Raw genomic sequence first — 56,842 nt, 5'->3', positions numbered from 1 at the left:
TCATCCCTTTGGGTCCGCATACATACACATGCGTTCCCAAGGGCTGTCCGTCCAGAAGTCTGACCAGATCAATCACTTGTTTCTGATCGTCGTAGTAAATGTGTGTCTCGTTCGGGTGTTGGCTGGTCAGTTCATCCACATAGGACCCAAGGCTTTGGGTGCGGCAGGCGTAGTGAAGTTCCCAATGTCCATTAAAGCGCTCAAGCTGTTTGATCTGCGCCAGAAACGGCGTGATGCCGATGCCGCCCGCCAGAAAGAGGTGCTTTTTGGCGCGCAGATCAAGGCTGAACAGATTGACCGGGTAAGAGATGACCATCTCGTCCCCGATGGCAACCTTGGTGTGCATGAAGAGCGACCCGCCGCGCCCCTGATCGTCGCGACGCACGGAAATCGTGTAGGCCGTCTGGTCCATCGGATCGGACATGAGCGAATAGGGGTTCAGTCGGGTGATTTCGCCATCGCGCATTTCAACAACGGTGTGGGCGCCGCCGGAAAAGGTTGGCAACAAGCCGCCATCAGTGCGTTTGAATTCAAACCGCGTGACAAGCTCGTTCACCGGTACGATATCCGTGACTGTGACGGCGATTTTTTCGGCACCGCTCATTCGTATATCCCCTTCGGTTCTGGCACATTTCCCGGGTCTTCCGCGTCAACGCGAACGCCCTGATAGGCGGCTAGTCGACGTGAATAATGGTCACGCACAAACAGGTTCAGGCCACAGTGGCTGCACACAAAGGGATCGGTTTCCACATCTTCGGTGATGCCTTTGCAATGCACGCACTGCATCCGACGCGCAACGCTGCCGCGATGTTCGGTCTGTATAGCGGTGTGTGGGATGCCGGCCGCCATGGCCGCATTCATCGCCTGCCCCATGAGGCCCTCTGTGCCGGTCAGATAGACCTGCAAGCCCATGCGGGCATCAGCCAAGGCTTTGCGCAGGCGTGGTTCTGCTGCGGAATAGCTAGGCCCGGAGTAAAACAAGGCGGGTTTCAACGCGCGCAGTTTGTCTTCGAAATGCTCGCCTTTGGGGATGTAGATAATATGCGCCTTGGCCATCATTTCAGGCGTGGCCACATCCAGAATTGCCTCGGCCCCATGCGCGTCCGCGACCAGCAGATGCGCCGAGCCGTCGCGGGCTTCGAGCGTACCATAGATCGGGCGGCTTTTGATACTTTGGGGAAATGTGAATTTCGTCATCTTTACCCTTTTGAATGCAGGCAGGTGCAGGCTTTCGCCTGCACCCGACCCGTTCAACCCTTTGCAGTGCGGATTGATTTGTCCTTATCATAGAACGGCATTTCTTCCGCTGTCGCGGCAAGCTTTGTTCCGTCAGGCTGCACCACGGTCAAGACCGTCCCCGGCTTGGCCACCGAAGGATCAAGGCGCGCAATGGCAACAGAATACCCATTCAGTTCAGATGACAGGCCATAGGTGATCACGCCGACGTCTTTGCCATCATGGTGCACACGGGCGTGCATTTCCATTCGGTCCATTGCATCGCCAGACAGCTTCACACCGTAGATTTTGAACCGCTCTTTGCCCTTCAGTGCATAATGGTTCTCGGCACCGACAAATCCTTTCTTGCCGGGAGACACGGTGAAATCGAGACCCAGTTCCCATAGCGTATCGCCGCATGGTTCGTTCTCGAACGGGAAGGTTTCCGAGTTATCGCCGGGATAGAACAGCAGATAGCTTTCGATCCGGAGCATATCGAGCGTCGAGAACTGCACAGGGCGAACGCCCATATCCTTACCCGCGTCCAGAATGCTGTCCCACAGATGAACGGCGTCCTTGGCGCGACAGAAAATCTCGTATCCGCGCTCACCGGTGTATCCCGTCCGCGAGATCATGACATCGCTCCCGTAAAGCCGCGTCTGCATCATGCCGAAATAGGCCAGATCGCGGATGCCGGGGATTTCCTTGGCCAGCAGGTCGACCGACACAGGTCCCTGCAACGACATATCATGCAGGTCATCATCAAACAGGATCTCGCAGCTCTTTCCGGCTGCGGCAGCGGCAAGCTGTTCCATCCCCATGCCTGTGCCATGGACCACCATCCAGGAATTGACCGCGATATGGTAGATGATGCAGTCATCGACGAACTTGCCCTCCGAATTCAGGATCGAGGCATAGGTCGACCGGCCTGGTGCGATCTTCTCGACATCGCGCGTGGTCACGCGATCAATCACGTAAGCTGCATCCGCGCCCACGACGTGGACCTTTTTCAGGCCGGACACGTCCATCAGGCCGGCTTTGGTTCGGACCGCTTCGTAATCTGCTTTGGCGCGCTCCGGTGTGTGGTCATAGAACCACGCCGTTCCCATGCCGTTCCAGTCCTCCAGCTCGCCGCCGATCTCCGCATGACGATGTGCAAGCGCTGAGGCTCTCCAAAGAATAGCCATACTGTTCCCCTGTCTTCGACTCTGTTTTCGTTACGGCACATTGAGCCTTAGCTTGGTTCAAAAAGCAACAATCGCATGCAACTTTTTTTCCTAGCAGGCAATTCAAACGAAAAGGGGCCGCCCAATTAGGCAGCCCCAATCTCGCAAGGCATTTGAGCCTATTTGTCGAAGGTTTTGGCCTTCGCCGTTTCAGACCGCTGGCCGATCACCAGAACCGCAACGCAAATGATTGCTGCGATCAAGGTTGCCAGCCCGGGCAGGGCCCCGCCCCACCCCATGAACATGGCGCCATCGACGACGTCCCACGTGGCTTGATCATATGGAAACATGATGTTCTCCTTTGAATGTCATTATTCTGCGGGATGTGCAGGTGTCACAGGCGCGTTGGTGCCCCATTCCGGATAGCCTGCCGCCGGAACCTTCACGAGGTCCATGCCAGCCCGTTCGGCCCCTTCGCGGACGCGCAGCAACCCAAACATCTTGAGGATGAACGAGCATACATACCCCGGGACAAAACCAAGCAGGAAGAAGACGACGGCACCGATCAGCTGGCCCACAAAGGAAATCGTCGGAGCTTCGCCAGCTGCACCCTGCAGAGCTGGGAAACCAGAGCCCCAGATGCCCAGCATCACGACACCGTAGAGGCCGATTGTGCCGTGAACCGTAACTGCGCCAACCGCATCATCGATCCCGCGGTTTTCCAACCAATCGGCACATGGCTTGAGGATGACACCAGCCGAGAACGCGATGATGAAGGCAAGTGCGGGATAGTAGATATCAAGCCCCGACGCGGTCGAGATGATCCCGGCCAAGGCGCCGGACATCATCCAGAATGGATCACGTGTCATGACCCAAGACCCGATGATGCCGCCTGCAACCGCCATCAGGATGTTGAAGGACAGGGCGGACAGAGTGATCGGCGTGCCGTAGATCGTCGACGGCTTGTCGCCGAACCATGACCATGCTTCACCCGGAACGATCACGCAGGCCATAAGGAAGCCCCAGAAGCCCACGATGATCAGCATCAGGCCAACAACCGTCAGCGGCATGTTGTGCCCCGGAATGTGATTTGCCGTGCCATCCGCATTGAACTTGCCAATCCGCGGTCCGAGGTTGATCAACACGCCAAGCGCGAAGAACCCGGCAACGGCGTGGACCAGACCCGCAGCGCCAAAGTCGTGGACGCCCCACTGGGTGACCAGCCAACCGTCTGCGTGCCAACCCCACGCCGCGGCGACGACCCAGGCAAACGATCCCAGAACAATCGCGAGGATGATAAAGCCGATGGTCTGGATACGCTCAATGACCGCACCTGACATGATCGAAGCAGTCGTGGCTGCAAATAGGGCAAACGCCCCGAAGAAGACGCCTGACGCCTGATCCGCGATGTTCGGTCCCATATACTGGGCGCTGTCACCCCAGCCCCAGGCGATTGCATTGGCGTATTCGACGCCGGATATTCCCGCAGGCCCCGGAGCGCCCGGCAGACCTGTGGGGAAACCCCAGTAGACCCACCAGCCAAAGAAATAGAAAGTCGGGATGACAAAGGCGAACGCCAGGATGTTCTTAACGCCCGATGACAGCACGTTCTTGAGCCGCGATGCCCCCATCTCATAAGCAAGAAATCCCGCATGGATGAGGATCATCAGCGGGATTGTGATGTAATAGAAGGTTTCGGCGAACATGGTGTTCGTGACGGCGGCGCCGCCCCCTGCCGCCTCTAGTTCCGCCACCTTGGCAGCAAGTTCAGCGAGTTGTTCTTCCACGGTTTTTCGTCCTCCGAGTCGGATTGGTTTCTTGTTTTTCGTGTGCCCTACGTGTGTGTGTTGCCGGAAATGAAGCACAAAATGTCGATTTCACCTAGAGTTTTTTACCCGTTAAGAAAAAAAGTTTCCTGATGGTTGAGTTTTGGAAATTTGGTGGTAGCGTCGAGCGCAATCGCTGGCCAAAAAAACGCCAGAACTTAAGTCGGGAGCTTTCGAATGTGCGGAATTGTAGGTCTTTTTCTGAAGGACAGGTCTCTTGAACCACGCTTGGGCGAGATGCTCACAGCGATGTTGATCACGATGACGGACAGGGGTCCAGACAGCGCCGGTATCGCGATATATGGCGGGGAAACGCCCGGCCGTAGCAAGATGACGGTCCAGTCGGATGATCCTGACACGGCGTTTTCCGATCTCGGCGCAAAGCTGCAGGATGCAGCTGGCGGGCCAGTCAACGTTACTGTCAAAAGCACACATGCCGTTCTCGATATACCCGCCGGATCAACGGCTAAGGTGCGTGCTGCTCTGAACGAAATGGGCATCCGCGTGATGAGTTTTGGCGACAGTCTCGAAATCTACAAAGAAGTCGGTCTGCCCAAAGATGTGGCGGCCCGGTTTGAGCTTGCCAAAATGTCGGGCACACATGGCATCGGACATACGCGTATGGCGACGGAATCGGCTGTCACGACTATGGGCGCTCATCCCTTCAATACGGGCCCGGATCAATGTCTTGTGCACAATGGTTCGTTGTCCAACCACAACTCTCTGCGCCGCAAGCTGCGCCGCGAAGGCATCCATATCGAAACCGAAAACGACACAGAGGTCGGTGCCGCCTACCTCACATGGAAAATGCAGAACGGTGCAACGCTCGGCGAAGCACTGGAAAGCAGCCTTCAGGATCTCGACGGGTTCTTCACCTTTGTTGTCGGAACCAAGGATGGTTTTGGCGTCGTTCGTGATCCGATCGCCTGCAAGCCTGCGGTCATGGCAGAAACCGATCAATATGTGGCATTCGGGTCCGAGTATCGCGCACTGGTAGATCTGCCCGGCATTGAAACCGCACGGGTGTGGGAGCCAGAACCGGCAACTGTCTACTTCTGGAGCCATAACGATACCCCTACCGCCACAGAGAAAGCCGCCTGATGCAAACGATCGACCTATCCAAAGTTGGCCTTCGCGAAACCAACAAGATGCTGCAAGCCCAGTCAGCCGAGACCAATCAGACGTCGTGGGAAATCGTGAATCCCCGCGGGTCGCATGCCATCGCCTGCGGCTTGAATGCACCGATTGAAGTCACCATCAAAGGTTCGACCGGGTACTATTGCGCGGGAATGAACCAGCAGGCGACGGTGAACATTCATGGTTCGGCGGGTCCTGGCACCGGCGAAAACATCATGTCCGGCAAGATCGTGATTGAGGGTGACGCCAGTCAGTATCTCGGCGCGACCGGACAGGGTGGTTTAATCGTGGTCAAGGGCAATGCCTCCTCACGCTGCGGGATCTCCATGAAAGGCGTGAATATCGTCGTGCAAGGAAGCATCGGCCACATGTCCGCCTTCATGGGGCAATCCGGCAACCTTGTGGTTTGCGGCGATGCGGGCGACGCGCTTGGGGACAGCTGTTACGAAGCGCGGTTTTTCGTGCGCGGCAAGGTCAAAAGCCTTGGTGCCGATTGCATAAAGAAAGAAATGCGCGAGGAGCATATCACGTTCCTGCGGGGCCTTCTGGACGAAGCAGGAATTGACGCGGATCCGAGCGAGTTCACGCGCTATGGTTCAGCGCGAAAACTATACAACTTCCATGTCGACAACGCTGGCGCGTATTGAGGATCAACCGAATGAACAATAATGACCCCAAGGGCATCCCCCAGACCACGCCGCGTATGTCCGCGACCTTCACCAGAGACGTGAACAGCGACATCCGTCGCGCGGCTGCTACGGGCATCTACGATATCCGCGGTGGCGGTGCGAAACGCAAACTACCGTCTTTTGACGACTTGCTGTTCATGGGCGCGTCGATCTCGCGGTATCCTCTCGAGGGTTACCGCGAAAAGTGCGAGACCTCTGTAACCATCGGTGGCCTGCACGCCGAAAACCCGATCGAACTGGATATCCCGATCACCATCGCCGGAATGTCCTTCGGTGCGCTGTCCGGCCCGGCGAAAGAAGCACTGGGGCGTGGCGCATCGGCTGCCGGAACGTCGACAACGACGGGTGACGGGGGGATGACACCTGAAGAGCGCACCCATTCGACCAAGCTTGTCTATCAGTATCTGCCGTCTCGCTACGGCATGAACCCCAACGATCTGCGCAAGGCAGATGCTATCGAGATCGTCGTCGGCCAAGGCGCAAAACCCGGCGGCGGCGGCATGCTGTTGGGCCAGAAGATCAGTGATCGGGTGGCCGCAATGCGCAATCTGCCCAAAGGGATCGACCAGCGCTCTGCCTGTCGTCACCCGGACTGGACAGGACCGGATGATCTTGAAATCAAGATCCTCGAACTGCGCGAGATCACGGGTTGGAAAGTGCCGATCTACGTCAAAGTCGCAGGCGCCCGCCCGTATTACGACACGACGCTGGCCGTCAAGGCAGGCGCAGACGCGGTGGTTCTTGACGGGATGCAGGGCGGAACGGCGGCAACGCAGGACGTCTTCATCGAACATGTGGGACAGCCCACGCTGGCGATTGTGCGCCCCGCCGTACAGGCGCTTCAAGATCTCGGCATGCATCGCAAGGTGCAATTGATCCTGTCCGGTGGCATCCGGTCCGGTGCCGATGTCGCCAAAGCAATGGCCCTTGGTGCCGATGCGGTGGCAATCGGAACTGCGGCGCTGATTGCGCTCGGGGACAACGATCCGAAATGGGAAGCCGAGTACAACGCATTGGGCACCACTGCCGGCGCGTACGATGATTGGCACGAAGGCAAAGACCCCGCCGGGATCACGACCCAGGATCCGGAATTGATGGCGCGGTTCGACCCGGTGGAAGGCGGACGCCGCCTGCGCAACTATCTCAAGGTGATGACCCTTGAGGCGCAGACCATCGCGCGGGCCTGCGGCAAGAACCATCTTCACAATCTGGAGCCGGAAGACCTTGTTGCGCTGACCATGGAAGCCGCTGCCATGGCGCAAGTGCCGCTGGCAGGGACGAACTGGTACCCCGGCAAACCCGGCACAACCTACTGACCATAACGAGGGCGCGGCTGAACATCAGACCGCGCCCCGCATTTTTTACGACAGGGAAGAAGACCAATGGCTACAGACCTTGAAAAATTCGCCGAACAGAATGGCGTAAAGTACTTCATGATCTCCTACACCGACCTTTTTGGGGGTCAACGCGCCAAGCTGGTTCCTGCGCGAGCAATTGCCGGCATGCAGAAGGACGGCGCAGGGTTCGCCGGTTTTGCCACATGGCTCGACCTCACCCCGGCACATCCGGATATGCTGGCAGTTCCGGATCCGGAGGCCGCAATTATTCTACCGTGGAACAAGGAAATCGCGTGGGTGCCCTCCACTTGCGTGATGGAGGACAAACCGCTCAAGCAGGCACCGCGCAACGTGTTGTGCCGATTGATCGAGGAAGCTGCAAGCGAAGGCTTGCATGTAAAGACCGGGATCGAAGCCGAGTTTTTCTTGCTGACACCAGATGGTCAGCAAATCTCTGACCAATACGACACAGCAGGTAAGCCTTGCTATGATCAGCAAGCGTTTATGCGGCGCCTCGATGTGATCCGCGAGATTTCGGACCATATGCTCGAATTGGGGTGGAATCCGTATCAGAATGACCACGAGGACGCGAACGGTCAGTGGGAAATGAACTGGGACTTCGACGATGCGCTGCGCACGGCGGACAAGCACTCGTTCTTCAAGTTCATGGCGAAGTGCGTTGCGGAAAAGCACGGCTACCGCGCGACGTTCATGCCCAAGCCGATTGAAGGTCTGACGGGCAACGGGTGCCATGCGCATATCTCGGTCTGGGACGCACCGGGTGCGGCAGCCAAGACCAACGTGTTTGCGGGTGAAGGCTCCGGGCAGACGGGTGAAGTGGGCTTGTCTGAACGCGGCAAGCACTTTCTTGGCGGGATCATGAAGCATGCAAGCGCGCTTGCGGCGATCACAAACCCGACCGTAAACAGCTACAAACGGATCAACGCACCGCGCACCACCTCGGGTGCCACTTGGGCTCCGAATTCCGTCACATGGACAGGGAACAACCGGACCCACATGGTTCGCGTCCCCGGACCCGGCCGGTTTGAACTGCGCCTGCCCGACGGTGCGGCCAACCCATATCTATTGCAGGCGGTTATCATTGCCGCAGGTCTATCGGGCATCCGCTCAAAAGCTGATCCGGGCAAGCGGCACGATATCGACATGTATTCCGAAGGCCACACGGTCACGGATGCGCCGAAACTGCCTTTGAACATGCTCGATGCGCTTCGTGCGTACGACAAGGACGAAGGCCTTAAAGAGGCGATGGGCAAAGAATTCTCGGCCGCTTACCTCAAGTTGAAGCACGAAGAGTGGAACGACTACGCCTCCCACTTCTCGACTTGGGAAAAGGCGAACACGCTGGATATCTAACAAAAAAGGCCTGCGCAGCGATGCCGTGCGCAGGCCAGTCGCCTTCCTTATCGGAGCCAGTTAAATCGGCGCACGATAGACGCGTACCAAAGCAAGGCCGCACCGACGAGGATCGACAAGAGCATTGCAGGCACGAGCCCAACAATACTGAACGTGAACCACGCGGTTACGACGATCCCCGCAAAAGATACCGCAAGGACGGGGAACGCCATCTGACGGCGCATCAACATAAGGATGCACCCGACAGCACCGCCAAAAACCGCAAACGCAAAGGCGATTGTTGCCCATGTCGGTCGTCCCGCGATGATCACCTGGTAGATTTCGGGCATCCGAGCGACGTTTTCCGGGTTTGTTTGCGTGATGAAGTTCAAGCACCCCATCAGATTCCAGACGAGACCCGCCGCAGCGACGATCCAGAAACTGAAATGAGGTTTGTCCTTTGCCATGCGCCTGCCTCTCATTCATTTGACGTCAAGGCTATCTGCAAATTTCGGCCTCTCCAACAGGCGAACTGCACCAAAGTCATTTTACCGAAAAGAAAAATAGTTGACTTATAGTGGTGATTTCATTGCAATGAAGTGACGATGCTTTCACAAAAAGGAACTGTACGATGACCAAGCGAATTGCTGTTTTGGGGGCCGGGCCATCAGGCCTTGCACAGCTGCGCGCGTTTCAGTCAGCACAGGCCAAGGGCGCCGAAATTCCGGAAGTCGTCTGCTTCGAGAAACAAGCCAACTGGGGCGGACTTTGGAACTACACGTGGCGGACAGGTCTGGATCAATACGGGGAGCCGGTCCATGGCTCCATGTATAGGTACCTGTGGTCGAATGGCCCCAAGGAAGGTCTGGAATTCGCTGACTACAGCTTTGAAGAGCATTTCGGAAAGCAGATCGCATCGTATCCGCCCCGAGCCGTCCTTTTCGACTACATTCAGGGGCGCGTAGAAAAAGCAGGTGTGCGCGATTGGATCCGGTTTGAAACGACGGTCCGGTGGGTCGAAAAGACCGATACCGGGTTCAATGTAACGGTCTGCCACCTGCCCGAAGATCACACATACACAGAGCACTTTGACCATGTGATCGTCGCGACGGGCCATTTCAGCACTCCGAATGTGCCCCATTTCGATGGCTTCGACACCTTCAAGGGCCGCGTGCTGCATGCCCATGATTTCCGGGACGCAATGGAATTTGTGGGCAAGGACGTCCTGATCGTCGGTACGTCTTATTCAGCCGAAGACATCGGCTCGCAGCTTTGGAAATACGGCGCCAATAGCATCACTGTCAGCCACCGCACCGCGCCCATGGGCTACAAATGGCCGGACAACTGGAAAGAAGTGCCCCTGCTGACCAAGGTGGACGGCAAGACAGCGCATTTCAAGGACGGAAGCAGCCGGGATGTCGACGCGGTGATCCTGTGTACAGGGTACAAGCACCACTTCCCGTTCCTACCGGACAGTCTGCGTCTCAAGACACCGAACGTTCTGGCCTCGAACGATCTCTACAAAGGCACCACGTACGTACACGAGCCGGACCTGTTCTATCTTGGGATGCAGGACCAGTGGTTCACCTTCAACATGTTCGATGCCCAAGCCTGGTGGGTGCGGGACGTGATCATGGGCCGGATCGCCCTGCCCGATCACGCAACCATGGTGGCCGACGTGGATGCCCGCAAAGCGGCGGAAGCAGCGCTTGAAGATGACTATGCCTGCATCTGGTATCAGGGCGACTACACGAAGGAACTGATCTCAGAAACAGACTACCCCGACTTTGATGTCGAGGGGGCATGCAAGGCGTTCAAGGAATGGAAAGGGCACAAGAAGGCGGACATCATGGGATTCCGCAACAACGCCTACAAATCCGTCATCACGGGAACGATGGCTCCATTGCACCACACCCCTTGGAAGGATGCATTGGACGACAGCCTTGAGGTCTATCTTCAGAACTGAGTTAGTCTGATACCGCAATTCTGAGGAAAACGTAGGTCTCTGACAGGCCCGCCTTGTCCTTGAGCGATACTCCGATCTCCCGGCCTTTCGATTGAAAGGTCTGGAGATCGTAAAAATCTGGGTGGTTCACGTCCTGATCAGCCGTCATGCTGGCTTCGGTCCCAAGACAGTCGGCCACCGTACTGACAAGACGTTCGAAGGCTGCGGTCGCTTCGGGGGCGCGGTATTTAAACGCCCACCCACAATGCACCTGTGATCCTCCAGACAGAACCAATGATCGCGTGCACTTTGTGGACTTCTCGGTGCCCGGAAGGGTCAAAGTGAGATCGGCGTTGCTGGTGCCGAGTGTCAGGGTCTTTTCACACATATCGGCCTCGGCAGCTGACCCAACGGACAGCAAAAAGATCAGCCCTGCCACAAAATGCGGTTTCATCCCGACGCCGCCAAATGGTCTTCCCAATCGGGTACCTTGTTGATCAATACCATCGCAACCCGTTCAAAGGCTGCATTCAGTTTGTCGATATGAGGCCCAGCGTGCGCTTCTTCAGCCAACGCCGTTCGCATACAGATCAGCCAGTTTTCAGCGTCTGCCCGTCGAATTGGCACATGGGCATGCATCAGTTTCACATCCATATGCCCGTGCTTTTCTTGGTAATAGGCCCGACCGCCCATGAACCCGCTCAGGAAATTGAACTGCTCGACGCGGGCATGGGGCACTCCGTGACCCCGGGCGTGCAGGCGTCGCAAATTAGACCCTTCAGGAAGGGTCTCGACCAGATCGTAGAACAACTCGACAAGATCGCGCAGCTTTTGCTCACCACCGATGTCGTCAAGCATGCTCATTCCGCGACCAACGTATTCCCTTCGATCACCTCGAAGGGCGTGGGCGCAACGGTCTTGCTGACCCAAAACCATTGCCCGCCATATTCCATGACGAACCGGCCTTCCCACTCCTCGTCAATGATCCCAATGCTCTGGTATTCATCTCCGTCGACCCGCCACGTTCCTCGCAAAGACGTTCCACCGTCCTGCGCATAGATCGTGGTTCCGTCCGCATCGAAATATTGGCGGTATGCGTGCCCCTCCCAAATCCCGACAGCAGTATTGCCGGATAGCAATATGGCGATCTCATCTCCGCGCAGTTTGACCGATTGTGCCTCGACGGTTCCGGCGAAAACGGCCAGTGCGATGGCAACGCGGATCATGACCGGGGACGCTCCTTGTTGGGATCATACGCGGCAAGCGTTTCAGCAACCCGTGCAGGCAGACGCATCTGGTGTCCGTCCAGTTTTCCGATCTCGACCTCGGTTCCGGGCGCTGCATGTGCTATGTCGATCCGCGCCAAGGCAATGTTCTTGTTCAGCAAGGGCGATCGCATGGACGATGTGACCTCACCGATCTGCGCCCGGCCAATATGGATGCAATCGCCGTGGCTCACATCAACATTGCTGTCGATCTCAAGGCCGACAAGCTTGCGCATCGGATGTTCCTTGCGGCGGATGAGGGCGTCGCGCCCGACAAAATCATCCGTCTTTGACTTCAACGGGCAGGTGAACCCGATACCCGCCTCAAACGGATCCGTCTGATCCGAGAAATCGTAGCCCGCAAAGATCAGCCCAGCTTCAATCCGCACCATGTTGAGCGCTTCAAGCCCCATAGGCGTGAGCCCGTGTTCCTGTCCGGCCTCCCAGATCGCATCGAAGATTTCCTTGCAGTCCTTCGGATGGCAAAAAACCTCATACCCCAGCTCTCCGGTATAGCCGGTGCGGCTCAGAACAAAGGGCGTGCCGGCCTCATTGCGCAAGCGCGCTGGCGTGTGACGGAACCACTCCAGCTGATCGAATTCCGGATTATGCGGCGCGGTCCAGACCAGCTTGCGCAGGAGATCGCGGCTCTTGGGCCCCTGCACGGCGACATTGTGCATCTGGTCGGTCGAAGACCGGACAAGCACCTTGAGGCCGTTCTTTTCGGCCAATTCGCGGAGCCATTCTCCGCCATAATCAGAACCACCGATCCAGCGGAAATTATCCTTGCCCAACCGAAACACGGTGCCGTCGTCGATCATCCCGCCATGTTCGTAGCACATTGCCGTATACACCACGCCGCCCACAGGCAGCGTTTTCATGTTGCGTGTAAACGCATACTGGCACAGTGCTTCGGCGTCAGGGCCTGTAATCTCGAATTTGCGCAGCGGCGACAGATCGAGGATCACGCATTTTTCCCGGCACGCGTGATATTCGGCAATGGGCCCCGCGGCGGCAAAGCAATTGGCCAACCAATAGCCATTGTACTCAACAAAGTTGCGCGTGTGTTTGGCAAAGCTGTCATGGAAACCGGTTTGCTTGGTCATTTTGGCCTCTAAATCTGGTGTGGCACGGATCGCGATGGCCTTTTGAAAGGTTTCCTTGCCGCTGTAGGTGCGTATGTGAATATCGGTCGGGTTCCAGCCATTTGCAGGCGTGGTGTCATCGGGACACGCGCTGGACACACAGACGATATCCGTCAGTGCCCGCAGCAGAACGTAGTCTCCGGGGCGGCTCCAGGGTTCGTCGGCATACATGACGCCGTGATCGTCGAGGAACGTGTTGAAGAAGAAGTTGATCGCCATCCAGCCCGGGCGGCCCGTGACGTTGTATTCCGCAAGCGCCTTGTTGAAATTATCCGAGCAGTTCACATGACCCGGATAGCCAATATCGTCATAATATTTCGCGGTGCACGCCATCGCAAAGGCATCATGGCGCCCGCATGTATCCTGCACCACTTCAACAAGCGGGACCATTTCCTGATCATAGTATTTCGCGTGCAATCCGGGCATGGGATAGGCATGGCCCATCAGCGTGCGCGTCGTCGTGACATCCAGCGCATGCTCAATGCCCTTATCGAGCTTTCGCGCGGAAAAGCATTCAAAATCAGTACATTGCCGCCCATCGACATCAATGATCTGGATGTAGTCACCTGCCTTCACGAAATAGGCCTGTGCCGTCTGGCTGTGGATACGCACGTCACTCAACGGATCCGCGAGCGGGTCTGGCAAAGCGAACCGCGCCTGCGTTTTGAGAGTTGCCCGTTTGATCATGACGGTCAGTGAGGTCGCCGTATCCTGCGTCTCGAAATTCATCACCGGTCCGGGCGCCGCGATGATCACCGTGCCATTTCGAACGGCGGTAAAGCTTGCTTCGGTCTTGGCAAGCGTTGTGCTTTCGAACAGATGAACCGCCTGTGCTGTCCCTATGTCGATACCGCGCGCGTCGAGACCCATGCGCAGCCCACGCAAGGATCGGTCATCCGACGTCAGCAGTGATTTCAGACCGCCCGCAGGCCGCTGAGCTGTCGCGCCAATGATCCCGGCATCCACGCGGCCTTTGCCATCTGCGACAACAATCTCGCAGTGTTGCCCACCTTCATCGTTCACGATTGTCAGCTGATCGCCTGTCTCGATCGGGATGAGAACAGCACCCTGTCCTTCGACGACATATCGCTCTGTACCCGGCGGCAACGAAAACACACGCGGCTTGATGATCGCACTGGGTTTCGGGGGCCCTGGTCGCACACTTGGATAGTCGTCGAGCACTTTGACCCTCCCTGAGATGAGTTGCATGAACGGAATAAATGTTTAACTAAAAGAATACAGGCAATGATAACCACAGCAAACAGATTCGAACCGATGATCACTCATAACATCAGTTTTCTTGGCAGCGTCCCGCTTGTGATCCCAGAGTCGGGGATTTGTCATACGTCGTCAAAAAACTTTGCGCGCTTGCTCGCTTCGTCCTGCGCCTTGGGGACGTGTTGTTTCTGCATGATCCCCGATACATCAATTCACTAGATGAGCGCTCTCGCCCTTGGTCTTGTGGCCGCTCTGTGCTGGGGCTTTCACGACATCTGTGTCCGGTTCCTGAGTCAAAAAACCTCGATCAGTGCGTGTATCTTTACGGTCATCCTTACCGGCCTGATCTTCCACACGATGGCGACAATCAGCACCGGCACGCTGGAAGCCTTGCCCGCGCGCGCCGTCTATCTGTCGATCGGGTCGGGCATCTCTTTCGTCGTCGCAACCTTCGGCCTGTATTACGCCTTCGAAAGAGGACCGGTTAAACTGGTCGCACCGTTGATCGCTGGCTACCCTATCCTGTCTGTGGGCTGGGCCGCAGTGCAGGGACATCCCGTGTCTGCTCTTCAATGGTTTGCCGTTCTGGCAATCGTCGGCGGTGTCTCGTGTGTCGCTGCCCTTTCGGACAAAACCGATCAAGAGACACCGCCCATCGGACCAACCGTGTTGTTCGCGCTGATCGCAGCCGCTGGATTTGCAGGGACCTTCGCTTTTGGACAAGCAGCCGCCGCTATGAGCCACGAAATGCCAAGCACACTGGTGACGCGCGTGACTGCTCTGCTGCTCGTCGTTGGTATTCTCATCCTGTTCAAACAACCCTTCTGGGCGGGACGTAAAGCGCTTCCATGGCTCATCGCCATGGGTCTTGCCGATGGCATCGCATTGATGTGTGTCTTGTCAGCAGGGGCCCTGGAGAACGCGAAATACGCATCCGTGTCCTCGTCCCTGTTCGGAATGCTGACCGTCATTCTGGCCTGGATGTTCCTCAAGGAACGGATGACGGTGGCCCAATGGTCAGGGTGCGCCGTCGCCTTCGCAGGCGTTGGTTTTCTCGCACTCTGAGGCTCCTGATTGCATCGAATCTTCTGTTTGAGATGCTGTGCGCGCTGCCCAAGGCGCAGGCGTAGGAAGGCCGGGCGATCGCCCGGCGCGGGGCTCAGGCCGTCAGCCCTTCGGGTTCTTCAATGCCATGCGCCCTGCAGCAGGCGGTGAGGGTGTTGGCGAGCAGGCAGGCGATGGTCATGGGGCCGACGCCGCCGGGGACGGGTGTGATCGCTCCGGCCACCTCGGACACCTGCGTAAAATCGACATCGCCCAAGAGCCTGGTCGCGCCGGGTTTGTCGGGATGCGGAATTCGGGTGATGCCGACGTCGATCACGGTGGCCCCCGGTTTGACCCAGTCGGCCTTGACCATCTCGGCCCGGCCCACGGCGGCCACCAGAAAATCGGCGCGCTTGCAGACAGCGGCCAAATCCTTGGTGCGCGAATGCGCGATGGTCACGGTGCAGTTCTCCTGCAGGAGCAGTTGCGCCATCGGCTTGCCAAAGAGGTTCGACCGCCCGATCACAACCGCCTCCATCCCGGACATCGCCCCGATCTGATCGCGCAGCAGCATCAGGCAGCCCAGCGGCGTGCAGGACACCAGCCCCTTTTCGCCGCTCGCAAGAAGCCCGGCATTGACCACGCTCAACCCGTCCACATCCTTGGCCGGATCGATCCGCGCCACAACCGCCCGTTCGTCCAGATGGTCGGGCACCGGGAACTGGCACAGGATGCCATGCACATTCGGATCGGCGTTCAACCGGTCGATCAGCGCAAAAAGGTCCGCCTCGGACACATCCGCAGGCAGCTTGTGCTCGAACGAGGCCATGCCGACCTCGACGGTCTGCTTGTGCTTGGCGGCGACATAGACCTCGCTCGCCGGGTCCTCGCCCACCAGCACAACCGCCAGACCCGGCGTGATGCCGTGATCGGCCTTGAGCCGCGCGACATGCCCTGCCACCTGCCCGCGCACAGTGGCGGCAAAGGCCTTTCCGTCGATGATCCGAGCGCCCATGATCCGTCCTTCTTCTCTTTCCAAATACGCAATTCCGCCAGATGCCCCCCAAGACCGCCCGCTGGTCAAAGGCGCCTTGCGGGATGGCGGGTGGGGCGATGGGCCAAACCCGAGCGTCCACCCGCCATCGGCTCAGAACAAGCCTTCGATCTGGCCCGCCTCGTTGAGACGGATGTTCTCCGCCGACGGCACGCGGGGCAGACCCGGCATGGTCATGATCTCACCGCAGACCACCACGACAAAACCCGCCCCGGCAGACAGGCGCACCTCGCGCACCGGCACCGAATGGCCGGTCGGCGCGCCGCGGCGGTTCGGATCGGTGGTGAAGGAATACTGCGTCTTGGCCATGCAGACCGGCAGATGGCCATAACCCTGCTCTTCCCACAGCTTCAGCTGGTCGCGGATCTTCTGATCCATCAGCGCCTCGTCCGCGCGGTAGATACGCTTGGCGATGGTCTGGATCTTGTCGGCCAGGGACATCTCGTCCGGGTAGATCGGCGCAAAGTTCGCCTGACCCGCATCGGCAACCTCAGCCACCTTGCGTGCCAGATCGGCCGAGCCTTTCGACCCCAGCTCCCAATGGCGCGACAGCACCGCTTCGGCGCCATGCTCTTTCACATAGGTTTTGATCGCCTCGACCTCGGCCTCGGTGTCGGTGACGAAGTGGTTGATCGCCACAACCACCGGCACGCCGAAGGATTTGAGGTTCTCGATGTGACGGCCCAGGTTCGGGCAGCCCTTCTTGACCGCCTCGACATTCTCGGCCCCGAGATCGGCCTTGGCCACACCACCGTTCATCTTCATCGCCCGCACCGTGGCCACGCAAACCACCACCGACGGGGCGATGCCCGCCTTGCGGCACTTGATGTTCATGAACTTCTCGGCACCGAGATCGGCCCCGAAGCCCGCTTCGGTTACCACGTAATCCGCCAGTTTCAGTGCCGTGGTCGTTGCGATCACCGAGTTGCAGCCATGGGCGATGTTGGCAAACGGGCCGCCATGCACGAAGGCCGGGTTGTTTTCCAGCGTCTGCACGAGGTTCGGCTGCATCGCGTCCTTGAGCAGCACCGTCATCGCGCCTTCCGCCTTGATGTCGCGGCAGAAGACCGGGCTGCGGTCGCGCTTGTAGGCCACGATCATGTCGCCCAGCCGCTTTTCGAGATCCTTGAGGTCTTTCGCGAGGCACAGGATCGCCATGACTTCGGAAGCCACGGTGATGTCATAGCCTGCTTCGCGCGGGAAGCCATTGGCCACACCACCCAACGAGCACGTGATCTGGCGCAGCGCACGGTCGTTCATGTCGACAACACGCCGCCAGACGACACGGCGGGTGTCGATGTCCAGCTCGTTGCCCCAGTAGATGTGGTTGTCGAGCATCGCCGACAGCAGGCTGTGCGCGCTGGTGATGGCGTGGAAGTCGCCGGTGAAATGCAGGTTCATGTCCTCCATCGGAACCACCTGAGCATAGCCCCCGCCAGCAGCGCCGCCCTTCATGCCGAAGTTCGGCCCAAGCGAGGCTTCGCGGATGCAGACCATCGCCTTCTTGCCGATATGGTTCAGACCATCGCCCAGACCCACCGTCGTCGTCGTCTTGCCCTCACCCGCCGGCGTCGGGTTGATCGCGGTCACAAGGATCAGCTTGCCATTCGGACGATCCTGCACCGAGTTGATGAACGACTGGCTCACCTTCGCCTTGTCATGGCCATAGGGCAAAAGGTCATCCGACCCGATCCCGATCTTCTCTCCAATCTCCATGATCGGGCGCTTCTGCGCCTCGCGCGCAATCTCAATATCCGACTTGTACGACATGAAAGTAATCCTGTTGGATGGGGCGAGCTGATTATTCAGCCGCGATTTTGGGGACAGTCTCGACACGCACGGCCGAGAATTTGAATTCCGGGATCTTTCCATAAGGATCGATCGCCGGATTGGTGAGCACATTCGCCGCCGCTTCGACATAGGCGAAGGGCACAAAGACCATGTCTTCCGCAACAGCGCGATCCGCCCGCGCCATGATCTCAATCGACCCGCGCCGCGTTGTCAGACGCAGCATGTCACCGGGCTCTGCGCCAAGCGCGCGCAAGGTCTTCGGATGCAGAGAGCAATTGGCTTCCGGCTCCACCGCATCCAACACGGAGGCGCGTCGGGTCATGGAACCGGTGTGCCAGTGCTCAAGCTGGCGTCCGGTGGTCATGATCATCGGATAGTCCGCGTCGGGTGCCTCGTCCGGAGACACCAGAGAGGCGGGGGTGAACCGGGCGCGGCCCTGCGGCCGAGGAAAGCCATCGCCGAAGACAACCGCCTGACCGGGATCGGTTGGGCTGAGGGACGGATACGTGACGGTCTCGGTCTCAAGCCGTTCCCATGTGATGTTATCCAGCGATGACATCACCTGCTTCATCTCGGCAAACACTTGGGACACATCGGTGTAGTCCCAATCCAGTCCAAGACGCTGCGCCAGTTCAACAGTGATCTGCCAATCCTCGCGCGCGTCACCGGGTGGCGGAACCGCTGGGCGGACACGCTGGACCTGCCGATTGGTGTTGCTGACGGTGCCGTTCTTTTCATAGAGCGCCGACGCGGGCAGGATCACATCGGCAAAGCACGCCGTTTCGGTCAGGAAGATATCCTGTACGACAAGGTGTTCGAGTTTGGCGAATGCGTCGCGTGCATGCTCTACATCGGGGTCCGACATAGCGGGGTTTTCGCCCTGAATATACATACCCTTGATGTTGCCCGCATAGGCTTGGTCGACGATTTCGGTGACTGTCAGACCTTTCTGGTTGGACCAATCATCATCGCGCCCCCAGACACTGAAGATGTCCTCGCGCACGGCATCGTCCATGACCGACCGGTAGTCCGGAACAAACATCGGAATGAGACCTGCATCAGATGCACCTTGCACGTTGTTCTGACCACGCAGCGGATGCAAACCGGTTCCGGGTCGGCCGACCTGTCCGGTCATCAGGGCCAGACTGATGAGGCAGCGCGAATTGTCCGTCCCGTGAATGTGCTGGCTGACGCCCATGCCCCAGAAGATCATGCCGGCTTTGGCACCGGCAAAGGTGCGCGCCACGTCACGGATTACCTCCGGCGCAATACCGCAGATCGGTGCCATCGCCTCGGGTGTGAAGCCTTTCAGGTGCTCTTTCTCGGCCTCCCAGTTCTCGGTGTAGGCATCGATGTATTGCTGATCATAGAGCCGTTCTTCGACGATCACGTTCATGATCGCGTTGAGCATCGACACGTCTGCCCCGGGTCGAAACTGCAGCATCTGGTAGGCGAACCGTTTGAGCCCCTGACCGCGCGGATCCATCACAATCAGTTTGCCGCCGTTCTTGGCGAACTGTTTGAAATACGTGGCCGCGACAGGGTGGTTTTCGACCGGGTTCGCGCCAATGACAATCGCGACATCCGAATTTTCGATCTGATTGAAGGTCGCTGTCACCGCGCCGGAACCGACGTTCTCAATCAAGGCACTCACGGACGAGGCATGACACAGGCGGGTGCAATGATCGACATTGTTGTGCTTGAAGCCTTGCCGGATCAGTTTTTGGAACAGATAGGCTTCTTCGTTGGTGCATTTGGCCGATCCGAACCCCGCAACAGAAGCCCCACCATGTGCCTGACGAAGCTTGGCAAGACCGCCCGCCGCAACCGTCATCGCCTCTTCCCAGGTTGCCTCGCGGAAGTGGGTCAGGACGTTGCCGGGATCGACATTCAGGCCTTTCGGGGGCGCATCGTCGCGGCGGATCAAGGGTTTGGTCAGGCGGTGTTCATGATGGATGTAGTCAAAGCCAAAGCGCCCTTTGACGCAAAGCCGGCCTTCGTTCGCCGGGCCATTGATACCTTCGACGTATTTGACCTTGCCGTCCTTTACCTTGAGCGAAACCTTGCAGCCAACACCGCAGAACGGACAGACGCTTTCGGTTTCGGTATCAAAGTCACGGCGGTCCCCGACTTGATCGCTGTCCAAAACACTCGCCGGCATCAGGGCACCTGTCGGGCAGGCTTGCACGCATTCGCCGCACGCGACACAGGTACTTTCACCCATCGGGTCCGCAAAATCGAATGTCGGATAGCTGTCATGCCCACGGCCCGCCATCCCGATAACGTCGTTGACCTGAACCTCGCGGCAGGCGCGCACGCACAATCCGCATTGGATGCAGGCGTCAAGGTTCACCCGCATTGCGACATGGCTGTCATCCAGCAACGGGATGCGCCCATCTTCAAGTTTGGGGAAGCGGCTTTGATCTATGCCGTTGACCTCGGCCATATCCCAAAGATGACTTGATTTGTCGTGGGCGGCATCCCGGTCCGGTTGGTCTGCCACCAACATCTCGACCACCATTTTGCGGGCATGGGTCGCCCGTGCCGAATTGGTTGTGACAACCATCCCCTCGGTTGGAACGCGAATGCAAGACGCGGCAAGTGTCCGCTCGCCATCGATCTCGACCATACAAGCGCGGCAGTTTCCGTCCGGGCGATATCCGGGCGCTGGCTTGTGGCAGAGATGCGGAATGACAAGTCCGCGCCCGTTCGCAACTTCCCAAATCGTTGCCTCGGCATCGGCGGTGACTGTTTCACCGTCCAGCGTAAAGGTGACCTGAGCGCTCATGCCTTACACCTCATCCGCAAAATGCTTGATCGTGAGCCTGATCGGATTTGGTGCAGCCTGCCCCAATCCGCAGATCGAAGCATCGACCATCGCCTGGCTCAGCTCTTCGAGAAGCGTCGTGTTCCACTTATCCGCCTGCATCAGCTTGACCGCCTTTTCGCAGCCGACCCGGCAGGGCGTACACTGACCGCAGCTTTCATCCTCAAAGAAGCGCAGCATGTTCAGGGCGGCATCCCGCGCCTTGTCGTGGTCGCTGAGGATCACAATTGCAGCCGACCCTATGAACGTGCTGTGTGCTTGCAGCGTATCGAAATCCATGGGCACGTCATTGATGGAGGCGGGTAGCAACCCGGCGGATGGTCCACCCGGTTGATAGGCTTTGAAGACATGCCCCTCGATCATGCCGCCAGCGGCATCAATCAGGTCCATGATCGTCGACCCTGCAGGCAGCAGATAGACACCCGGAGCTGTCACACGACCCGAGATCGAATAGCTTCGCAGACCTTTGCGACCGTTCTTTTCAACGCTTGTCAGAAGCTCGGGTCCGTCACGGCACACCCGCGCAACCCAGTAAAGCGTTTCGACATTGTGAACGAGCGTTGGCCGGCCAAAGATGCCCACCTGCGCCACGAAAGGAGGGCGGTGGCGGGGCAGACCGCGTTTGCCTTCGATGCTTTCGATCATGGCGCTTTCTTCGCCGCAGATATAGGCCCCTGCACCGCGGCGCAGGTCGATATATCCGGGGGCCACGATGCCCGCGGCCTCAAGCGCTTCGATCTCGGTTCGCAAGATGTGCAGCACCGCCGGGTACTCGTCGCGCATGTAAATAAAACAGGTTTCGGCCTCGACAGCCCAAGCCGCAATCAGCATGCCTTCGAGAAAAAGATGCGGTGTACGTTCAAGGTAGTGGCGGTCTTTGAACGTGCCCGGTTCGCCTTCATCGCCGTTCACAGCCAAGTAACGCGGCCCCGGATTGGCACGCACAAAGCCCCATTTCTTGCCCGACGGAAAGCCTGCACCGCCAAGCCCGCGCAGACCAGATGCCAGAACAGTCTCTTGCACGGCCTCCCAATCACCGGTCGCGCGAAGGTCTTTTAACGTCTCATAGCCACCATCCGCCGCGTATGACGCGAAGGTTTCATAAACCGGGATATGCGCATGGGTGTCACCGGCCTCTATCGCGGCTTTCACCTTCTCCGGTGTCGCGTGATCAATATGGTTGTGGCCCAGTTCGAGAACAGGTGCTGTGTCGCAGCGGCCCATGCACGGCGCACGAAGCACACGCACCTTTGCAGGATCAAGCCCATCCTCAAGTGCCGCCTTGAGCTGTTGTGCGCCTGCCATTTCACAGGACAGGGAATCACACACCCGAATTGTCAAAGCGGGCGGCGGCGCTTCATCTTCTTTGACGACATCGAAATGGGCATAGAAGGTGGCCACCTCATAGACCTCGGCCATCGACAGACGCATCTCTTCTGCAAGCGCGCGGAGATGTGCGGCAGAAAGGTGCCCATACGTGTCTTGAATGAGGTGCAGGTGTTCGATCAACAGGTCGCGAGCGAGGCTTTTTCCCTCAAGCAGCGCTCTGACATCGCTCCATGCCTGGTCATCCAACTGGCGACCTTTGGGCGTATGACGCCCTTTGCCTTTGCCAGACTTCCAGACACCTTTGCGTTCATCAAGCGCCATTTTCAATGGTTCCCCCGTTCACAGATGGACTCTTCCGGTCCCAAGCTGTTTTTTACCAAGGTGAATATTTTTTGCATTTGCGTCAATGTGCAAATTTGCTCGTGCTGCGAAAGTTTTGGTAAACTTTGAAAAAAGAGTGCCTATGTCGGGCAAAACCGAGCGTTGAAGCCGGCTGCGTTTGGCCGCCGCACCGAAGCGGGAGGTGGCAGCCTATGATTAGAGGCTGATCCCCAAGACCAGTCCAAGACAGCAGCGCTGACGATTAACCCGCGTTCCGCGCAGAAATGGCCATACCCTGAGCGGCCCCGAGAGCCGCGCCGCACATCATCAAAGGACCGACGCCCTTGGCATCGTCACTCACCCGCGCTTCGGTCAGGTAATAGGCGGGTGAGCCATCCCGATATCGGGACTCATAACGGCCAAGACCGGCCACCTCGCAAATGTCCGCCATCTCGACGCCGCCGCCGGGTTTTGGCCGGAGGCTTTCACGCAGCACGTCCAGTATGAGGTGGTCTGGCGGCGACGCCAACCCAAGCGCGCTCGCCTTGTTGAGAGCATAGGCGATCATCGCTGAACTGGATGTTTCTGGGAAATTTCCCGTCAGTTCTGGCTGGTCAATCACCTGCAACCACAGCCCCCCGGGTTGCCGAAGGTCCAAAAGCCGGTCGAACAGGGCGCGGCTGCGGGCTGCCAGCGGTTCGAAAACCTGCGATCCGGTCAGATCGGCCACATCGACAAGACTCATCGCAAGCCAGCCCAAGGCACGCGCCCAGTGCGCGCGGGATCGGCCGGTTTCCGGGTCAGCCCAATCCTGCCTGCGCGCCTCGTCATAGGCATGCACATAAAGACCGGTGGCGGGCTCGAATGTCGCGTCGAGAGCCAACGATATCTGCCTCAGGCTATCAGCAACCAGATCCGGGCGACCACGGGTCAGTCCGTATTCGATCTGGAAGGGATGCGCCATGTAGAGGCCATCAAGCCAGATCTGCCAAGGGTACCGCAGCTTGTGCCAATAGACACCAGACCGGGTCCGAGGATGTGTTTCGAGCTGCGCAGCAATGGCGTCTGCGGCAATGGCGTATCGTTCCTCTCCGGTCTCGGCGGCCATGAACAGCAGAGCGCGGCCGGGGAGGATGTTGTCGATATTGTAGTCCGACGGTTCATAGCCCAAAAGCGCGCCACTGGCCGTGACCTGCTGGTCCAGGAGGCGGCGCAATTCGGCCAGCCAACGGTCCTGTTCCGAACCGCGATGAAGCAACTCCAATCCTCGGTAAATGCAGCCGTCCTCGTAACACCAACCGCCGTTCTTGTAAGGCTGATAAGCGGCGACATATCCCGCAAAGAATTCGGTCAGCACGGGGCGATCTCCTTGACAGCGGGAAGGATGTCGATGTCGCCGACGATCTCGGCGCATTCCGAAAACAGCGGAATGTGAAGCATGGCCGGAACGCCTTCGGCCATCAGCGGAATGTCAGGCTTTGCATCCTCTCGGAACCCCACTGCAAACCGCCGCAGGATGACACCGGTCACATGCGCTTCAGGCAACCCGAGAACAGCAACTCCAACCAATGTGGCGTCCCGGGCAATCACATTCTCGACGGTGATGTCGGCAATGCGGGGCGTGCCCTGCCCTAGAGCGGCGGGGTCGCGCGATTGCACCGCTTCGGAGCGACCATCGGCATCACAGAAATAGAAAGCGTTGATGGCAAGCGGAGTTGCCACGTCCTGCATCACCACATCTGTCATCGCAATGCGCGCGACCAGCCCACCGCGGCCACGCCGCGTCTTGATCCGTAGACCGCGGTCAGTGCCGACGAAGTCGCAGCGTGCGATGGTCACGTCAGTGATGTCGCCGCTCATCTCAGAGCCGAGCACCACGGCGCCATGGCCAAGTTCCAGCAGGCAATTTTCAACAGTCACGTTGCGGGTTGGGGCCAGATGGTCGTCAGTCGGTTCATCGGTGATGGGCCCCCGCTTGCCTGACTTGATCGCGATGCAATCGTCGCCAACACTGATGCGCAACCCCGCGATCGTCACTCTGCGGCAACTTTCAGGATTCAGCCCATCGGTGTTTGGGCTGTTGGAGGGGCTTTCTATCGCAAGTGCGGCGAAGATCAGCTCCTCGGACAGGTGCGGATGAACAGTCCAGGACGGCGAATTCCGGATCGTCACGCCAGTGAAGGTCACGTCTCGACACCGCGACAGGAACACCGTGCGGGCTCTGCGAGCGCCATCGCGGGTGTCCTTGGGCCATGTCCACCAGTCACCACGTGATCCGCCACCGTCGATCACGCCGCGCCCGGTTATGGCGAGGTTTTGGCAATCGATGGCAGTAAGCAGGGCGGCGTGAGAGGCGTCTGGCAGCCCCTCCCAGGTGCCGAGGACCCGGCCTGCCGTATCGCGTGCGGGAAGGATCGGCCACCCGATGCGGTCCGCTCGCGCGGCCAGTTCGGCACCCTCGGCCAAGTGTAATACCATATCCGAGCGCAGAAAGAGCGGCCCGGTAATGAACCGCCCCGGTGGGACATACAGGGTGCCTCCGAGAGGCAATGCCTCGATGACGCGAACAAACGCCTCGGTCGCGTCTGTCCCGTCAGGGATGGCGCCATACTCAGTCACATCGATCTGACCAGAGCATACAGGTGTGCGGAACGCCACTTCGCCCAAATCGGTTGCGAGCCTGTAATCCTCCCCCGGCTCAAGCCCATCAAGAAACAGCGGTACCGCTACAGCGTCGCCACTGTCCACAACGCTCCGGTCGCGGCGGGTCACAGCCCACTTGACCGGCCGGTCAAGCCAGTAGCGCTGCACTTTGGGCGCAAGCAAGGCGACGGCCGACCGTGGCGTGGCCGCAAGAATCCGGATGGGTGTTGTCATGGTCATATTCGGTCTGGGACGGGCCAGATACCAAGGCACTGGCCCGTCGGTTTCATGCTCAACGCCGCATCAGATGTCGGCCAAGACAGCTTCGATTCCGATCATCATCTCATCGGCAGCGGTGGCGGCATCGATGCGGCCGTAGGCAAACATCTCAAGCGCGTCGATCATCGCGGATCGCACATCGGGATGCTCCATGAACGGGTGAATGGCCGGACCTTCGCCCTCCAGCACGCGGTTCTGCGCCTCAATCTGGATGTCGTTGATACCGCCTGCAGCCATCAGCATCTCACGAGCAGCCGTCGAGGCGGGAACCCCACGGGTGGACCCGAGCGCGGCCACGCCGGTATCTTCGTTCATCAGACAGTTCACGATCTGCGCGGCGGCGTCGGGATGCTCGGTATTGGCCGAGATCGCAAACACCATGGACGCCTTGCGATAGATGCCTTGGGTCTTCTGCCCCTCCTGCGACAGCATCGCGGTGTAGACCAGCTCTTCCCCTTCGGCCATCGGGTCCGAGATTTTGAAGTATGTGGTATCCCACTGGTAGGTGCCGCCGATACGCCCTTCCGTCCAATCGGGGCTTTCATGCAACGGCACGTTGCCTGCGGCCGCAACCTTTTCCCATGAGGGAACAACATGATTGTCGACCAGCGTCTTGTAGAACTCGATTGCTGATGTGAGCTCTTCCATGGTCCAGACAATTTCGTTGCTGACCGGGTCGATCAACGGACGACCCGTCATCTGGGTACCGTAAAGCGTAACCAACAGCGTCGCGTCGAGTGCGGCACCTTCAAAGGGGTAATAGTCTTCACCCAGCTTGTCGCGGAACACGGGTCCGGCGGCCACCAGATCGTCCCATGTCGTCGGCAGGTCCAATCCTGCCCTTTCCCAAGCCGTCGGGTTGAAAGCAAACAGGCGCGCCGTCGTGGACACGGGCAAGCCATTGAGCTTGCCATTCATCGTACCGGCCTCCAGCTGTTCCGCGCTCCAGTTCGACAGGTCGATGATGCCCGAAAGCGCGTTCAGGTCGGCAAAGCGCGATCCGTCTGCCGAGAAGATCGGCAGCCACGGCCAGTTGACCTGCATGATGTCAGGTTCGGTACCACCCGCGATCTGAGTTGCCAAACGTTCGAAATGGCCGCTGAATCCCGTGAATTCCGGCGAAATGGTATGGCCGTGCCGTTCGCCACAGGCCTTTAGCGCGGCTTGGGTTGCCTCGTGGCGGCTGTCTCCGCCCCACCAGCTCATCCGTAGCTCTTCAGCTTGTGCGATGCCGCAAAGCGCAGTCGTCGACAAAGCCAGTGCCAGGGGTTTCATAAGTTGTGTCATCACGTCCTCCCTTGATGATCAGTCTTGTGCGCCAAGCGAGATGTTCGCCTCGCTGATGACGTCGAAAAGGTGCATGCGGCGGCCATCTGGTCTGAGCCCAATCCGTTCGCCGCGCGCGGGTCGGGCCTTCATCACTTCGGTTGGCGCAACGGCGATGAGCGTTTCATCACCGATGCGCACATGCAGATTGACTTCATGTCCCATGAACTCGACCGTCACGATCTCTCCGGTCAGAGCGCCAGGTGCGTCGGGTGCGCAGGTCGTGAGGTGCTGGGGGCGGATGCCCATCGTGACCGGCATGTCGCCACCGGAGAGGCGATGCGCCAGACCATCGGTCACGGTGATGCTCTGCCCTTCCAGGGTCAGCACGGGCACACCGTCGGTCCAAGTCAGAACAGCGGGCACAAGGTTCATCTCGGGCATCCCGATGAACCCGGCCACAAAGGCATTTGCGGGCTGCTCATAGAGCGTGGTGGGATCCGCCACCTGCATGATCTGCCCTTCTTTCATCACGCAGATGCGGTCACCCATTGTCATTGCTTCGACCTGATCATGGGTGACATAGACAACTGTGGCCGGGCGTCCTTCGTCCTTAAGGCGCTTGTGCAGGTCAGTGATCCGCACCCGCATCGCCGCTCGGAGTTTTGCATCGAGGTTGGACAGCGGTTCGTCGAACAGGAAAACCTCGGGGCTTTTGATCAGCGCACGACCCACCGCAACACGCTGCGCCTGTCCACCGGACAATTGCTTGGGCAAACGGTCGAGCAGTTCCTCGATTTCGAGCAGGCCGGACACACGTGCTGTCGCGGTATTGATCCGGTCTTTGGTCTCCCCGCGCAGTTTCAAGCCGAAAGACAGGTTCTTGGTCACCTTCATATGCGGGTAAAGCGCGTAATTCTGGAACACCATCGCGATGCCGCGTTTGCCGGGAACAAGTTCGTTGACCAGGCGATCACCGATCCAGATTTCGCCACTTGAAACGCTTTCGAGTCCTGCGATCATCCGCAGCGTGGTGGACTTGGCGCAGCCGGACGGGCCGACAAGAACCATGAATTCGCCTTCTGCGACATGCAGATCAATGCCGTGCAGCGCCTTGAAGCCGCCACCATAGACTTTTTCCACCGACTTGAGTTGAAGTTCAGCCATCAGCCTTTCACACCTCCGGTGGAGATGCCCTTGATGAAGTATTTCTGTGCGAGGAAGAACACGATCAGTGAGGGCGCCAGCGCCAGCACGGTCATGGCAAGGATTTCATTCCAGTTGAACGCCTCGGTCGTGTCGATGGCCAACCGCAGCGCAAGGCTGACAGGATAGTTTTCGATCGACGAGATGTAGATCAGCGGACCAAGGAAGTCGTTCATTGTCCACATGAACTGGAACAGACAGACCGAGATCAGCGCGGGGGCCAGCATAGGCACAACGACATAGACGAGAACCTGAAACGTGTTGGCGCCATCGACCCGCGCGGCTTCTTCCACGTCACGCGGAATGGAGCGCATGAACTGGATCAGCATGAAGACAAAGAACGCTTCCCATGCCAGGAATTGCGGAACGAAAAGCGGCAGATAGGTGTCGAGCCAGCCCAGTTCCCGGAACAGCAGGTATTGCGGAATGCGGGTGACCACATCGGGCAAAAGCAGCGTCGCGATCAGGATGGCGAAAAGAACCTTCTTGCCCGGAAAATCGAACCGCGCGAAGCCGTAGGCCACCAATGTCGACGAGATTGCGGTCCCGATGACCTTGGGGATCACGATATACATCGAGTTCAGGAAGAACCAACCAAAAGTGTAGGGTGTCGATGTTTCCCAGCCATCGATATAGCCCTGGAATGTGGGGTTCGACGGCCAGAACCACGCGGTTGAGAACATCTCCTGATTGGTCTTGAACGAGGCTCCGATCAGCCAGATCAGCGGATAGAGCATGATCAGCCCGACCGCGCAAAGGATCATATACCGGATCGCGGCGCCGATCTTTTCACGACGACGGCGGCGGAGTTCGAAATCGGACAGCGCGCTGGCTTCGGCATGGGGGGCGGGGACAGTGTGCGTGAGGGTCATGCGTCAATCCCTCCTGTCGCCGGCGTAATAGACCCATTTCTTCGACGACCAGAAGGCAATCAGGGTCAGGGTCATGATGATCAGGAACAAGATCCACGCGATGGCCGAGGCATAGCCCATGTCAAAGCTCTTGAACGCTTTGTCATAGATGTAGAGAGGCAGCAGGTAGGTGGATCGCAGCGGCCCGCCTTGGGTGATGATGTAGGGGCCATTGAATTCCTGAAAGGCCTGCACGGTCTGCATGATCAGGTTGAAAAAGATCACCGGCGTGAGCAGCGGCAGGGTGATGTGGCGGAAAATCTGCCATTTGCCCGCCCCATCGATCGAGGCCGCTTCGTACAGCGAATTGTCGATCGCTTGCAGCGCCGCTAGGAAAATCACCATGGCGGACCCGAACTGCCAACAGCGCAGCAAGGTTATGGTGAACAGCGCGTTGTTCGGGTCGCCGAACCAGTTCACCGGATCGCCCCCAAGGGCGACGATGAGCATGTTCACCAAGCCAGTATCCGCGAAGATGTAGCGCCAGAGAACGGCAATGGCGACAGACCCGCCAAGGATGGACGGCACATAAAAAGCGGTGCGGAACAGGTTGATGGCCCGAAGTCGGTAATTGAGGATCACCGCGATGAATAGCGCGAAGGTCAGCTTCAAAGGGACGGTCATGAAGACGTAGAGCAACGTCACCGACAACGAACGTTCAAAGATGCGATCACTTGTCAGCAAGCGCTCGTAGTTCGCGAAACCGACCCAGTTTGGCGTCGACAGCAGGTCATAATCGGTGAAACTGAGATAGAGCGAGGCACCGAAGGGAAAGGCTGTGAACAGCACCAACCCGAGGATGTAGGGCATGACGTAGACAAGCCCGGTATATCTACTTGTCCCGCCCATCATGCCGCCTCTGCCGTCAACGCGTCGGGCAACCAGCGGGCAGTGGCGCGCAGCATCTCGGAAAACATCGTCCGGGCCTTCTCTTCGGAAAGCGGGCGGACCAGCGGATCGCTGGCAAAGAGAGCAAACAGGGCTCCATGATCGCCCGCGATCACCGCGTCGACCAACCCCTTCTGCCGTGCAGCGTGGTCAGATATGATATTCACCAACGGCTCTGGGATGGCGCCCGCAGAGATCGGCGCGATACCGTCCCGAGAGAAACGGGCATTGGTTTCGACCACCACGCCGTCTGGAAGGTTTTCGATCTGGCCACGGTTTGGCAGGTTCACATTGGAGACATGGGGCGCACGACCCAGCAACGCTGCGAACTGGTCCAACATCGCTTCGTCTGAACGCTTCGCGACAGGGGCGACCCGACCCGCAACCATGGCTTCGGCCTTTGCCAGCTTCGCGGCACGGTCCCGGATACGATAATCGACCGGGGTCAGGGCGAAACCCCAGCTTTCGGCGTGCTCAAGATAGTCGGCGGCAGGCATGAACTCGGCCAGGTGACGGTCACCCGCAGCAGGAGCAAGCCCGAATCTGCGATGGAGGTCGAACTTGACCCGCGAATTCGAAGAAAAATATCTCGCGTGTTCGTCATCACGTCCCGGTTCCACCTCGTACCACCCGCGATCTGCGTGGTCCCGGGCGAAGTTTGACCAGTCGGCCATCATTTCCTGCCCATCCAGCCGGATGCCGTTCACAAAGGTGAAATGGTTGATGCCCATCACATCGACTTCGACATCTCGGAAATCATATCGCGCGGCGTTGCCACGCTGGTTTGCGATCCACGCGACCTGTCGGCGGAGTTTGGTCACCTCGTGGCATTCGCCCCAAGCGCGGATGCCCGGATGGGCACGAAACAACGCATCGGTCAGCACGCTCATCGGGTTGGTCAGGTTGCATACGAAGGCGTCGGGCGCATGGGCCCGGATTGCGTGCCCGATGTCGAGAAGCATCGGGACCGCACGCAGCGCCCGCACAAAACCGCCCGGACCCACCGTATCGCCCACCGCCTGTGGGATGCCGTATGCTGCTGGAATGGCAATATCGGCCGCCATAGCCTCGAAGCTGCCCGGCAGGATAGACACGACGACAAGGTCGACTCCATCCAGCGCTTGCGAAAGGTCTCGCACCGCGCGCCAGACCGCAGGAGCGCCGCGTGACACTGAGGCGAACACCGCACCAAGACGCGCGTTCCGCTCTGCTGCGGCGTGGTCCGGGTCGTAGAGCCGAACCTCGGCCGCAAGCCGCCCATCGGCGGCAAGGTCAGCCATAAGCACCGGCGCCCAGTTGAGAGAACCGCCGCCGATATAGGCGATTTTTACGGGAATTTGGCTGTGTTCGATTTGCGTCATGTTTTCACAGGTTTCAGTTGGAGAGTTTGCCGTCCGGCACGCTTTTCAACCGAATGCACGCCTCCCGTCGTGCAAGATTTGGGCGATTTACCCGCTTTTCTTGTCATGGGTACAACGATAGGCTGATCCTGAGGTGGACGAAATGAACAGAAGATAACAAAAAGATGGATATTTCCGAACATACACAGATCTCTCAGCTGCCGACTCAAGCTCTGAGCCTGAAACTGGCGCGCCCCCCGATCCCGATGACCCATCAGCCGAACTGGAAGATCGACAAGGTGAACCCGGTCCACGACCTTGTGATATGCCTCGCGGGTGGTGGTCGCTACCGAATTGAGGATGACGACATCACACTGTCGCCGGGCGATGCCATGCTGATCCCGGCCTATACCCGCTTCCGGGGGCAATATGCGGGTGACGGCAGCACCTATCGCGGTGTTGCGCAGCATTTCTCTTTGGCGCTGTTCGGGCGGGATGACGTGCTTGGTCAGATGCGGCTCAGGCGCAGCGTTGCTCTGGCCGACTGGCAGGTGATGGAGCCGCTGGTGAGCCATTACCGTGCGACATCCGCGGGGGCCACGGCGACGCTGATGCAGCACCACCAATTCATGGTAATCCTGCTGACCTTTCTGGGATCTGCGTTTCTTGGATGGCGCGAAGCCGCGCAGGACCGACCGCAAAGCCAGGACCTCTTGTCGATGCAGATCATGTTCGTCGCATCCCGGTTGGCTGCCGACCCGGTGGGTTCCGGCGTTGATGAGGCGATGCAATCGGTCAGCTTCAATCCGGATTATTTCCGACGCGCCTTCCGGGACCGGATCGGAATGACACCGCAGAAATACCGCGAACTCAAACGGATGGAATTCGCTGTGAGCCGCTTGGGCCAAGGCCATTCCGTCAAACAGGTCGCTGCCGAACTGGGCTATTCGGACCCCTATTTTTTCAGCCGGATGTTCAAACGCTATATTGGATCGAACCCGGCGAGTTACCAGCTGCGGCGCGGCGGGATGGATCCCGACGCTCCCTCTGCGCCAGTCGCGTGACCGCACTTGTCCGGCAATTCGGGACTTCATAGTCGCCCCGCCCGGCGTTGGAATTGTCGTCCTGATCATGTTCGTTGTTCCGTGACGATCAGGCGAACTTCATCGATAAATCACGCGTCCCGCTAGTCCATCGCAGCAAAGGTTGTGACGAACCTTGTGGTGCGACGTTGGCTCCGCTGTGAATGGTGTCGATAGGATCGCGGGGATCGAATTCCCCTCGGCGCGGCCCGAGATGTTCCGGAAAAAGTTGACGACTGCGAGTTTTCAGGATTCCGGTTTTTCGCGAAAAATCCCAAGAACTTATGGGTCCGCAAAGCGCCGCCGGGCGCTCAGACCACAATGTCGGTAAACGTGCCACCCCCTTCAATCCAGAAGGTCCATTTGGGGTCTTTGCGAGTGGACACTTTCAGGTCCTAAACAAAAAGTTGTTGCTTTGCGCGCAAAACGTCGACAATTTGTCAACGTAATGTAACCGGGCTTGATCAAGAGGCCCATCCAACAGAGGAAAGAAGAATGAAGCATTTTTGTTTCGGGACTTCTCTTGTCTTCAGCCTGGCCACTGCGGTTCACGCTGACAGCTGGGACATGCCCACACCCTATGGCGACACGACGTTTCACACGCAGAATATCGCTCAGTTCGCTCAAGACGTGGCTTCGGCAACCGATGGCGCACTCGAGATCACCGTCCATTCCGGTGGATCGCTGTTCCCGCATGGCGAAATCCGAAACGTCGTGCGGTCCGGACAGGTGCCGATCGGTGAATTCTTCCTGTCGACCCTTGTCAACGACGATGCCGCCTTCGGCATCGACAGCCAGCCCTTCGTGGCAACCAGCTACGAGGATGCTGCGCGGCTATGGTCCGCACAGGAGCCGGTCATTACCGAACTTCTGGCTTCGCAGGGGCTGATGCCGTTGTTCTCGGTCCCGTGGCCTGCCCAAGGTCTCTATACAAACGGCGAGATCGCGACAGTCGAGGACCTGGCCGGATTACGGTTCCGAGCCTACAACGCCGCGCTGGAGGAATTTGCCGCGCTCGCGAAAGCTGCGCCGGTGCAGGTCGAGGCTCCAGACATCCCCCAAGCCTTTGCCACAGGCCAGGTCGAAGCAATGGTCACCTCCCCCTCTACCGGCGTGAACTCGACTGCCTGGGATTTCGTAACGCACTATACCCCGATCGATGCCTGGGTGCCCAAGAACATCGTGGTCGTGAACGAACGCGCTTTCCGTCGCCTGCCCGAAAATGTTCAGGAGGCCGTTCTCGCAGCAGCCGAGGTCGCGGAAGCACGCGGTTGGGAAATGTCCGCCGCTGAGGCCGAGGCGCAGACCGCCGTCCTCGCTGAAAACGGCATGACCATCGTGGAACCCAGCGCCGAACTGACCGCCGGGTTGCAGGAGATCGGTGCCCAAATGCTGACCAACTGGCAGGCCAACGCGTCTGAAGCTGCATTGTCAATCCTGACGACCTACCAGGGCCAGTAGAGCAGGACGAAGTGGGTCATCGGCCCGCTTGGAAATGCCTAAACGGGCCCGGCGCTGGTTTTCTCCCGCCAAACGCCGGGCCTTGATCACGAAAGGAAACGAGATGCGGCATCTTCTCGACCGGACTTACAAGGCGATGGCCTGGGTAGCGGCGTTCACCATCCTTGGGATCGCGGTCCTCATCAGCGCGCAGATCTTCCTGAACTTTGCGACCCGGGTCTTTGCGCTGCCATTGCCGTCAACGATCCCGTCATACGCCGACTTCTCAGGTTTTATGCTGGCGGCGGCAACCTTTCTGGCGATGCCGTACACATTCCGCAGCGGCGGACACATCAAGGTGGCCCTCGTGACCGAGCGGCTGCCGGTCCGCGGCCAGCTGATAGCGGAAGTCGTGGCTCTGATCTGCGCTGCAGCCCTGACGGGTTTCGCCGTCTACTACATCTGGGCACTGGTCGCGGAAAGCATCCATTACGGCGATGTATCGAGCGGTACGATACCCATCCCGCTCTGGATGCCACAATCTGCCATGGGACTGGGCATGAGCGTTCTGTGCCTTGCCATCCTTCACAGCCTTGTCGAAACCATCAAGCGCGGCGAGCCTGTTATCTCTGCCTCCGAGGAAGCCTGACATGTCCGATCCTGTTGTCGGCCTGATCCTTCTTGCCACGTTGTTCGTCTTTCTGGCCGGTGGACTCTGGATCGCTCTGTCACTGTCTGCCGTCGCGGCGGTGGCGCTGGCCTTCTTCTCGAATTCCTCTGTCGGATTGAACATGGCCGTGACTTTCTGGGGGCACAGTCATTCGTGGTCCCTGACAGCGCTGCCACTGTTTATCCTTATGGGCGAGATCCTGCTGCGATCACGGCTGAGCAAGGACATGTTCAACGGTCTCGCCCCATGGCTTGGCGGTCTGCCGGGGCGACTCCTGCACGTGAACGTGTTGGGTTGCGCCATCTTCGCGGCAGTCTCGGGGTCCTCGGCGGCGACAGCGGCCACCATCGGCAAGATGTCGATCCCCGAACTGAAAGGGCGCGGCTATCCCGAAAGCTTGATCTTGGGCACGCTGGCAGGTTCGGCGACGCTGGGATTGCTGATCCCGCCCTCGATCATTCTCATCGTCTACGGTGTCGCAACCGAGCAATCCATCGCCCGCCTGTTCGTCGCGGGCATCCTGCCCGGAGCGATGCTGGTGGTTCTTTTCGCACTGTATGTCGCCGTTCGTGCCTGGCTCGATCCGAGCCTCATCCCGGCCGAATCCTCCCGTCTGACGTTGCGGGAAAAACTCCGGGCCTCTCGTGGCCTGATGCCGGTTGCCCTGCTCATCATCGGAGTGATCGGGGCGATCTACACCGGCCTCGCCTCGCCCACCGATGCAGCGGCGCTTGGGGTGCTGCTTTCGATCCTGCTCGCCGTCGTGTCCGGCAGCTTCACGCGCGGCGATTTCCTCGATGCACTGCTGTCGGCGGCACGCACATCCTGCATGATTGCCTTCATCCTGCTCGGGGCCGCCTTCCTCGCACTCGCCATGGGCTTCACCGGCCTGCCGCGCAACCTCGCGGCCTGGATCGGAGACATGGGTCTGTCGCCTTACATCCTGCTTGCCGTGCTGACGATCTTCTTCATCGTGCTGGGTCTCTTTCTCGACGGAATTTCCGTCGTCGTGCTGACCACCTCGATCATCATGCCCATGGTGCTGGCGGTCGGAATCGACCCCATCTGGTTCGGGATTTACTTGGTGCTCGTGGTCGAGATGAGCCAGATCACCCCGCCTGTAGGTTTCAATCTGTTCGTCATCCAAGGCCTGACCGGGATCGACATCCTGCGCATCGCCCGGGCAGCCATGCCGTTCTTCTTCCTGTTGGTTCTGGCCGTGATACTGATCACGCTATTTCCGCAGATTGTCACTTACCTGCCGGACGCCATGAACGGCCGAGGCTGAGGGATCACAGGGACGACGCGGCACGGCTGGCCTGGTCGTATTGCCCGGACATGGCACGAAGGCTTGCTCCGATGCTGCTCAGCTCATCGCCGGACAAGTCCATCCGGCTCAACCCATCGATCAAACAGCCTTCTCGGACGCTGCGATACTGATCGCAAAGCTCAGCACCGGTCTTCGAGGTGCGATAGAAGACCTCCTTTCCGCGCTTTTCCGAGTCGACCAGTCCAGCCTTGGACAGCTTGCGCAATGCATAGTTCACGGTGTGGGTGTCATCGATGTTCAGCAGAAAACAGATGTCCGTGAGCCTCTTGTCACGGCCGCGATGGTTCACGTTGTGCAAGACCAGGATTTCAAGCGGGCTCATCTCTGTCTGGCCGGCAGCGGCCATGCATTTCACCATCCAGCGCGAGAAAGCGTTATACGCGATGATCAGCCCGTATTCGAACTCGGAGGCTTCCCAGAACTCGCCCTCGGCGAGGTGCCGGGAAGACACGATGATGCGTTTTGTTGGTGTTTTCATGATGATTTACCTGTTTTTTCAAGCAATGACAGTAGCTGAAGGGCTGGAGAGCGCAACTCGAACCCGCGCTCCGCGTACAATTTCCGGATAGTTCCCCGTTTGGCCAACTTTACTCTACGCAGGGGCTTTCAGGGGGAATGTCGCTTCAGGTGCGCACGGCCAAAGCCGGGCATTGCGAGTTGGGCGTATCATGCGGCTGAAGGCTTCCTCGACACGCCAGTCGACGCTGACGCGGTGGCGGGATATTTATGGTGCCGCTGAAGGGACTCGAACCCCCGACCCCATCATTACGAATGACGTGCTCTACCAGCTGAGCTACAGCGGCCAACCCGATGTGGGTGTTCCTCACCTCAGGAAGATTGGCCGGGCTGTTAGCACCGGTCGGGGCGCAAGAAAAGTGTTATTTCACCTTTTCCGGCTCTGGTGATTGTGCAGCATGCTCCACGTCATTCGCCGCGGTCATTGGATCTGCCATCGGCGTGGTGTCGTCGGATTCAACCGGGTCTGGATCCAGGACCTCGGCTTCGTCGACCGGCTTGGTTTTGTCCTCGATGGAACCGACGATCAGCGGCAGCATTTCCGCTCCCGCGGGCAGGACCGTTGCGCTTTGCGGTGGGATCGTCCAACTCAACGTGTCGAAGCTTTCGCAATTGGTGCAGACCGGTGTCCATTCGCCATGGATCGTCTTGCAATTGTCGCAGACCCATTGTGGGCCACGCGGTGCGGTAAGCGCGCGGGCCAGCCAGCCGCGCACGACGGCATCCGACGCGCCTTCGCCACGTTCGATCGCCGCCACGATGGCCAGAACACGGGTGTCCGGTTCCGTCTCGGCGAGATCACCCAAAGACCGACGCGCTTCGGGGAAATCTTCCGCCGCAAGGTTCAGCTCTGCCAATAGAAGCTTCGTCTCCCGGTGCTCCGGGCGCAGGGCCGTCAATTGCTTGAACCGCTGAACCCGCGCCTGAGGTGTTTCATTCGGTTCGATTTCCGCAAACGCAGCCGCAAGATCGGGATGGGGCTGCGCCTGCCAGGCTTTCTTGAGGAGACGCACCGCATATTTGGAGCGGCCTTGAGCGATGTGGCTGCGTGCGGCCATCGCGGCCGCCGGGATGAGGTCGGGGGACGACTTGTTCGCGGCAATCGCGGCTTCCTGAGCCTCGATGGTCTTGCCTTCGTCAAGCACGCCCTTGGCCTCGGACAGCGCGAGCACCGCATCGCGGCGCTTGTGCACATCGCGCGGGAGCGACCCGTGTTTCAGTTTGGCGTTCAATGTCTTTCGCGCACCGGACCAATCCGCATTCTTGGCCTGCAGACGCAACAGCGTATCCTGCACCTCTTCATGTTTCGGCTTGATGGCAAAAGCCCGTTCAGCCAGCTTGAGCGCGGTTTCCGTGTCGCCGGCATCGAGCTTTTGCTTCATCAAACCACGCACACCGACAAAACGCGTGCTTTCGTTCTGAACCAGCCGTTTGTAGACCTCTTCGGCCTTCTTGCGGTCGCCCGTCATTTCAGCAGCCTGCGCGGTGATGAGGTCGGTCAGTTCCGGCTTGTGCAGATATTTCTCGGCCTTGGTGGCTTTGGCCATGGCCAGACGCCCCTCGCCGGAAGCGAGCGCCATCAAACCCTCGCTGAGTGCCTGAAAGCCTTTGCGCTCGCGGTTGCGGTCGAAATAGCGCGAAATCGCAGTCTCGTCGCCATTGATGAATTTCAGCGTGGCGATCAGCAGCGCGAAAAGCTTGAGGAACAGCCAGACCGCGAGGATGGCCACCAAAGCGGCGATCACCGACTGAAGCGGGCCAAGCGTAAATTCGGTGCCACCCGCCGTGATTTGAATTCCGCCATTGCTTTCCATGAGAAAGCCAGCGGCAAGCGTCAAAGCGGCAACGATGACAACGAACAGAACGATCTTGAAAAGAGACCAAAGCATCAAGCGCCCCCCTTATTCCTGAAGCAGCTGCTGGACGAGACCGTCCGCTGCCGTTTTCGCCTCTAGGCGTTTTTGTGCACTGGCTTGCCAATCAGAGACCGCAGACTGGGCCGCTTCCGGTAGCGTCGACAGTTCCGAGAGCGCCATGTCCAGATCACCCGCGCGAACAGCAGCTTCTGCACGGGACAGCACCGCATCTGCGCTGTCGCCCTCTTTGGGTGCGACGGATCGCGCGCCAAGTTGATTGGCGAAGAACGTGCTGATGCGGCTGACGCCTTCTGCTCCTGCAGTGTCGGCACTGCGGGCATCTCGCAACGCGGCGCGGGCGACATCCGGGAAGGTCTCTCTGAGGAGAGACAGAGTGGGAACGCCGTTTTCTGCGTTGCCTGCCAAAGCATCGGGCACATCGACGCCGTTCGCCAAAAGCACTGAAATCGCACCAGCAAAGCCTGCACCAGTATCAAGAGCGGCGGTTATGTCAGCCAAGGCAGCTCGGGACGCGGCCAGTTGCGCCTTTTCCTCTGCATTGCCTTCGGCAGCAACGGCTTCTTGCGCCATCTGGGCAACTTCTGCACGCTGCGCCTCGACCTCGGCTTTCAGGTCGTCGAGCGCACGCTCATAGGCGGCAATCGCTTCTTCGGACACAGCGGTTTCAAGGGGCTGACGTTCCAGCGTGTCGATCCGTGCGACAATCTCGTCAAGACGTGCAGACAAGTCTGAGGCCGTCGTTTGCACCGCTGCGATCTGCCCTTCGACCGGGGAAAGATCGATTGTTGGAGGTTCAACAGCTTCCAAGGTCGCGATCCGCGTTCCCAGATCAGACAGGGCACCGTCTTGTGTTGTCAGGGCGGCGCGCAATTCATCCTCGAACGCAGTATCCTCGGCGGCGTCGAACGGCCAAACCGCCTGAGAGGAATAGGCCGCGACGCCGTAGCCAAGAATGGCCGCAGCAGCACCGCCAAGCAGCATGGGCACAAACCCGCCTTTGCGCTCGATTGTGGTTTCCTTGATGACTTGGGGTGCGACCGGAAGAGTTTCGGGCTCGACAACGGGGTCCGCTGCAGTCGCGTGGTCTTCGACAGTTTCCGCTTCCTCGATCAGCTTTTCCGCTTCTTCTTCGGTCAGGTGATCGTCATTGGGCGGTGTTTCTTCGGATGCAGCGTCCGACTCGGACGTGACAGATTCGCTGTCTTGCGGGGCGTCGATTTGGTTTTCGGCGGGATCGCCCTTGCCGGGTTCTGCTTGTTCGATCACATCGTCGGTGACCGCATCTTCGGCCGTGTTATCAGTGTCTTTGGGATCGATATCTGACTTTGACGCATCGTCTTCGGGCGCATAAACCTCAACGGCTTCAACGGCTTCCGCAACAGTGTCCAGATCCTTGGCCGTCTGCTCGGCCGCGTCAGGCTGATCCGATGCGCGGTCGGTATCGACCTCTTTGTCCGTGACTTCTTGTGAGGTTTTGTCCGTGCTTTTGCGTTTCGCCACCGGTTAATCCTTCGAATCTGTCAAGTTTGCGCGACAGCTATGTCAACTTTACCTTACAACTCTCACAGCCGCCGCTCAAGACTCACGGCGTCTGTGACCATCTCCCGTACCAACTCGATCATCCCGTCACGATCGGGTCGACGCGATACCTTCGTTCTGTGTGCCGCATCCGCAGGCAGCGCGTCCGCAACGGCCTGACTGATCGCGGCAAACCGGAAGTTGTCAAACCCCAGCGATTCGCGGCCAAGTTGCCGAGCCGTCCGGGGCGAGAATACCGGCGCGAGTATCGGTCTGTCTTGCGACAAAGCCTCCCGCGTGTCCTGCGCAAAAGTTTCAAGCTCCTGCGTATATAGGACGGCTTCCGAGGTTTCCACGCCCGCATCTGTCAAACGCTTCGCAATATCCCCAATCGCGTTTTCGCCGCGCAGATGCAGCAGCGGGCCGGAATACCCATGTCGCAAAACATGCTCTACCACCTGATCCGCTGTTCCCCCTGCGATATCCGCTTTGAACCCAAACGCGCGCAGCGCCTTGCCCGTTCCCGTGCCGACGGCAATCGCGGGAATGTCCAAAGCTGTCCCACCAAGCGCCGCATAGGCATCTAGAGCGTTGGCAGAGGTGAAGATCAACCCGGCCACCCCATGCATTTCGGGTAAAGGACCAGTGAAGTGGATCGACATGAGTGGATTGATTAAAAAATCGACATGATCACGTATCTGCCTTGGCAATGCCGCCCAGAACGCCTCGGAAGACGCCTGCGGTCGCGTGAGGAGCAGCAGGGGGCGTGGGGCAGCCATGGCATCCCGTGTTGTTGTGAGCAGCACCCAAGGGTGGTAACTGCTGAGCCTCATGGGTGCAACGGAAACTCGGATGAGCCACGACATCACCGTACTTGGGCTGGAAAGCAGCTGTGACGATACAGCCGCCGCCGTTCTGCGCGGGCGCGAGATTCTCTCGTCGGTAGTTGCCGATCAAACAGCGTTGCACGCGGCCTATGGCGGTGTCGTGCCCGAGATCGCAGCGCGCGCCCATGTCGAAAAGCTGGACCTTTGTGTCGAACGCGCCCTGGCCGAGGCAGGTATGTCCTTCTCGAAGATCGACGCGATCGCCGTCACTGCTGGACCTGGCCTGATCGGCGGTGTGCTGTCGGGTGTGATGATGGCCAAGGGCCTGAGCGTCGCGACAGGAAAACCGCTGATCGGGGTCAACCACCTGGCCGGACATGCCCTGACCCCGCGTCTGACTGACGGGTTGGACTATCCGTATCTCATCCTTCTGGTGTCCGGTGGGCATTGCCAATTTCTGCGTGTCGAGGGCCCGACGACCTTCTCGCGTCTTGGCAGCACGATCGACGATGCCCCAGGAGAGGCGTTCGACAAGACCGCACGCCTGCTTGGGCTACCGCAACCCGGAGGACCTTCGGTCGAGCAACATGCCCGGTCTGGTGATGAATTGCGCTTCGTCTTCCCGCGTCCGCTTCTGGATCGACCGGGCTGCGATCTGTCGTTCTCAGGCCTCAAGACAGCCCTGCTGCGCCAGCGCGACCAGCTTGTTGCTGACCAGGGCGGGCTACATACGCAGGACGTCGATGACCTCTGCGCCGGGTTTCAGGCGGCAATCCGCGATGTTTTGATTGAAAAATCGAAACGTGCGCTGAACGCCTCTGAGGGGCTTTCCGGTTTCGCCGTCGCGGGAGGGGTCGCCGCAAATACAGAGCTACGCGCTGCGTTAGAGACACTTTCTGCGAAACACGGCATTCCGTTTGTCGCCCCGCCTTTGGCACTTTGCACCGACAACGCGGCGATGATTGCCTATGCCGGTGCCGAGAAGTTCACTGTAGAGGGTGCGGATGATCTGACCTTGACCGCCCGTCCCAGATGGCCGCTTGACCGTGCCGCCCCCGCGGCTCTGGGCAGCGGCAAGAAAGGGGCCAAGGCGTGATCGGCGTTATGGGCGCCGGTGCGTTCGGCACTGCTCTTGCCATCGCGCTTTCCAAAACCGGGCAACCCGTCACGCTCTGGTGCCGCAATGCGGATCAGGCGCGTGATATGGACAGGTTGCGGTGCAACAGAGTCTATCTTCCGAGCGCTCCCTTTCCGGACAGCCTGACGGTCACGCAGGACATGTCACGCGTCACAAATGGAATTGCCTTGCTGGTGGCTGTGCCGCTGCAGGCCATGCGGACAGCGGCAGCGCAGATCGGCACCAGCGATACGCCGCTCGTGGCATGCTGTAAGGGCATTGAACTGAGCACGGGACTTGGTCCAACCCGCGTTCTAGAGGATGTGCTTCCCGGTGCGATGACATCCATCCTGACGGGCCCCAGCTTTGCCGCAGATATCGCGATTGGGCGACCCACGGCGTTGACCCTGGCCTGCGCCAGCGCGCCGACAGGCAAGGAACTACAGTCGGTACTGACCACACCAACCCTGCGTCTCTACCGGACCACCGACACCATTGGCGCGGAACTTGGCGGCGCATTGAAAAATGTCATGGCGATTGCCTGCGGCGCGGTGATCGGTGCCGGGCTTGGTGACAGCGCGCGTGCCGCAACGATGACCAGGGGCTTTGCGGAAATGCAAAGGATCGGAGCGGTTTACGGCGCGCGTCCGGACACACTTTCCGGGCTTTCCGGGCTGGGCGACCTCGCCCTGACTTGCACCTCGGACCTCTCTCGCAACTACCAGCTTGGTCTGTCTCTGGGCCGCGGCGAAACGTTCGATCCCACCATCACGGTCGAGGGCGCGGCGACCGCCAAAGCCATGTCTGAGATCGCAAAGCAAAAGGGCCTCGACCTTCCGATCACACAAACCGTGACACGTCTTGTTGAGGGTTCAACGACGATCACGGATGCCATAGAAACGCTTATGACCCGTCCATTGAAGGAAGAATAAATGCTCATCGCCCTGATCGCGCGCGACAAAGCCGGCGCTCTGGAAACCCGCAAAGCCAACCGCGACGCCCATCTGGCCTATATCGACGCCACGGGTGTGGTGTCTCAGGCCGGTCCGTTGCTGGACGACGCTGAACAGATGATCGGATCTCTGGTGATCCTCGACGTCGCTGACATGGCAGCTGCGCAAAACTGGGCCGATAGCGACCCTTACGCCAAGGCCGGTCTCTTCGAGAGCGTCGAGCTGATCCCATGGAAGCGTGTGATCAGCGGATGAGGTACTGGCTGTTCAAATCAGAACCGTCCAGCTGGTCGTGGGACGATCAGGTCGCCAAAGGCGATGCCGGTGAAGAATGGGACGGCGTGCGCAACTACCAGGCGCGCAATTTCATGCGCGAGATGGCCATCGGAGACAAAGGGTTCTTCTACCATTCACAGTCCGAGAAAGCGATTGTCGGCACGGTCGAGGTGATCGCGGAGGCACATCCCGACAGCAAGACCGATGACGCACGTTGGGAATGTGTGGACATCAAGGCGGTGCAGCCGGTGAAGACGCCGGTCACACTCGAACAGATCAAGGCGGATGAACGGCTGTCACAGATGGTTCTGGTTAACAACTCACGCCTTTCCGTACAGCCCGTTACGGAAACCGAATGGCGCATCATCTGCGACCTTGCGGGCATCACCGGGTAGGTCGACCAAGGTGGAGAAACGGACATGTCTTTCCTTCCAATAATCGCAGCCGGTCTGACAGGATGGGCATTTGGCGCGGTGTGGTACAGCCTCTTTGCCAAACCTTGGGTCAAAGCATCTGGCGTTGCCACCGACGCAAACGGCAGGCCCGCCAATCAGAAAAGCCCTCTTCCATATGTGATAAGCATCGTTTCGGCGATGATCGTTGCCGCGACGATGTATTACGCATTCAATATGCTGGGCATCGTGACCGTATCCAAAGGCTTTAAGTCAGGCCTCGGCATCGGTGCTTGTTTCGCAGCGCCTTGGCTGGCCACGAATTACGGCTTTGCGGGTCGACCGTTCAAACTGACATTGATCGATGCTGGCTACGCCACATTCGGATCCGCGGTCATCGGTGCCGTGATCCCACTTTTCTGAATTCAAACGGAGGGTCCGGCCGAAACCGAAACCCTCCGTCCCCGCGCTCCCAAGTCACCACGCGCGTAAACTGAATATGGTTTCGGTCGTCCTGACCGTCTTTGTGGTTGTACCTTAAACGACGCTCAGGACCAAACACCAAGTCCCTCTGATTTGAGACAACTTCAAATGAATAGAGCGCCCCAGATGGAGCGCTCTCAGATCAATCCCATGGACAGGGCTTATCCGTAGACGGACTCTTTGCCGAAATGCTTGGTCAACATGTAGTAAACCACCGCGCGATACTTGTTCCGTTCGGACTTGCCATAGGTCTCGATGACCGAATTGATCGCATCCATCAATTCCGGACCGTCCTTCAGACCAAGCTTCTTGATGAGGAAATTGGTCTTGACCGTTTCAAGTTCGGACGCCTGCGACCCCGCAACCGTCGACGCATCGTCGTTGTAGATAGCGGGCCCACAACCGATCGTGACTTTTGTCAGCAGATCCATGTCCGGCGTCATGCCGCACTTGTTCTTCAGGTCGTCCGCATACTTTGCGATCAAATCGTCTCTCTTACCCATCACTGTCTCCCTGTGAAGTCTTGGTTCCCCGGAGGACCGGCCCCCTACATTGGGAAAGGTGGCAAAATCCCCTGCATGGGGCAATGAAAAATCTCGTTTTGCGTTTCACCGTCCCGTTTTCCCCCTAGAGTGGACGTGAAAGCCACGCAAAGCTGGCTTCGACACACAGCCATAGGAGGGCATATGGGACTTTGGAATTTCGTGAAATCCGCGGGGCGCAAATTGGTCGGTGGCGACGATCTGCCGACAGCAGCCATTCTGGAAAAGGAAGTTGCCGATCTGGGGCTCGACACCAAAGGTGCCGAGATCAAGGTCGAGGGGGACAAGGTTGTCGTCTCCGGCGGAGACATGACGCAGGAAGAACGGGAAAAGGTGATCCTTGCCGTCGGCAACGTCGAAGGCGTGTCTGCCGTCGAGGCGGACACATCGGATGAGCCCGTGTTCCACACGGTCGTCAAAGGCGACACGCTTTGGGCGATCGCCGAAAAGACCCTCGGCAAAGGATCAAAGTACAACGCGATTTTCGAGGCCAATCGCCCGATGCTCAGCCATCCTGACAAGATCTACCCCGGTCAGGTTCTGCGAATCCCGGCAAAGGCGTAAGCGCGCCTACCCGAAGTTGGCTTTGGGTCTTTCGGTTGTCCAAAGTTCAATGTCGCTAGATGCGCGGTAAACCAACTTCGAAGACAACACAAAATCGCTTCCAACCGAGCAAACGTGCTGCTGACGAATTTATTCGCCGGCAGCATATGTCGGCATAGTCTTCGTCAGGATGACAGTCTGCGTCTTTGACGTGCCGATCTCGCGCAAATACCAAACCTCTTTGCCCTTTGCCTTACTGGGTGGTTCAGAAACGATCTTGTACGTCGACATCCTGGGACCAACGTTCGAGCCGTGCTGACACACCACCACCTCATCATTTAGAACATGATCAATCACCCCGATATGGGCATGGTGATCTGGCCCTTTGTGTCCGTTGGGTATGACCTCCCAAAGGTCTTTTTTCTCTTCCGATTTCTTTGGCCGCGCCCACAGAACAACGCTGTCGTAGTCGATGTCGTACCAATTATGCGCGACACCGGCGATTTGCTTGTACTTGTTGTGGTAGTGAATTGGATTTTCAAGAAAACATCCGATGGCCGTGTAGTACGCGTTTGTAAAACCATTGCAGTCCAACCCGATCACTTGATCCTGGTCGATCCAAGCCTGAAGACGATCTACCGAGACAAGACCCGCCTTCAGTGAAAGCTCGCAAAGAAGCGAGATTTCTTCGAGAGTGGCATGTCCACAAAACGCCATCCTGATCCGATGTTTCGAAACATCCAGCCAATTCTTTGCGTTCTTATCTTTTTGAACTTCGGAGTTCTTTTGCAGGTGGCTTCTAAGCGTGCCCGCCCGTTTGTAAGCATCGCCTCCCGTGCCTGACTTGTAGCGTGTGATGGCGACCTTTTTCACACCTCCGCCCGGCAATCGCACAGGCAAGGCATGACAGATTTCGACGAATTCCGAACACCATAGTTCTGGTTTGAACCTTGGAAAGTTGGCGTTTCGGATTTCCTTGATCGCCGGATGGTCGCGGTAATTGCCCATCTCAACCTCGAACCGAATATGCGTAGGCTTGAATGGTGCAATGAAACCACGTCCGTGCGATTCCTCAAAAGTCTTTTGTCGCTGGCGGAATTCTCAAAAACCAAACTGAGGTCGACTGATCGCGACTTGGCAGACTACACCTCTGACACAAAATGGAAAAAGGCCCAGACGTGAACGCCGGGCCTTTCGTATTCAGTGAGCTGGTTTTTGCCGATTGGCTTAGGGTCAGGATTTATAACCAATAGATGACGGTCGCCGCGAGTGCGATGGCCGATAGGAACACCTCGGGGCATCGACCATAGCGGGTCGTCACACGCCGCGAATCCTTGAGCCTGCCGAACATGATCTCGATACGATTTCTCCGCTTGTAGCGACGCTTGTCGTACTTGATCAGCGTCTTACGTTGCTTCCGGCCGGGAATGCAGGCGCGTATGCCTTTGTCTTTCAACGCTTCCCTGAACCAGTCGGCGTCATAGCCGCGATCTCCGAGCAGCCATTTGACGTTTGGCAGGCTACCGAGAAGCGCCCGCGCGCCGATGTAGTCGCTCACCTGTCCAGCGGTGACGAACAGATCGAGCGGTCGTCCCTGGCTGTCACAGATGGCATGAAGCTTGGTGTTCATGCCGCCCTTGGTGCGACCGATCAGGCGACCGCGCCCCCTTTTTTGGCGGCCATGCTGGTCGCCGTTCGATGTGCCTTCAGGTATGTTGCATCGATCATCACGGTCGTCTTCTCACCGTGGTTCGTAGCCAACCCCGCCATCATCCGCGCGAAAATTCCTTTCTCGCTCCAACGTTTCCACCGGCTGTAGAGCGTCTTGTGTGGACCATAGGCGGCAGGCGCGTCCCGCCAGCGCAACCCATTGCGATTGATGAAGATAATCCCACTCAGAACCCGCCTGTCATCAACCCGCGGCTTGCCGTGCGACTTCGGGAAGAAAAGGGCGAGCTTAGCCATCTGCTCGTCAGTCAGCCAGTAAAGGTCGCTCATGTCACCGCTCCATTTTCTGAGCCGTGAATCACGCCGTGCGACCGAAATCAATGCATCCTGACCCTAATGAACAGTTTGGTGAGCGGTTAAACGAACCGCGCCAGCCAGACATTCATTAAAGGTGCAACCGGTGGATGTTCTGAACGTAGGTATTCGATACAGTCGTGCGCTTTTCTATAGGGTAAATCACCTAATTTACCTTTTTGGCCTTCGCCGTATGTCAGAGCGAAATGAGTGATTTACCCCATTTCCCCAGAGGCAAACCTTTGTCAAAATGCCAAAGACGTGCCGAAAAGGAACAGCGTTTGCTGCAGGCTTCATCCGTACGAGCACAGCTGATATCGTTGTGGGCTGGTGTTCTTCTGATCTGGAGCGCGTCTGCGCTTTGGGCAGAGGCGCCGGTTCTCTTGCTGAACCCAAACTATGCGCCTTATGATGCAGTCCCGTTCACCGCATACGTCATCGGCGACTATGCACCGCGGGACATCGAATATACCGGCACGTCCCTAAACGATGTTCTGTCATTGGATCGCGAGGGGAAGTTCGAACCTGTGACTTCACAAGAGATCGGATTCGGCCGGATTTGGAACCTCGTGCATCTTAAAACGCGCGTCAAAAACCCTACGGACACTGCGCAGACTTGGATGCTTGCCAGCAACACGACGTACCGCAACTTAATGACAGTCCATCTTATTGTGGATGGCGCACCTCAACCGACAGACCCCATTTATCAAAACCTCAAGTATTCAGAATGGCATGGAATCGATGTTCACCCGCATGTCGCCTTCTCTTTGCCTGCGCAATCAACCGCAACGATTTACGTGTCCTATTCCAACGGGTCGTCCAGCTTTCCGATGACCTTCGAAACCGAGGATGGCTACGATAACCGCAGGCGTTTTGAGACGATAACTGCGTTCGTCAAATTGGCACTCGCATCAGGGTTTGCAAGCGTCGCAGTGGTATTCATGGTCGCCATTCGACACGTCGCGACGATACCTTACACGATTTATGTGTCGTCTGTAGTGGTGTCTCTTTTGGACCTTGGAGGGCACCTCTATCTGTTTTTCCCATATCCCTTGATTGCAGATACGATCATTATTGAAAGCATCTTCTTTAATTTGATGCTTGTTGGAATTCTGTTCTTTCAACGTGCCTATTTGATGGGCGAGAATGCGGTGCCTCGCTATTGCACCTTTCTGGCAATAGCATCAGTTCTGCCCATAATCTTTGCTCTTGGTGATCTGCTTCTTCCCCAACCCATTCCAGGCAATATCACCTATCCTGTGACGGCCCTGTTATTCACATTGTCACCCGTGTCCGGAGTGTTGGCGTACGTGTACAAGCTTAGAGGCAGCGTCCTTTTCTTGCTTGGCAACACGGTTTTGACTGCATCGATCTATTGGTTGCTCGTCGCAGCATTTCTTTCCGACACACATCTTCTGACCTTTGCGCATTCTCTGACGCGGTATGCGCTGATGTTTGAGGTCTTCATGTTCTCACTGGCGCTGTTTTATCAAGTGCGCGGTATGAGGATTGATACGGAGAACTCCTTGCGCGCAGAAATCCGGGCGACCAAGGAAAAGCTTGCGATGGCCGAAGCCCTTTCCGCGGCAGCGCATGACATGCAACAGCCGCTCACGTCTCTGCGCTTGACGATGCGCGACATGAAGGGAAAGGCAAGCGCAGACATTGACGCTGCGTTCGACTATCTGGACGAATTGTTGCGACGCAATATCACCGAGCATCAACCCGCAGACTCTGCGCAGTCGGTAGACTCGCTGGTGTCACACGCGGCACTTCCGCCAATAATCAGCGACGAACCTTTCGAGGTCGGTACCGTGCTCAATCATGCGTACAGCATGTTTCAGGAAGAGGCCGCTGGCAAGGGTGTGAAACTGGTGATGGTCCCCAGCACGTTGCAGTCACGGGGTACAGTTTTTGCCGTGATGCGGATTGTCACGAACCTTCTTTCGAACGCGATCAAGAACACATCCAGTGGAAAGATCGTCATGGGGGCGCGAAGCGCGGATCAATGGGTTCGGATTGAAATCCATGACAGCGGAACCGGCATACAAAAAGCTCAGTTGAAGGACATCATGCAGCCGTTTCAGCGGGCTGGAGAATACCCTGGGTCCGGGCTCGGCCTTTCAATCGTGCAACAGTTAACCGAGGAAAACGGCTTTCATTTTGAACTAGTTTCCGAAGCCGGGCGCGGGACGATCGCGCGTGTCTGCATCCCAAAGGCAGACCGATGAAATACTTGATTGCGCTGGCATATTCCTTAACGCTTGCTGATAAATTTTGAGTTGCGTGTAGGTGAAAATGCAAGTTCCTAAGTATACCGCAGTTGTTGCAGATGATCACAAGCTGCTGCGCGCCGGGATTATGCAGATCCTGTCTTCATTGTCGGAAATCGAGATTGTCGCCGAAGCGACCGATGGTCTGGCTACGATTGTAGCCGCAAAGAAATACAAACCTGATCTTCTGACGCTCGATATTGCAATGCCACATGCACAAGGGATTTCGGTTGTGACGGAGGTTCAGCGATGGTCACCGGGAACGCGGATTGTCATTTTCACGGGCATTACGTCGGCCAACCTTCTGAACGAGATGGTTCATGCCGGAGTGCACGGCATCTTTACGAAGCGTGGAGACATCACCGAGTTCGAAGAGGCCATTCCAACTATCCTGCGCGGAGGCACGGTTCTTTCAAGTGATGCGCGCGCGATCACCGTTAACGCGGATGTTGAACTGACCCTGACAAAGCGCGAAAGACAGATTCTCAGCCAAATCTGCGCTGGACACTCCACGAAGCAAATTGCGGAAACTTTTTCGATCAGTGTGAAAACCGTGGAGAACCACCGCGCCAGCCTCATGGCAAAGCTGAACGTCCGCTCCCTGGCAGAACTCTTGGCATACGCAGTACGTGAAGGTCTCTTGAACCCGCAGCGCCATTTGTGATCCGCGAGTGTCCGTCGTCAGGGTATTCGGACTATTCGGTCTATTTCGCAATGGCGCCTCTGGTTCAGTTTATGTTCCAGATTGGGCCGTGTTGACAAAAAGGATTCGCACCGCGGTGTGGGCGTGATTCAAGCTGGTTTCTGCAAAGGAGACCAGCTTGGCACGAGACCTGATGTTGGACAAAGAATGAACGCTCTTTGAACGATTTATCTTTGCCATCCGCGCGCCGAATGGAAGCAAGCCGACCAACCACCGCCCTTTTCAGGATGGGATTTTCTGGATAGCTAGAAATCGCGACTACACCTCTGACACAAAAAGGAAAAAGGCCCAGACGTGAACGCCGGGCCTTTCGTATTCAGTGAGCTGGTTTTTGCCGATTGGCTTAGTACCGGTAGTGCTCCGGCTTGAACGGTCCTTCCGGAGTGACGCCGATATACGCGGCCTGCTCGGGCGAAAGTTGGGTGAGTTTCACACCGATCCGGCCCAGATGCAGGCGGGCGACTTTTTCGTCGAGATGCTTGGGAAGGATGTAGACCTTGTTCTCGTATTCGCCGCCATTCTTCCACAGTTCGATCTGCGCCAGCACCTGGTTTGTGAAGGATGCGGACATCACGAAAGACGGGTGGCCTGTGGCGTTGCCGAGATTCAGCAGACGGCCCTCGGAGAGCAGGATGATGCGATTGCCCGAGGGCATCTCGATCATGTCCACCTGTTCCTTGATGTTCGTCCACTTATGGTTGCGCAAGGACGCCACCTGAATTTCGTTGTCGAAGTGGCCAATGTTGCCGACGATGGCCATGTCCTTCATCTCGCGCATATGCTCGATACGGATCACGTCCTTGTTGCCGGTGGTTGTGATGAAGATGTCCGCGGTCGAGACCACGTCTTCCAGCAGAACAACCTCAAACCCGTCCATCGCGGCCTGAAGCGCACAGATCGGGTCGGCTTCGGTCACTTTCACACGGGCACCGGCACCTGCCAGCGACGCGGCAGAACCTTTGCCCACGTCACCATATCCACAGACAACGGCGACCTTGCCTGCCATCATCGTGTCAGTGGCACGGCGGATGCCATCGACCAGTGATTCCTTGCAGCCGTACTTGTTGTCGAACTTCGACTTGGTCACGGAATCGTTCACGTTGATCGCGGGGAACGGCAGCATCCCCTTCTTGTGGAGATCATAAAGGCGATGAACGCCCGTGGTCGTTTCCTCGGACACACCCTTGATCGCATCACGTGTCTTGGTGAACCAACCGGGGCTTTGCGCCATACGCTTGGCGATCTGCTTCTTGATCACCTCTTCTTCCTCGGATTGCGGCACGGGAATGATCTCTTCCCCGGCTTCCGCGCGCGCACCAAGCAAGACGTAGAGCGTCGCATCGCCACCATCGTCGAGGATCATGTTCGCGCCTTCGGGGAACATGAACGACTTGTCGAGGTAATCCCAATGCTCTTCCAGCGTTTGACCTTTGATCGCAAAGACCGGCACGCCTGCCTCTGCGATCGCCGCCGCTGCATGATCCTGCGTCGAGAAGATGTTGCAGGACGCCCAGCGCACATCAGCGCCCAGCGCTACGAGCGTTTCGATCAGCACCGCCGTTTGGATCGTCATGTGAAGCGATCCCACAATACGCGCCCCGGTCAGCGGCTTCTCCGCGCCATATTCTTCGCGCAGCGCCATCAGGCCCGGCATCTCCGTTTCGGCGATGTCCAGTTCCTTGCGGCCAAACCCAGCCAGCGCGATGTCCTTGACGATATAATCTTTGGCCATTCCCGGCACTCCACATGTCAACCTTGGTTGGAAGGGCAGTTAGCACGGGGTCGCACTCCCGGCAATGCGGCGCTGTTTACAACCGGGGGGCCGCGTTCTACCCAAGACGAAAACGAGGCACACCATGGCAAAACCCCCACGCGCGTGGCAACGCATGTTGTCTGGACGACGGCTGGACCTGCTGGACCCGACGCCGGTCGACATCGAAATTGAAGACATCGCGCACGGACTGGCTTTCGTGGCGCGCTGGAACGGGCAGACCTTTGGGGATTATGCCTATTCCGTAGCCGAGCATTCGCTTTTGGTGGAAACCCTGTTCGGGCGTCTTTGCCCCAAAGCCTCGGCGGCTGAACGACTGACGGCGCTTTTGCACGATGCGCCAGAATACGTGATCGGGGACATGATCTCTCCGGTCAAGGCAGCGGTGGGTCCGGGCTACGGTGCGCTGGATGACAGGCTGACATCAGCCATTCACATTCGCTTTGGCCTGCCTGCCGTCACTCCAGCCAAGCTCAAGAAACAGATCAAGAAGGCGGACCGCATCAGCGCCTGGATGGAAGCGACGCAGATCGCCGGATTCACACGCGCAGAGGCCGACAGGTTCTTTGGCGCGCCTGATCTGGATTTGATTGCAGATCTGTCCATCGTGCTCCGCCCGCCGGTCGAGGTGCGCAATGACTTCACGATACGGCATGCGGCGCTGATCGGAGGAATGGTGTGATCACAATCCGGCGCGCAGGCAAACTCGACGCGCGGCAGATGGCAGAGCTTTTGGATGCCATCATCGAAAAGGGTGGCACAACGGCACACACCTCGCGGGTTTCACGGGATACCATATTGGAGTGGATGCAGCGCGCACCCACCCAATCCGCATGGCATGTCGCAGAGGACGTTTCGGGAGAAATCCTTGGGTTCCAGTTCATTGAACCCTATCCAGACCTGCCACCAGACGCCTGCGATATAGCCAGTTTCGTGCGTTTGGGGAAAACCGGTCTTGGGGTCGGATCAAAGCTGTTCGAGGCTTCGAGAAAGGCCGCGAAAGACCTGGGCTATCTCTGGATCAATGCCACGATCCGGGCCGACAACACAGGCGGTTTGGCCTATTATCAAAGCCGTGGGTTCGAGACGTACGCGCACTACCCTGCGCAACGCTTGGCGAATGGCGAATTGGTGGACAAGGTCAGCAAACGCTACGACCTGACCTAACGCGGGGATCGTTTCGCAAGGATGCGCTGCAACGTGCGGCGGTGCATGTTCAAACGGCGCGCGGTCTCTGACACGTTGCGATCACAAAGCTCGTAAACGCGCTGAATATGTTCCCAACGGACACGATCCGCGCTCATCGGGTTTTCGGGTGGCGGCGGAAGATCGTCGCCCTTGGCCAGCAAAGCATTTGTGATGTCAGTGGCGTCAGCTGGTTTGGACAGGTAATCGGTCGCGCCAATCTTCACCGCAGCGACCGCCGTGGCAATCGCACCATATCCTGTGAGAACCACCACGCGGCTGTCAGGGCGCTTGTCTCGAATGACCTCTACCACGTCGAGCCCGTTACCATCTTCCAACCGCAGATCGACGACAGCATAAGCGGGCGGCCGAGCCGTTGCGATGGCGGACCCGGCAGTGACCGATTGGGCGGTTTCGACTTCAAAACCGCGCTTCTCCATAGCCTTGGCCAACCGGCGCAGAAACGGCTCGTCGTCGTCTACAAGAAGCAGGCTCTTGTCTTCCCCAAGATCGTCACCGGTACGCTCGCTCACCGTGGTTCCCTCCCGTAGCGTTTGCGTTATCCGCCAGTATTAACGGCGAATTTTCCAACATCAACGCACAAATGACGCTCTAACTGGCCGCGTCAAGGAAGCAAGAGGTGCGCTCTGCAACCTGCTCGGGGGTCAATTCACGGCGGAAGAACTCGACAAATCCGTCTTCAGGCATGACGAGGTAACTGAATGTCGAATGGTCCACGAGGTAGTAATCGTCATCACCTGGCTGCGCCCTGAAGTAGGTGCGATAGGCTTGGCTGGCGGCTTTCACTTGCTCTTCCGAACCCGTCAGTCCGATCATGTTTTCGTGCAGGTTCGCTGCGAAATCACCAACGACTTCGGGCGTATCACGCTTCGGATCTATCGAGATGAAGATCGGGGTCACGTCATGTCCCTGCTCGGCCAGAAGATCGATCGCTTCGGCGTTTCGGGCCGTATCGAGAGGGCAAACATCCGGGCAGAACGTGTAGCCGAAATAGATCAGCGACGGCTTTGTGATCACATCTTTGTCCGTTACCGTCTCTCCGGCGGAATTGACCAACGTGAACGGTCCGCCAATCGTGTCCGCCCCACCCGCAACCTGCGTGTTTCGGCAAGAAGCATACTTGTCGCCGCCATCAACGGGTTGGCTCGCGTACCAGATCCCACCCAAAAGCGCGACAACTGCCACACCTGCCGAAATCGCTGCCAAACGTACCATGTGATCTCCTTCGCTTTTGCACCAACAAAGCCCTTCTCATCAGAATTGCCTTGCCTATGCTTTGCTAAAGCCGAGGTAAGGATTTTGAACTCCGGCACAAGTGGCGAAAGGGCGCAGATGACGCAAACCGAGTTCGGGATCTTCCAAGAACGTCAGCGCGGCAGCTTTATCCGCCTGCGGACAATGATCTGGCTGCGCTGGTGTGCCATCGTGGGCCAGCTGGCGGCAATCACTCTGGCGCAGAAGTTCTACAACCTGCAGCTCGAGCTCGGATTGTGTTACCTTGCGGTTGGCGTTTCAGTTGTCGGCAACCTGATCGCCATCTTTGTATTCCCTGAAAACAAGCGACTGAACGAGGCCGAGAACTTTCTCATGGTCCTGTTCGACCTGCTGCAACTCTGTTTTCTGATCTATTTGACTGGCGGCCTACATAACCCGTTCACGATCCTGATCCTTGGCCCGGTGATTGTGTCGGCGACGATCATGACGCTTCGCTCAACCATCATCATCGGCGCTACTGCGCTGACGCTGGTGACGCTGATGGTGTTCTTTCACCTGCCGTTGCGCACTGAACAAGGGTTCATCATGCGCATCGCGGATGTGTTCGTGTTCGGCCAGTGGACGGCAATCACCATCGCCGTGATCTTCCTGTCGCTCTATGCGAGACAGATCACCGAGGAAATGAACTCTATGGGCGATGCTGTTGTGGCGACCCAAATGGCGCTCAGCCGGACCCAGATGCTCAACAATCTGGGTGGCGTCGTCGCGGCGGCGGCACACGAGCTTGGCACGCCCTTGGCCACGATCAAACTGACCAGCGCCGAACTGATCGAGGAATTGGCCGACCAGCCCGACCTGCAGGACGACGCGCGCCTGATCCGCGAACAGGCCGACCGCTGCCGCGACATTCTTCAATCGATGGGGCGGGCAGGTAAGGAAGACCTGCAAATCCGCTCTGCTCCGTTGGTGGAAGTGATCCGTGAGGCGGCAGAACCGCATCTGAACCGGGGAAAAGACGTGCTGATCGAAGCTTTCGGATCGGAAGACGCGAACGAAGAAGATTTCGATCCTCCGCTGGCCTTAAGGCGACCCGAAATCATTCATGGATTGCGCAACCTCATCCAGAATGCGGTCGATTTCGCTAGGTCCACCGTCTGGGTCGAGGCGCATTGGACGGACAAGGTCGTATCCGTGCGGATCATGGACGACGGACCGGGATACCCGACCAATATGCTGGGCCGGATCGGCGATCCGTTTGTCCGCAATCGTCGCACGGAACGCGACCGCACGGCGCGACCCGAATACGAAGGTATGGGATTGGGTCTGTTCATTGCCAAAACCCTGTTGCAACGATCCGGCGCGGAATTGAGCTTTGCCAATGGCGCAGATCGTGTGAACAGCGCATCGCGGCGCAGGGGAGCGGTTGTCGAAGTCGTCTGGCCGCGAAATGCCATCGTGCCACCCAGCCTGCCCAAAGGCAAAGGCATCGGGGAAAACCCGTCCTTCAAGATCTAACTCGGCACGCTGCGGTTAATACGCTGTTAATCAAATCATCATTGAATACCGGTTTGGCGGAACCGGGGTTGGACAATGGATTCATTTGCTTGGACTGCGTTGGGGATCGGTCTGATCTGCGCTGCAATCACGATTGGCCTGATTGCCTTCAGTTTGCGCGGCAGGAAGGCAGACACACGTGCCGAAAACAGACCCTACCTTTCTATGCTTTTTCAGGGCGAAACTCTGATCGACGCGGATGACCGGATTTGGTCGCTGTTTCCGATCCCCCCAACCGCACCGGTATGGAGCGATTTGAGGCTGGCTTTGCTTCCGATGATACCGGATCTCCCTAAAGCTCTGCGCCCCGGCGAACACAGCTCCGATCTGTCGGAAATGGAAATCACCATCGCGACGCAAGGTGACCGGACACATGTCACTGTTTACCCAAGCGGCCAGGCTGGGGATGACTGGTTCACCACCCGACAGTGCAAATCTCTGGGCGGGCATCTGCAATCAGCAATGATGCTCGCGCCGGATCCGATCTGGGCGGTGACCGATGAATCGGACCTTTTGTGGGGCAATGAAGCGTTCAACCGCTATGCACATGCGCATGGTGGAGGCTCTGCATTCCGTGACCTCGTTACGGCAGAGGTTGCCAAACACGATCCCCAACGCCCGAAACGGCTTGACCTCAAGGCACCAGGTCTTGGATCGGGCGAGAACCGTTGGCTTGAGGTGACGACGCAGAAAACAACGGGCGGTCAGGTCTATTTCGCCACGGGCGTCGATGCCGTTGTTCGCGCCGAGGCGGCGCAACAAAACTTCGTCCAGACACTGTCCAAGACATTTGCCAATCTCACGACGGGCCTCGCGATCTTTGATCGGGACCGTCGACTTGTTCTGTTCAACCCGGCGCTTGTTGACCTCAGTCGGGTACCGATAGATTTCCTGAGCAGTCGTCCCGCCCTGTTCGAATTCTTTGATAAACTGCGGGACTGTCGGGTCATGCCGGAACCCAAAAGCTATGACGACTGGCGCGAACGCATGGCCCTTCTGGTGGCGGCCGCCTGTGACGACCGGTTTCGCGAAACATGGTCGCTGGCCAACGGTCAGACCTTCGATGTCACCGGCCAACCATACCCCGACGGCGCAATTGCGTTCCTGTTCAACGACATCACCGCAGAAGTGTCTTTGACGCGGGGGTTTCGTACAGAACTGGACACCTTGCAGTCGGTCATTGACACGTTTGACGACGCAGTCGCCGTCTTTGACTCGCAAGGCACGCTGACCGTCTGCAACACCACTTACGCAGACTTGTGGAGCGTCGAACCCGAGGCGTGCATCCTTGAAACAACAATCGTCGAGGCAACGCAGTCGTGGAAATCCGCCTTTCA

The 56,842-nt window shown here is 58.2% G+C and carries 53 protein-coding genes and 1 tRNA gene (2 of these 54 cut by a window edge); 22 read left to right on the top strand and 32 right to left on the bottom strand.

The window, feature by feature from the left end; translation table 11 throughout:
* The 5 genes from ACMVPR_RS17885 to ACMVPR_RS17865 form a co-directional block, all read right to left on the bottom strand.
* Positions 1-604, bottom strand: partial view of a PDR/VanB family oxidoreductase gene (locus ACMVPR_RS17885; RefSeq protein WP_416883966.1) — the 5' portion only. The gene continues 359 nt to the left of window position 1, outside the view; 604 of the gene's 963 nt are visible here — the first part of the coding sequence; the start codon lies at positions 602-604; the stop codon falls past the left edge of the window.
* Positions 601-1,197 carry a dimethylamine monooxygenase subunit DmmA family protein gene (locus ACMVPR_RS17880; protein ID WP_292267065.1) on the bottom strand — a complete coding sequence of 199 codons (597 nt, stop codon included), beginning with the start codon at positions 1,195-1,197 and terminating at the stop codon, positions 601-603. Before ACMVPR_RS17880 ends, ACMVPR_RS17885 begins: the two co-directional genes overlap by 4 nt.
* Before the next feature lie 53 nt (positions 1,198-1,250).
* Complete coding sequence (locus ACMVPR_RS17875; protein ID WP_416883965.1) at positions 1,251-2,402, bottom strand: aminomethyltransferase family protein; 1,152 nt, start codon at positions 2,400-2,402, stop codon at positions 1,251-1,253.
* 158 nt (positions 2,403-2,560) lie between these two features.
* A complete protein-coding gene (locus ACMVPR_RS17870; RefSeq protein WP_416883964.1) occupies positions 2,561-2,731 on the bottom strand; it encodes a hypothetical protein in 171 nt (56 codons plus the stop codon).
* A 21-nt stretch (positions 2,732-2,752) separates the two neighbouring features.
* Positions 2,753-4,168, bottom strand: a complete 1,416-nt coding sequence (locus ACMVPR_RS17865) for an ammonium transporter (RefSeq protein ID WP_416883963.1) — start codon at positions 4,166-4,168, stop codon at positions 2,753-2,755.
* A 216-nt stretch (positions 4,169-4,384) separates the two neighbouring features.
* Here ACMVPR_RS17865 and ACMVPR_RS17860 point away from each other — a divergent pair, with 216 nt between their 5' ends.
* The 4 genes from ACMVPR_RS17860 to glnT all read left to right on the top strand — a co-directional run bounded on the left by ACMVPR_RS17860 (position 4,385) and on the right by glnT (position 8,744).
* Positions 4,385-5,308, top strand: a complete 924-nt coding sequence (locus ACMVPR_RS17860; RefSeq protein ID WP_416883962.1) for a class II glutamine amidotransferase — start codon at positions 4,385-4,387, stop codon at positions 5,306-5,308.
* Entirely contained in the window at positions 5,308-5,991 is a 684-nt protein-coding gene (locus ACMVPR_RS17855; protein ID WP_292267078.1) for a protein GlxC, read from the top strand. Before ACMVPR_RS17860 ends, ACMVPR_RS17855 begins: the two co-directional genes overlap by 1 nt.
* Before the next feature lie 11 nt (positions 5,992-6,002).
* Complete coding sequence (locus ACMVPR_RS17850; protein WP_292267081.1) at positions 6,003-7,349, top strand: FMN-binding glutamate synthase family protein; 1,347 nt, start codon at positions 6,003-6,005, stop codon at positions 7,347-7,349.
* Between the two features lie 66 nt (positions 7,350-7,415).
* Positions 7,416-8,744, top strand: coding sequence for a type III glutamate--ammonia ligase (gene glnT / locus ACMVPR_RS17845; protein ID WP_416883961.1), 1,329 nt, complete (start codon positions 7,416-7,418; stop codon positions 8,742-8,744).
* 47 nt (positions 8,745-8,791) lie between these two features.
* On the opposite strand, the gene ACMVPR_RS17840 is transcribed toward glnT, so the two are convergent.
* Complete coding sequence (locus tag ACMVPR_RS17840) at positions 8,792-9,190, bottom strand: hypothetical protein (RefSeq protein ID WP_416883960.1); 399 nt, start codon at positions 9,188-9,190, stop codon at positions 8,792-8,794.
* 164 nt (positions 9,191-9,354) lie between these two features.
* Here ACMVPR_RS17840 and ACMVPR_RS17835 point away from each other — a divergent pair, with 164 nt between their 5' ends.
* Positions 9,355-10,689 carry an NAD(P)-binding domain-containing protein gene (locus ACMVPR_RS17835; protein WP_416883959.1) on the top strand — a complete coding sequence of 445 codons (1,335 nt, stop codon included), beginning with the start codon at positions 9,355-9,357 and terminating at the stop codon, positions 10,687-10,689.
* 1 nt (position 10,690) lies between these two features.
* On the opposite strand, the gene ACMVPR_RS17830 is transcribed toward ACMVPR_RS17835, so the two are convergent.
* The 4 genes from ACMVPR_RS17830 to ACMVPR_RS17815 are packed head-to-tail and all read right to left on the bottom strand — an operon-like array spanning position 10,691 to position 14,260.
* Positions 10,691-11,122 (bottom strand): hypothetical protein, encoded by a 432-nt coding sequence (locus ACMVPR_RS17830; protein ID WP_416883958.1) that lies wholly within the window; start codon positions 11,120-11,122, stop codon positions 10,691-10,693.
* A complete protein-coding gene (locus ACMVPR_RS17825; RefSeq protein WP_416883957.1) occupies positions 11,119-11,526 on the bottom strand; it encodes a group II truncated hemoglobin in 408 nt (135 codons plus the stop codon). The genes ACMVPR_RS17830 and ACMVPR_RS17825 overlap by 4 nt, the downstream gene beginning before the upstream one ends.
* A 2-nt stretch (positions 11,527-11,528) precedes the next feature.
* Positions 11,529-11,894 carry a hypothetical protein gene (locus tag ACMVPR_RS17820; protein WP_416883956.1) on the bottom strand — a complete coding sequence of 122 codons (366 nt, stop codon included), beginning with the start codon at positions 11,892-11,894 and terminating at the stop codon, positions 11,529-11,531.
* Positions 11,891-14,260, bottom strand: a complete 2,370-nt coding sequence (locus tag ACMVPR_RS17815; protein WP_416883955.1) for a DUF1989 domain-containing protein — start codon at positions 14,258-14,260, stop codon at positions 11,891-11,893. Before ACMVPR_RS17815 ends, ACMVPR_RS17820 begins: the two co-directional genes overlap by 4 nt.
* Before the next feature lie 255 nt (positions 14,261-14,515).
* On the opposite strand from ACMVPR_RS17815, the gene ACMVPR_RS17810 reads away from it, so the two are divergent.
* Entirely contained in the window at positions 14,516-15,361 is an 846-nt protein-coding gene (locus ACMVPR_RS17810) for an EamA family transporter (protein ID WP_416883954.1), read from the top strand.
* 94 nt (positions 15,362-15,455) lie between these two features.
* Here ACMVPR_RS17810 and folD read toward each other — a convergent pair whose 3' ends face one another.
* The 11 genes from folD to ACMVPR_RS17755 all read right to left on the bottom strand — a co-directional run bounded on the left by folD (position 15,456) and on the right by ACMVPR_RS17755 (position 31,216).
* Complete coding sequence (gene folD, locus ACMVPR_RS17805; protein ID WP_416883953.1) at positions 15,456-16,355, bottom strand: bifunctional methylenetetrahydrofolate dehydrogenase/methenyltetrahydrofolate cyclohydrolase FolD; 900 nt, start codon at positions 16,353-16,355, stop codon at positions 15,456-15,458.
* Between the two features lie 132 nt (positions 16,356-16,487).
* Positions 16,488-18,164 carry a formate--tetrahydrofolate ligase gene (locus ACMVPR_RS17800; protein ID WP_416883952.1) on the bottom strand — a complete coding sequence of 559 codons (1,677 nt, stop codon included), beginning with the start codon at positions 18,162-18,164 and terminating at the stop codon, positions 16,488-16,490.
* A 31-nt stretch (positions 18,165-18,195) separates the two neighbouring features.
* Entirely contained in the window at positions 18,196-20,973 is a 2,778-nt protein-coding gene (fdhF, locus tag ACMVPR_RS17795) for a formate dehydrogenase subunit alpha (RefSeq protein WP_416883951.1), read from the bottom strand.
* Between the two features lie 3 nt (positions 20,974-20,976).
* Positions 20,977-22,662, bottom strand: a complete 1,686-nt coding sequence (locus ACMVPR_RS17790) for an NAD(P)H-dependent oxidoreductase subunit E (RefSeq protein WP_416883950.1) — start codon at positions 22,660-22,662, stop codon at positions 20,977-20,979.
* Positions 22,663-22,924: 262 nt separating this feature from the next.
* On the bottom strand, positions 22,925-24,019 hold the full coding sequence (locus ACMVPR_RS17785) for a glycoside hydrolase family 88/105 protein (protein ID WP_416883949.1): 1,095 nt from the start codon (positions 24,017-24,019) through the stop codon (positions 22,925-22,927).
* Positions 24,013-25,539, bottom strand: a complete 1,527-nt coding sequence (locus ACMVPR_RS17780) for a glycoside hydrolase family 28 protein (protein WP_416883948.1) — start codon at positions 25,537-25,539, stop codon at positions 24,013-24,015. Before ACMVPR_RS17780 ends, ACMVPR_RS17785 begins: the two co-directional genes overlap by 7 nt.
* Positions 25,540-25,608: 69 nt before the next feature.
* Positions 25,609-26,871: an ABC transporter substrate-binding protein gene (locus tag ACMVPR_RS17775; protein ID WP_416883947.1), complete on the bottom strand. Its 1,263-nt coding sequence runs from the start codon at positions 26,869-26,871 to the stop codon at positions 25,609-25,611.
* An 18-nt stretch (positions 26,872-26,889) separates the two neighbouring features.
* On the bottom strand, positions 26,890-28,017 hold the full coding sequence (locus ACMVPR_RS17770) for an ABC transporter ATP-binding protein (RefSeq protein WP_416883946.1): 1,128 nt from the start codon (positions 28,015-28,017) through the stop codon (positions 26,890-26,892).
* Positions 28,017-28,820 carry a carbohydrate ABC transporter permease gene (locus tag ACMVPR_RS17765; protein WP_416884681.1) on the bottom strand — a complete coding sequence of 268 codons (804 nt, stop codon included), beginning with the start codon at positions 28,818-28,820 and terminating at the stop codon, positions 28,017-28,019. The genes ACMVPR_RS17770 and ACMVPR_RS17765 overlap by 1 nt, the downstream gene beginning before the upstream one ends.
* A gap of 111 nt (positions 28,821-28,931) precedes the next feature.
* The gene (locus ACMVPR_RS17760) at positions 28,932-29,819 is read right to left on the bottom strand and encodes a carbohydrate ABC transporter permease (protein ID WP_300584016.1); all 888 of its coding nucleotides are present in this window, start codon (positions 29,817-29,819) and stop codon (positions 28,932-28,934) included.
* Positions 29,816-31,216, bottom strand: a complete 1,401-nt coding sequence (locus ACMVPR_RS17755; protein WP_416883945.1) for an alpha-galactosidase — start codon at positions 31,214-31,216, stop codon at positions 29,816-29,818. The genes ACMVPR_RS17760 and ACMVPR_RS17755 overlap by 4 nt, the downstream gene beginning before the upstream one ends.
* Before the next feature lie 164 nt (positions 31,217-31,380).
* Between ACMVPR_RS17755 and ACMVPR_RS17750 the strand changes: the two genes are divergently transcribed.
* From ACMVPR_RS17750 to ACMVPR_RS17735, 4 genes are all read left to right on the top strand, one after another.
* Positions 31,381-32,259 carry a helix-turn-helix domain-containing protein gene (locus ACMVPR_RS17750; RefSeq protein ID WP_416883944.1) on the top strand — a complete coding sequence of 293 codons (879 nt, stop codon included), beginning with the start codon at positions 31,381-31,383 and terminating at the stop codon, positions 32,257-32,259.
* A gap of 513 nt (positions 32,260-32,772) precedes the next feature.
* Complete coding sequence (locus ACMVPR_RS17745) at positions 32,773-33,738, top strand: TRAP transporter substrate-binding protein (RefSeq protein WP_416883943.1); 966 nt, start codon at positions 32,773-32,775, stop codon at positions 33,736-33,738.
* A gap of 103 nt (positions 33,739-33,841) precedes the next feature.
* Positions 33,842-34,366: a TRAP transporter small permease gene (locus ACMVPR_RS17740; protein WP_416883942.1), complete on the top strand. Its 525-nt coding sequence runs from the start codon at positions 33,842-33,844 to the stop codon at positions 34,364-34,366.
* A 1-nt stretch (position 34,367) separates the two neighbouring features.
* Positions 34,368-35,675 carry a TRAP transporter large permease gene (locus ACMVPR_RS17735; protein ID WP_416883941.1) on the top strand — a complete coding sequence of 436 codons (1,308 nt, stop codon included), beginning with the start codon at positions 34,368-34,370 and terminating at the stop codon, positions 35,673-35,675.
* A 4-nt stretch (positions 35,676-35,679) separates the two neighbouring features.
* Here ACMVPR_RS17735 and ACMVPR_RS17730 read toward each other — a convergent pair whose 3' ends face one another.
* The 5 genes from ACMVPR_RS17730 to ACMVPR_RS17710 form a co-directional block, all read right to left on the bottom strand.
* Complete coding sequence (locus tag ACMVPR_RS17730; RefSeq protein WP_300584028.1) at positions 35,680-36,195, bottom strand: winged helix DNA-binding protein; 516 nt, start codon at positions 36,193-36,195, stop codon at positions 35,680-35,682.
* A gap of 249 nt (positions 36,196-36,444) precedes the next feature.
* Positions 36,445-36,520 (bottom strand) — tRNA-Thr (locus tag ACMVPR_RS17725).
* A gap of 75 nt (positions 36,521-36,595) precedes the next feature.
* Positions 36,596-38,122 carry a heme biosynthesis protein HemY gene (locus ACMVPR_RS17720; protein ID WP_416883940.1) on the bottom strand — a complete coding sequence of 509 codons (1,527 nt, stop codon included), beginning with the start codon at positions 38,120-38,122 and terminating at the stop codon, positions 36,596-36,598.
* A gap of 12 nt (positions 38,123-38,134) precedes the next feature.
* Positions 38,135-39,610 carry a COG4223 family protein gene (locus ACMVPR_RS17715; RefSeq protein ID WP_416883939.1) on the bottom strand — a complete coding sequence of 492 codons (1,476 nt, stop codon included), beginning with the start codon at positions 39,608-39,610 and terminating at the stop codon, positions 38,135-38,137.
* Between the two features lie 62 nt (positions 39,611-39,672).
* Entirely contained in the window at positions 39,673-40,407 is a 735-nt protein-coding gene (locus tag ACMVPR_RS17710) for a uroporphyrinogen-III synthase (RefSeq protein ID WP_416883938.1), read from the bottom strand.
* Between the two features lie 73 nt (positions 40,408-40,480).
* Here ACMVPR_RS17710 and tsaD point away from each other — a divergent pair, with 73 nt between their 5' ends.
* The 5 genes from tsaD to ACMVPR_RS17685 are packed head-to-tail and all read left to right on the top strand — an operon-like array spanning position 40,481 to position 43,616.
* On the top strand, positions 40,481-41,551 hold the full coding sequence (gene tsaD, locus ACMVPR_RS17705) for a tRNA (adenosine(37)-N6)-threonylcarbamoyltransferase complex transferase subunit TsaD (protein ID WP_416883937.1): 1,071 nt from the start codon (positions 40,481-40,483) through the stop codon (positions 41,549-41,551).
* Between the two features lie 8 nt (positions 41,552-41,559).
* Positions 41,560-42,504 (top strand): NAD(P)H-dependent glycerol-3-phosphate dehydrogenase, encoded by a 945-nt coding sequence (locus ACMVPR_RS17700; protein WP_416884680.1) that lies wholly within the window; start codon positions 41,560-41,562, stop codon positions 42,502-42,504.
* On the top strand, positions 42,505-42,780 hold the full coding sequence (locus tag ACMVPR_RS17695) for a YciI family protein (RefSeq protein ID WP_416883936.1): 276 nt from the start codon (positions 42,505-42,507) through the stop codon (positions 42,778-42,780).
* Positions 42,777-43,196, top strand: a complete 420-nt coding sequence (locus tag ACMVPR_RS17690; protein ID WP_416883935.1) for an EVE domain-containing protein — start codon at positions 42,777-42,779, stop codon at positions 43,194-43,196. The genes ACMVPR_RS17695 and ACMVPR_RS17690 overlap by 4 nt, the downstream gene beginning before the upstream one ends.
* A 24-nt stretch (positions 43,197-43,220) precedes the next feature.
* Positions 43,221-43,616, top strand: a complete 396-nt coding sequence (locus ACMVPR_RS17685) for a DUF1761 domain-containing protein (protein WP_416883934.1) — start codon at positions 43,221-43,223, stop codon at positions 43,614-43,616.
* A 221-nt stretch (positions 43,617-43,837) separates the two neighbouring features.
* Here the strand turns inward: ACMVPR_RS17685 and ACMVPR_RS17680 are convergent, their stop codons facing one another.
* Entirely contained in the window at positions 43,838-44,179 is a 342-nt protein-coding gene (locus ACMVPR_RS17680; RefSeq protein WP_292269838.1) for a DUF2853 family protein, read from the bottom strand.
* A gap of 183 nt (positions 44,180-44,362) precedes the next feature.
* Between ACMVPR_RS17680 and lysM the strand changes: the two genes are divergently transcribed.
* Positions 44,363-44,782 carry a peptidoglycan-binding protein LysM gene (gene lysM, locus ACMVPR_RS17675; RefSeq protein WP_416883933.1) on the top strand — a complete coding sequence of 140 codons (420 nt, stop codon included), beginning with the start codon at positions 44,363-44,365 and terminating at the stop codon, positions 44,780-44,782.
* Positions 44,783-44,911: 129 nt separating this feature from the next.
* On the opposite strand, the gene ACMVPR_RS17670 is transcribed toward lysM, so the two are convergent.
* Positions 44,912-45,769 carry a hypothetical protein gene (locus tag ACMVPR_RS17670; RefSeq protein WP_300584043.1) on the bottom strand — a complete coding sequence of 286 codons (858 nt, stop codon included), beginning with the start codon at positions 45,767-45,769 and terminating at the stop codon, positions 44,912-44,914.
* A 232-nt stretch (positions 45,770-46,001) separates the two neighbouring features.
* A protein-coding gene (locus ACMVPR_RS17665) for an IS5 family transposase (protein WP_416883932.1) occupies positions 46,002-46,759 on the bottom strand; the annotation gives its coding sequence in 2 pieces (ribosomal slippage) (positions 46,002-46,423 and positions 46,423-46,759; 759 coding nt in all).
* A 230-nt stretch (positions 46,760-46,989) separates the two neighbouring features.
* On the opposite strand from ACMVPR_RS17665, the gene ACMVPR_RS17660 reads away from it, so the two are divergent.
* Positions 46,990-49,014: an ATP-binding protein gene (locus tag ACMVPR_RS17660; RefSeq protein WP_416883931.1), complete on the top strand. Its 2,025-nt coding sequence runs from the start codon at positions 46,990-46,992 to the stop codon at positions 49,012-49,014.
* A gap of 67 nt (positions 49,015-49,081) precedes the next feature.
* Positions 49,082-49,720 (top strand): response regulator, encoded by a 639-nt coding sequence (locus ACMVPR_RS17655; protein ID WP_300584201.1) that lies wholly within the window; start codon positions 49,082-49,084, stop codon positions 49,718-49,720.
* A gap of 382 nt (positions 49,721-50,102) precedes the next feature.
* Here ACMVPR_RS17655 and ahcY read toward each other — a convergent pair whose 3' ends face one another.
* Complete coding sequence (gene ahcY / locus ACMVPR_RS17650; protein ID WP_292265913.1) at positions 50,103-51,491, bottom strand: adenosylhomocysteinase; 1,389 nt, start codon at positions 51,489-51,491, stop codon at positions 50,103-50,105.
* Positions 51,492-51,615: 124 nt separating this feature from the next.
* Here ahcY and ACMVPR_RS17645 point away from each other — a divergent pair, with 124 nt between their 5' ends.
* Positions 51,616-52,212, top strand: a complete 597-nt coding sequence (locus ACMVPR_RS17645; protein ID WP_416883930.1) for a hypothetical protein — start codon at positions 51,616-51,618, stop codon at positions 52,210-52,212.
* On the top strand, positions 52,209-52,697 hold the full coding sequence (locus ACMVPR_RS17640; protein WP_416883929.1) for a GNAT family N-acetyltransferase: 489 nt from the start codon (positions 52,209-52,211) through the stop codon (positions 52,695-52,697). Before ACMVPR_RS17645 ends, ACMVPR_RS17640 begins: the two co-directional genes overlap by 4 nt.
* On the opposite strand, the gene ACMVPR_RS17635 is transcribed toward ACMVPR_RS17640, so the two are convergent.
* Positions 52,694-53,248, bottom strand: coding sequence for an ActR/PrrA/RegA family redox response regulator transcription factor (locus tag ACMVPR_RS17635; protein WP_292265920.1), 555 nt, complete (start codon positions 53,246-53,248; stop codon positions 52,694-52,696). The genes ACMVPR_RS17640 and ACMVPR_RS17635 overlap by 4 nt on opposite strands.
* A gap of 79 nt (positions 53,249-53,327) precedes the next feature.
* Complete coding sequence (locus ACMVPR_RS17630; protein WP_300584208.1) at positions 53,328-53,951, bottom strand: SCO family protein; 624 nt, start codon at positions 53,949-53,951, stop codon at positions 53,328-53,330.
* A gap of 117 nt (positions 53,952-54,068) precedes the next feature.
* Here ACMVPR_RS17630 and regB point away from each other — a divergent pair, with 117 nt between their 5' ends.
* Both regB and ACMVPR_RS17620 read left to right on the top strand, forming a co-directional pair.
* Positions 54,069-55,466 (top strand): sensor histidine kinase RegB, encoded by a 1,398-nt coding sequence (gene regB / locus ACMVPR_RS17625; protein WP_416883928.1) that lies wholly within the window; start codon positions 54,069-54,071, stop codon positions 55,464-55,466.
* A 75-nt stretch (positions 55,467-55,541) separates the two neighbouring features.
* Positions 55,542-56,842, top strand: the 5' portion of a protein-coding gene (locus ACMVPR_RS17620; protein WP_416883927.1) for a PAS-domain containing protein. It continues 214 nt past the right edge of the window; the window shows 1,301 of its 1,515 coding nt (coding positions 1-1,301); the start codon lies at positions 55,542-55,544; its stop codon lies off the right edge, out of view.

The sequence above is a fragment of the Marivita sp. genome (assembly GCF_048006345.1).
Classification (GTDB): domain Bacteria; phylum Pseudomonadota; class Alphaproteobacteria; order Rhodobacterales; family Rhodobacteraceae; genus Marivita.
This window is presented reverse-complemented; position numbering and strand designations above follow the sequence as displayed.

Bases quoted from the DNA above. Each gene is read 5' to 3' on its own strand.
- ACMVPR_RS17735 (WP_416883941.1), top strand. From the start codon at position 34,368: ATGTCCGATCCTGTTGTCGGCCTGATCCTTCTTGCCACGTTGTTCGTC.
- ACMVPR_RS17850 (WP_292267081.1), top strand. From the start codon at position 6,003: ATGAACAATAATGACCCCAAGGGCATCCCCCAGACCACGCCGCGTATG.
- ACMVPR_RS17825 (WP_416883957.1), bottom strand. From the start codon at position 11,526: ATGCTTGACGACATCGGTGGTGAGCAAAAGCTGCGCGATCTTGTCGAG.
- ACMVPR_RS17690 (WP_416883935.1), top strand. From the start codon at position 42,777: ATGAGGTACTGGCTGTTCAAATCAGAACCGTCCAGCTGGTCGTGGGAC.
- ACMVPR_RS17800 (WP_416883952.1), bottom strand. From the start codon at position 18,164: ATGTCGTACAAGTCGGATATTGAGATTGCGCGCGAGGCGCAGAAGCGC.
- regB (WP_416883928.1), top strand. From the start codon at position 54,069: ATGACGCAAACCGAGTTCGGGATCTTCCAAGAACGTCAGCGCGGCAGC.
- folD (WP_416883953.1), bottom strand. From the start codon at position 16,355: ATGGGCGCTCGGATCATCGACGGAAAGGCCTTTGCCGCCACTGTGCGC.
- ACMVPR_RS17750 (WP_416883944.1), top strand. From the start codon at position 31,381: ATGGATATTTCCGAACATACACAGATCTCTCAGCTGCCGACTCAAGCT.
- fdhF (WP_416883951.1), bottom strand. From the start codon at position 20,973: ATGAGCGCTCAGGTCACCTTTACGCTGGACGGTGAAACAGTCACCGCC.
- tsaD (WP_416883937.1), top strand. From the start codon at position 40,481: ATGAGCCACGACATCACCGTACTTGGGCTGGAAAGCAGCTGTGACGAT.
- ACMVPR_RS17755 (WP_416883945.1), bottom strand. From the start codon at position 31,216: ATGACGCAAATCGAACACAGCCAAATTCCCGTAAAAATCGCCTATATC.
- ACMVPR_RS17645 (WP_416883930.1), top strand. From the start codon at position 51,616: ATGGCAAAACCCCCACGCGCGTGGCAACGCATGTTGTCTGGACGACGG.
- ACMVPR_RS17765 (WP_416884681.1), bottom strand. From the start codon at position 28,820: ATGATCCTTTGCGCGGTCGGGCTGATCATGCTCTATCCGCTGATCTGG.
- ACMVPR_RS17875 (WP_416883965.1), bottom strand. From the start codon at position 2,402: ATGGCTATTCTTTGGAGAGCCTCAGCGCTTGCACATCGTCATGCGGAG.
- ACMVPR_RS17855 (WP_292267078.1), top strand. From the start codon at position 5,308: ATGCAAACGATCGACCTATCCAAAGTTGGCCTTCGCGAAACCAACAAG.
- ACMVPR_RS17760 (WP_300584016.1), bottom strand. From the start codon at position 29,819: ATGATGGGCGGGACAAGTAGATATACCGGGCTTGTCTACGTCATGCCC.
- ACMVPR_RS17860 (WP_416883962.1), top strand. From the start codon at position 4,385: ATGTGCGGAATTGTAGGTCTTTTTCTGAAGGACAGGTCTCTTGAACCA.
- ACMVPR_RS17695 (WP_416883936.1), top strand. From the start codon at position 42,505: ATGCTCATCGCCCTGATCGCGCGCGACAAAGCCGGCGCTCTGGAAACC.
- ACMVPR_RS17680 (WP_292269838.1), bottom strand. From the start codon at position 44,179: ATGGGTAAGAGAGACGATTTGATCGCAAAGTATGCGGACGACCTGAAG.
- ACMVPR_RS17730 (WP_300584028.1), bottom strand. From the start codon at position 36,195: ATGAAAACACCAACAAAACGCATCATCGTGTCTTCCCGGCACCTCGCC.
- ACMVPR_RS17745 (WP_416883943.1), top strand. From the start codon at position 32,773: ATGAAGCATTTTTGTTTCGGGACTTCTCTTGTCTTCAGCCTGGCCACT.
- ACMVPR_RS17840 (WP_416883960.1), bottom strand. From the start codon at position 9,190: ATGGCAAAGGACAAACCTCATTTCAGTTTCTGGATCGTCGCTGCGGCG.
- ACMVPR_RS17835 (WP_416883959.1), top strand. From the start codon at position 9,355: ATGACCAAGCGAATTGCTGTTTTGGGGGCCGGGCCATCAGGCCTTGCA.
- ACMVPR_RS17880 (WP_292267065.1), bottom strand. From the start codon at position 1,197: ATGACGAAATTCACATTTCCCCAAAGTATCAAAAGCCGCCCGATCTAT.
- ACMVPR_RS17630 (WP_300584208.1), bottom strand. From the start codon at position 53,951: ATGGTACGTTTGGCAGCGATTTCGGCAGGTGTGGCAGTTGTCGCGCTT.
- lysM (WP_416883933.1), top strand. From the start codon at position 44,363: ATGGGACTTTGGAATTTCGTGAAATCCGCGGGGCGCAAATTGGTCGGT.
- ACMVPR_RS17870 (WP_416883964.1), bottom strand. From the start codon at position 2,731: ATGTTTCCATATGATCAAGCCACGTGGGACGTCGTCGATGGCGCCATG.
- ACMVPR_RS17700 (WP_416884680.1), top strand. From the start codon at position 41,560: ATGGGCGCCGGTGCGTTCGGCACTGCTCTTGCCATCGCGCTTTCCAAA.
- ACMVPR_RS17820 (WP_416883956.1), bottom strand. From the start codon at position 11,894: ATGATCCGCGTTGCCATCGCACTGGCCGTTTTCGCCGGAACCGTCGAG.
- ACMVPR_RS17780 (WP_416883948.1), bottom strand. From the start codon at position 25,539: ATGACAACACCCATCCGGATTCTTGCGGCCACGCCACGGTCGGCCGTC.
- ahcY (WP_292265913.1), bottom strand. From the start codon at position 51,491: ATGGCCAAAGATTATATCGTCAAGGACATCGCGCTGGCTGGGTTTGGC.
- ACMVPR_RS17830 (WP_416883958.1), bottom strand. From the start codon at position 11,122: ATGAAACCGCATTTTGTGGCAGGGCTGATCTTTTTGCTGTCCGTTGGG.
- glnT (WP_416883961.1), top strand. From the start codon at position 7,416: ATGGCTACAGACCTTGAAAAATTCGCCGAACAGAATGGCGTAAAGTAC.
- ACMVPR_RS17790 (WP_416883950.1), bottom strand. From the start codon at position 22,662: ATGGCGCTTGATGAACGCAAAGGTGTCTGGAAGTCTGGCAAAGGCAAA.
- ACMVPR_RS17685 (WP_416883934.1), top strand. From the start codon at position 43,221: ATGTCTTTCCTTCCAATAATCGCAGCCGGTCTGACAGGATGGGCATTT.
- ACMVPR_RS17770 (WP_416883946.1), bottom strand. From the start codon at position 28,017: ATGGCTGAACTTCAACTCAAGTCGGTGGAAAAAGTCTATGGTGGCGGC.
- ACMVPR_RS17710 (WP_416883938.1), bottom strand. From the start codon at position 40,407: ATGGCTGCCCCACGCCCCCTGCTGCTCCTCACGCGACCGCAGGCGTCT.
- ACMVPR_RS17720 (WP_416883940.1), bottom strand. From the start codon at position 38,122: ATGCTTTGGTCTCTTTTCAAGATCGTTCTGTTCGTTGTCATCGTTGCC.
- ACMVPR_RS17775 (WP_416883947.1), bottom strand. From the start codon at position 26,871: ATGACACAACTTATGAAACCCCTGGCACTGGCTTTGTCGACGACTGCG.
- ACMVPR_RS17670 (WP_300584043.1), bottom strand. From the start codon at position 45,769: ATGGGCAATTACCGCGACCATCCGGCGATCAAGGAAATCCGAAACGCC.
- ACMVPR_RS17740 (WP_416883942.1), top strand. From the start codon at position 33,842: ATGCGGCATCTTCTCGACCGGACTTACAAGGCGATGGCCTGGGTAGCG.
- ACMVPR_RS17660 (WP_416883931.1), top strand. From the start codon at position 46,990: ATGAGTGATTTACCCCATTTCCCCAGAGGCAAACCTTTGTCAAAATGC.
- ACMVPR_RS17655 (WP_300584201.1), top strand. From the start codon at position 49,082: ATGCAAGTTCCTAAGTATACCGCAGTTGTTGCAGATGATCACAAGCTG.
- ACMVPR_RS17810 (WP_416883954.1), top strand. From the start codon at position 14,516: ATGAGCGCTCTCGCCCTTGGTCTTGTGGCCGCTCTGTGCTGGGGCTTT.